57 protein-coding genes and 1 pseudogene (1 of these 58 running past the window's edge) are annotated in these 57,671 nt (G+C 39.1%); 39 read left to right on the top strand and 19 right to left on the bottom strand.

The features are described 5' to 3' along the window. On the bottom strand, positions 1 to 369 hold the 5' portion of the coding sequence (locus LEP1GSC202_RS18325; RefSeq protein WP_012476707.1) for a response regulator transcription factor. 357 nt of this gene lie to the left of the window's left edge; 369 of the gene's 726 nt are visible here — the first part of the coding sequence; it begins with the start codon at positions 367 to 369; the stop codon falls past the left edge of the window. Positions 370 to 427: 58 nt separating this feature from the next. Between LEP1GSC202_RS18325 and LEP1GSC202_RS18320 the strand changes: the two genes are divergently transcribed. Beyond that, positions 428 to 844: a DUF4279 domain-containing protein gene (locus LEP1GSC202_RS18320; protein WP_015679428.1), complete on the top strand. Its 417-nt coding sequence runs from the start codon at positions 428 to 430 to the stop codon at positions 842 to 844. Here the strand turns inward: LEP1GSC202_RS18320 and LEP1GSC202_RS18315 are convergent. Continuing rightward, the gene (locus tag LEP1GSC202_RS18315) at positions 813 to 1,172 is read right to left on the bottom strand and encodes a hypothetical protein (RefSeq protein ID WP_039929529.1); all 360 of its coding nucleotides are present in this window, start codon (positions 1,170 to 1,172) and stop codon (positions 813 to 815) included. The genes LEP1GSC202_RS18320 and LEP1GSC202_RS18315 overlap by 32 nt on opposite strands. A gap of 11 nt (positions 1,173 to 1,183) precedes the next feature. Between LEP1GSC202_RS18315 and LEP1GSC202_RS18310 the strand changes: the two genes are divergently transcribed. Further along, positions 1,184 to 2,155 carry an amino acid--tRNA ligase-related protein gene (locus LEP1GSC202_RS18310; protein WP_015679434.1) on the top strand — a complete coding sequence of 324 codons (972 nt, stop codon included), beginning with the start codon at positions 1,184 to 1,186 and terminating at the stop codon, positions 2,153 to 2,155. 158 nt (positions 2,156 to 2,313) lie between these two features. Here the strand turns inward: LEP1GSC202_RS18310 and LEP1GSC202_RS18305 are convergent, their stop codons facing one another. Further along, positions 2,314 to 2,709 (bottom strand): LA_2478/LA_2722/LA_4182 family protein, encoded by a 396-nt coding sequence (locus LEP1GSC202_RS18305; protein ID WP_015679239.1) that lies wholly within the window; start codon positions 2,707 to 2,709, stop codon positions 2,314 to 2,316. Positions 2,710 to 2,799: 90 nt separating this feature from the next. On the opposite strand from LEP1GSC202_RS18305, the gene LEP1GSC202_RS18300 reads away from it, so the two are divergent. The 4 genes from LEP1GSC202_RS18300 to LEP1GSC202_RS18285 all read left to right on the top strand — a co-directional run bounded on the left by LEP1GSC202_RS18300 (position 2,800) and on the right by LEP1GSC202_RS18285 (position 6,490). Next, positions 2,800 to 3,384 carry a DUF6935 domain-containing protein gene (locus LEP1GSC202_RS18300; protein WP_039929526.1) on the top strand — a complete coding sequence of 195 codons (585 nt, stop codon included), beginning with the start codon at positions 2,800 to 2,802 and terminating at the stop codon, positions 3,382 to 3,384. Continuing rightward, positions 3,385 to 4,197 carry a ZIP family metal transporter gene (locus tag LEP1GSC202_RS18295; RefSeq protein ID WP_015679266.1) on the top strand — a complete coding sequence of 271 codons (813 nt, stop codon included), beginning with the start codon at positions 3,385 to 3,387 and terminating at the stop codon, positions 4,195 to 4,197. Between the two features lie 921 nt (positions 4,198 to 5,118). Continuing rightward, the gene (locus LEP1GSC202_RS18290; RefSeq protein WP_244147776.1) at positions 5,119 to 5,739 is read left to right on the top strand and encodes an ankyrin repeat domain-containing protein; all 621 of its coding nucleotides are present in this window, start codon (positions 5,119 to 5,121) and stop codon (positions 5,737 to 5,739) included. Between the two features lie 250 nt (positions 5,740 to 5,989). Continuing rightward, positions 5,990 to 6,490 (top strand): hypothetical protein, encoded by a 501-nt coding sequence (locus LEP1GSC202_RS18285; RefSeq protein WP_156825431.1) that lies wholly within the window; start codon positions 5,990 to 5,992, stop codon positions 6,488 to 6,490. Positions 6,491 to 6,758: 268 nt separating this feature from the next. Here LEP1GSC202_RS18285 and LEP1GSC202_RS18280 read toward each other — a convergent pair whose 3' ends face one another. Next, complete coding sequence (locus LEP1GSC202_RS18280; RefSeq protein ID WP_039929525.1) at positions 6,759 to 8,528, bottom strand: alginate export family protein; 1,770 nt, start codon at positions 8,526 to 8,528, stop codon at positions 6,759 to 6,761. Between the two features lie 457 nt (positions 8,529 to 8,985). Between LEP1GSC202_RS18280 and LEP1GSC202_RS18275 the strand changes: the two genes are divergently transcribed. From LEP1GSC202_RS18275 to LEP1GSC202_RS18260, 4 genes are all read left to right on the top strand, one after another. Then, positions 8,986 to 9,513, top strand: coding sequence for a GNAT family N-acetyltransferase (locus tag LEP1GSC202_RS18275; RefSeq protein ID WP_039929522.1), 528 nt, complete (start codon positions 8,986 to 8,988; stop codon positions 9,511 to 9,513). A 227-nt stretch (positions 9,514 to 9,740) separates the two neighbouring features. Next, on the top strand, positions 9,741 to 10,715 hold the full coding sequence (locus tag LEP1GSC202_RS18270) for a DKNYY domain-containing protein (RefSeq protein WP_015679242.1): 975 nt from the start codon (positions 9,741 to 9,743) through the stop codon (positions 10,713 to 10,715). Between the two features lie 10 nt (positions 10,716 to 10,725). Continuing rightward, positions 10,726 to 10,965, top strand: a complete 240-nt coding sequence (locus tag LEP1GSC202_RS18265) for a TIGR02450 family Trp-rich protein (protein ID WP_015679443.1) — start codon at positions 10,726 to 10,728, stop codon at positions 10,963 to 10,965. A gap of 52 nt (positions 10,966 to 11,017) precedes the next feature. Then, complete coding sequence (locus tag LEP1GSC202_RS18260) at positions 11,018 to 11,680, top strand: YdcF family protein (RefSeq protein ID WP_015679372.1); 663 nt, start codon at positions 11,018 to 11,020, stop codon at positions 11,678 to 11,680. 43 nt (positions 11,681 to 11,723) lie between these two features. Here LEP1GSC202_RS18260 and LEP1GSC202_RS18255 read toward each other — a convergent pair whose 3' ends face one another. Beyond that, positions 11,724 to 12,746 (bottom strand): zinc-dependent alcohol dehydrogenase family protein, encoded by a 1,023-nt coding sequence (locus LEP1GSC202_RS18255; RefSeq protein ID WP_015679264.1) that lies wholly within the window; start codon positions 12,744 to 12,746, stop codon positions 11,724 to 11,726. Between the two features lie 92 nt (positions 12,747 to 12,838). On the opposite strand from LEP1GSC202_RS18255, the gene LEP1GSC202_RS18250 reads away from it, so the two are divergent. From LEP1GSC202_RS18250 to LEP1GSC202_RS18240, 3 genes are read left to right on the top strand one after another with little or no spacing between them, the layout of a single operon-like run. Next, complete coding sequence (locus LEP1GSC202_RS18250) at positions 12,839 to 13,648, top strand: SDR family NAD(P)-dependent oxidoreductase (protein WP_015679445.1); 810 nt, start codon at positions 12,839 to 12,841, stop codon at positions 13,646 to 13,648. Positions 13,649 to 13,682: 34 nt separating this feature from the next. After that, positions 13,683 to 14,501 carry a DUF1295 domain-containing protein gene (locus LEP1GSC202_RS18245; protein WP_015679273.1) on the top strand — a complete coding sequence of 273 codons (819 nt, stop codon included), beginning with the start codon at positions 13,683 to 13,685 and terminating at the stop codon, positions 14,499 to 14,501. A 17-nt stretch (positions 14,502 to 14,518) separates the two neighbouring features. Beyond that, positions 14,519 to 15,589 carry an SAM-dependent methyltransferase gene (locus tag LEP1GSC202_RS18240; RefSeq protein ID WP_015679422.1) on the top strand — a complete coding sequence of 357 codons (1,071 nt, stop codon included), beginning with the start codon at positions 14,519 to 14,521 and terminating at the stop codon, positions 15,587 to 15,589. On the opposite strand, the gene LEP1GSC202_RS18235 is transcribed toward LEP1GSC202_RS18240, so the two are convergent. Beyond that, on the bottom strand, positions 15,568 to 17,142 hold the full coding sequence (locus tag LEP1GSC202_RS18235) for a DEAD/DEAH box helicase (RefSeq protein ID WP_039929518.1): 1,575 nt from the start codon (positions 17,140 to 17,142) through the stop codon (positions 15,568 to 15,570). The genes LEP1GSC202_RS18240 and LEP1GSC202_RS18235 overlap by 22 nt on opposite strands. A 69-nt stretch (positions 17,143 to 17,211) precedes the next feature. Continuing rightward, on the bottom strand, positions 17,212 to 18,873 hold the full coding sequence (locus LEP1GSC202_RS18230; RefSeq protein WP_015679228.1) for a hybrid sensor histidine kinase/response regulator: 1,662 nt from the start codon (positions 18,871 to 18,873) through the stop codon (positions 17,212 to 17,214). Between the two features lie 104 nt (positions 18,874 to 18,977). Between LEP1GSC202_RS18230 and msrB the strand changes: the two genes are divergently transcribed. After that, a complete protein-coding gene (msrB, locus tag LEP1GSC202_RS18225; RefSeq protein WP_015679448.1) occupies positions 18,978 to 19,469 on the top strand; it encodes a peptide-methionine (R)-S-oxide reductase MsrB in 492 nt (163 codons plus the stop codon). A gap of 64 nt (positions 19,470 to 19,533) precedes the next feature. Here the strand turns inward: msrB and LEP1GSC202_RS18220 are convergent, their stop codons facing one another. The 4 genes from LEP1GSC202_RS18220 to LEP1GSC202_RS18205 form a co-directional block, all read right to left on the bottom strand. After that, positions 19,534 to 20,319, bottom strand: coding sequence for a hypothetical protein (locus LEP1GSC202_RS18220; protein ID WP_015679359.1), 786 nt, complete (start codon positions 20,317 to 20,319; stop codon positions 19,534 to 19,536). A gap of 3 nt (positions 20,320 to 20,322) precedes the next feature. Continuing rightward, on the bottom strand, positions 20,323 to 20,529 hold the full coding sequence (locus LEP1GSC202_RS18215) for a hypothetical protein (RefSeq protein ID WP_004787999.1): 207 nt from the start codon (positions 20,527 to 20,529) through the stop codon (positions 20,323 to 20,325). 82 nt (positions 20,530 to 20,611) lie between these two features. Then, positions 20,612 to 21,178: a hypothetical protein gene (locus tag LEP1GSC202_RS18210; protein WP_015679222.1), complete on the bottom strand. Its 567-nt coding sequence runs from the start codon at positions 21,176 to 21,178 to the stop codon at positions 20,612 to 20,614. After that, positions 21,162 to 22,226: a KamA family radical SAM protein gene (locus LEP1GSC202_RS18205; protein WP_015679401.1), complete on the bottom strand. Its 1,065-nt coding sequence runs from the start codon at positions 22,224 to 22,226 to the stop codon at positions 21,162 to 21,164. The genes LEP1GSC202_RS18210 and LEP1GSC202_RS18205 overlap by 17 nt, the downstream gene beginning before the upstream one ends. Positions 22,227 to 22,294: 68 nt before the next feature. Between LEP1GSC202_RS18205 and efp the strand changes: the two genes are divergently transcribed. The 5 genes from efp to LEP1GSC202_RS18180 all read left to right on the top strand — a co-directional run bounded on the left by efp (position 22,295) and on the right by LEP1GSC202_RS18180 (position 26,781). Continuing rightward, positions 22,295 to 22,861 (top strand): elongation factor P, encoded by a 567-nt coding sequence (gene efp, locus LEP1GSC202_RS18200; protein WP_039929510.1) that lies wholly within the window; start codon positions 22,295 to 22,297, stop codon positions 22,859 to 22,861. A 2-nt stretch (positions 22,862 to 22,863) separates the two neighbouring features. Beyond that, positions 22,864 to 23,493: a methylthioribulose 1-phosphate dehydratase gene (gene mtnB, locus LEP1GSC202_RS18195; RefSeq protein WP_039929507.1), complete on the top strand. Its 630-nt coding sequence runs from the start codon at positions 22,864 to 22,866 to the stop codon at positions 23,491 to 23,493. Between the two features lie 271 nt (positions 23,494 to 23,764). After that, entirely contained in the window at positions 23,765 to 24,223 is a 459-nt protein-coding gene (locus LEP1GSC202_RS20305) for an SDR family oxidoreductase (RefSeq protein WP_015679261.1), read from the top strand. A gap of 5 nt (positions 24,224 to 24,228) precedes the next feature. Then, on the top strand, positions 24,229 to 24,966 hold the full coding sequence (locus tag LEP1GSC202_RS18185) for an SDR family NAD(P)-dependent oxidoreductase (RefSeq protein WP_015679214.1): 738 nt from the start codon (positions 24,229 to 24,231) through the stop codon (positions 24,964 to 24,966). 3 nt (positions 24,967 to 24,969) lie between these two features. After that, entirely contained in the window at positions 24,970 to 26,781 is a 1,812-nt protein-coding gene (locus tag LEP1GSC202_RS18180; RefSeq protein ID WP_015679362.1) for a hypothetical protein, read from the top strand. Between the two features lie 31 nt (positions 26,782 to 26,812). Here LEP1GSC202_RS18180 and LEP1GSC202_RS18175 read toward each other — a convergent pair whose 3' ends face one another. The 5 genes from LEP1GSC202_RS18175 to LEP1GSC202_RS18155 form a co-directional block, all read right to left on the bottom strand. Then, positions 26,813 to 27,772: a magnesium transporter CorA family protein gene (locus LEP1GSC202_RS18175; RefSeq protein WP_015679393.1), complete on the bottom strand. Its 960-nt coding sequence runs from the start codon at positions 27,770 to 27,772 to the stop codon at positions 26,813 to 26,815. After that, entirely contained in the window at positions 27,772 to 29,553 is a 1,782-nt protein-coding gene (locus LEP1GSC202_RS18170; RefSeq protein ID WP_015679461.1) for a M61 family metallopeptidase, read from the bottom strand. The genes LEP1GSC202_RS18175 and LEP1GSC202_RS18170 overlap by 1 nt, the downstream gene beginning before the upstream one ends. 278 nt (positions 29,554 to 29,831) lie before the next feature. After that, entirely contained in the window at positions 29,832 to 31,919 is a 2,088-nt protein-coding gene (locus tag LEP1GSC202_RS18165; RefSeq protein WP_015679290.1) for a methyl-accepting chemotaxis protein, read from the bottom strand. Positions 31,920 to 31,930: 11 nt separating this feature from the next. Continuing rightward, the gene (locus LEP1GSC202_RS18160) at positions 31,931 to 33,991 is read right to left on the bottom strand and encodes a methyl-accepting chemotaxis protein (protein WP_015679366.1); all 2,061 of its coding nucleotides are present in this window, start codon (positions 33,989 to 33,991) and stop codon (positions 31,931 to 31,933) included. A gap of 54 nt (positions 33,992 to 34,045) precedes the next feature. Next, a complete protein-coding gene (locus tag LEP1GSC202_RS18155) occupies positions 34,046 to 34,402 on the bottom strand; it encodes a VOC family protein (protein ID WP_039929604.1) in 357 nt (118 codons plus the stop codon). A 65-nt stretch (positions 34,403 to 34,467) separates the two neighbouring features. On the opposite strand from LEP1GSC202_RS18155, the gene LEP1GSC202_RS18150 reads away from it, so the two are divergent. After that, positions 34,468 to 34,749 (top strand): TIGR04454 family lipoprotein, encoded by a 282-nt coding sequence (locus tag LEP1GSC202_RS18150; protein ID WP_015679311.1) that lies wholly within the window; start codon positions 34,468 to 34,470, stop codon positions 34,747 to 34,749. 40 nt (positions 34,750 to 34,789) lie between these two features. Here LEP1GSC202_RS18150 and LEP1GSC202_RS18145 read toward each other — a convergent pair whose 3' ends face one another. Next, complete coding sequence (locus LEP1GSC202_RS18145; protein WP_015679258.1) at positions 34,790 to 35,065, bottom strand: hypothetical protein; 276 nt, start codon at positions 35,063 to 35,065, stop codon at positions 34,790 to 34,792. A 44-nt stretch (positions 35,066 to 35,109) separates the two neighbouring features. On the opposite strand from LEP1GSC202_RS18145, the gene LEP1GSC202_RS18140 reads away from it, so the two are divergent. From LEP1GSC202_RS18140 to LEP1GSC202_RS18090, 11 genes are all read left to right on the top strand, one after another. Continuing rightward, the gene (locus tag LEP1GSC202_RS18140) at positions 35,110 to 36,030 is read left to right on the top strand and encodes a DMT family transporter (protein WP_015679458.1); all 921 of its coding nucleotides are present in this window, start codon (positions 35,110 to 35,112) and stop codon (positions 36,028 to 36,030) included. Positions 36,031 to 36,083: 53 nt separating this feature from the next. Then, positions 36,084 to 37,211, top strand: a complete 1,128-nt coding sequence (locus tag LEP1GSC202_RS18135; RefSeq protein WP_039929501.1) for an Lsa36 family surface (lipo)protein — start codon at positions 36,084 to 36,086, stop codon at positions 37,209 to 37,211. 306 nt (positions 37,212 to 37,517) lie between these two features. Next, on the top strand, positions 37,518 to 39,827 hold the full coding sequence (locus LEP1GSC202_RS18130) for a methyl-accepting chemotaxis protein (RefSeq protein WP_244147774.1): 2,310 nt from the start codon (positions 37,518 to 37,520) through the stop codon (positions 39,825 to 39,827). A gap of 96 nt (positions 39,828 to 39,923) precedes the next feature. Then, positions 39,924 to 40,886, top strand: coding sequence for an ArsR/SmtB family transcription factor (locus LEP1GSC202_RS18125; RefSeq protein WP_015679271.1), 963 nt, complete (start codon positions 39,924 to 39,926; stop codon positions 40,884 to 40,886). 10 nt (positions 40,887 to 40,896) lie between these two features. Then, a complete protein-coding gene (ahcY, locus tag LEP1GSC202_RS18120; protein WP_015679205.1) occupies positions 40,897 to 42,216 on the top strand; it encodes an adenosylhomocysteinase in 1,320 nt (439 codons plus the stop codon). Between the two features lie 48 nt (positions 42,217 to 42,264). After that, entirely contained in the window at positions 42,265 to 42,564 is a 300-nt protein-coding gene (locus tag LEP1GSC202_RS18115) for a ferredoxin family protein (RefSeq protein ID WP_015679439.1), read from the top strand. Positions 42,565 to 42,641: 77 nt separating this feature from the next. Next, positions 42,642 to 46,358 carry a methionine synthase gene (gene metH, locus LEP1GSC202_RS18110; protein ID WP_015679283.1) on the top strand — a complete coding sequence of 1,239 codons (3,717 nt, stop codon included), beginning with the start codon at positions 42,642 to 42,644 and terminating at the stop codon, positions 46,356 to 46,358. Between the two features lie 68 nt (positions 46,359 to 46,426). Beyond that, complete coding sequence (locus LEP1GSC202_RS18105) at positions 46,427 to 46,720, top strand: hypothetical protein (RefSeq protein ID WP_015679328.1); 294 nt, start codon at positions 46,427 to 46,429, stop codon at positions 46,718 to 46,720. Between the two features lie 186 nt (positions 46,721 to 46,906). Beyond that, complete coding sequence (locus LEP1GSC202_RS18100) at positions 46,907 to 47,650, top strand: methylenetetrahydrofolate reductase (protein WP_039929496.1); 744 nt, start codon at positions 46,907 to 46,909, stop codon at positions 47,648 to 47,650. A 131-nt stretch (positions 47,651 to 47,781) separates the two neighbouring features. After that, the gene (locus LEP1GSC202_RS18095; protein WP_015679420.1) at positions 47,782 to 48,003 is read left to right on the top strand and encodes a hypothetical protein; all 222 of its coding nucleotides are present in this window, start codon (positions 47,782 to 47,784) and stop codon (positions 48,001 to 48,003) included. A 153-nt stretch (positions 48,004 to 48,156) separates the two neighbouring features. Continuing rightward, complete coding sequence (locus tag LEP1GSC202_RS18090) at positions 48,157 to 49,044, top strand: hypothetical protein (RefSeq protein ID WP_156825430.1); 888 nt, start codon at positions 48,157 to 48,159, stop codon at positions 49,042 to 49,044. A 418-nt stretch (positions 49,045 to 49,462) separates the two neighbouring features. Here LEP1GSC202_RS18090 and LEP1GSC202_RS20520 read toward each other — a convergent pair. Beyond that, positions 49,463 to 49,723: pseudogene (locus LEP1GSC202_RS20520) on the bottom strand (helix-turn-helix domain-containing protein); the annotation flags it as partial. A gap of 149 nt (positions 49,724 to 49,872) precedes the next feature. Here LEP1GSC202_RS20520 and LEP1GSC202_RS19535 point away from each other — a divergent pair. Then, positions 49,873 to 50,484: a hypothetical protein gene (locus LEP1GSC202_RS19535; protein WP_015679278.1), complete on the top strand. Its 612-nt coding sequence runs from the start codon at positions 49,873 to 49,875 to the stop codon at positions 50,482 to 50,484. Positions 50,485 to 50,553: 69 nt separating this feature from the next. Further along, positions 50,554 to 50,940: an MORN repeat-containing protein gene (locus LEP1GSC202_RS19530; protein WP_051125397.1), complete on the top strand. Its 387-nt coding sequence runs from the start codon at positions 50,554 to 50,556 to the stop codon at positions 50,938 to 50,940. Positions 50,941 to 51,366: 426 nt separating this feature from the next. On the opposite strand, the gene LEP1GSC202_RS18070 is transcribed toward LEP1GSC202_RS19530, so the two are convergent. Beyond that, positions 51,367 to 52,188 (bottom strand): hypothetical protein, encoded by an 822-nt coding sequence (locus LEP1GSC202_RS18070; protein WP_015679206.1) that lies wholly within the window; start codon positions 52,186 to 52,188, stop codon positions 51,367 to 51,369. 84 nt (positions 52,189 to 52,272) lie between these two features. On the opposite strand from LEP1GSC202_RS18070, the gene LEP1GSC202_RS18065 reads away from it, so the two are divergent. The 6 genes from LEP1GSC202_RS18065 to LEP1GSC202_RS18040 form a co-directional block, all read left to right on the top strand. Next, on the top strand, positions 52,273 to 53,577 hold the full coding sequence (locus LEP1GSC202_RS18065; protein ID WP_015679274.1) for an ATP-dependent 6-phosphofructokinase: 1,305 nt from the start codon (positions 52,273 to 52,275) through the stop codon (positions 53,575 to 53,577). Between the two features lie 56 nt (positions 53,578 to 53,633). After that, the gene (locus LEP1GSC202_RS20300; protein WP_015679351.1) at positions 53,634 to 53,876 is read left to right on the top strand and encodes a hypothetical protein; all 243 of its coding nucleotides are present in this window, start codon (positions 53,634 to 53,636) and stop codon (positions 53,874 to 53,876) included. Between the two features lie 303 nt (positions 53,877 to 54,179). Continuing rightward, a complete protein-coding gene (locus LEP1GSC202_RS18055; RefSeq protein WP_015675631.1) occupies positions 54,180 to 54,446 on the top strand; it encodes a transposase in 267 nt (88 codons plus the stop codon). After that, positions 54,443 to 55,246, top strand: a complete 804-nt coding sequence (locus LEP1GSC202_RS18050) for an IS3 family transposase (protein ID WP_015675630.1) — start codon at positions 54,443 to 54,445, stop codon at positions 55,244 to 55,246. Before LEP1GSC202_RS18055 ends, LEP1GSC202_RS18050 begins: the two co-directional genes overlap by 4 nt. 58 nt (positions 55,247 to 55,304) lie before the next feature. After that, entirely contained in the window at positions 55,305 to 56,669 is a 1,365-nt protein-coding gene (locus tag LEP1GSC202_RS18045; protein WP_015679387.1) for a TolC family protein, read from the top strand. Continuing rightward, positions 56,659 to 57,671, top strand: a 1,013-nt coding sequence (locus LEP1GSC202_RS18040) for a heavy metal-binding domain-containing protein (protein WP_015679321.1), incomplete at its 3' end; no start/stop codon positions are given. The genes LEP1GSC202_RS18045 and LEP1GSC202_RS18040, both read left to right, overlap by 11 nt.

The raw sequence follows: 57,671 nt of genomic DNA, 5'->3' as shown, positions 1-57,671 counted from the left end.
TTTTTTATCCCAACGGCGGAAGAACACATCGACACGAGTTTTAAGTTCTCGTACAGAAAACGGTTTTGTGATGTAATCATCAGCACCTAACTCGAGTCCCATGATGCGATCTATTTCTTCTGTTCTAGCAGAAAGAATAAAAATGGGAGTACTTTCGTCTGATTTACGAATGCTACGGCAAATTTCCATACCATCAATGTCAGGAAGTGAAAGGTCAAGAATCACCAAATCAGGATGATTGGATTTATAAAATTTCAATCCATCTTCGCCATTTTCAAAAACGGAGGTGGTGTAGTGAGCAGAATCGAGAGATTTCCGGATTAGGTTTCCGATGTCCGGATCGTCCTCAATTACCAAAATATTTTTCATGTTTTTCCCTTGAGTTCTTTCTCAATTTGGTTCTTGTAGTAGAAAAAAAAAGTAAAAAATGGAATTGGGAACACAAAGAGAACTAAAATCGTGGGCAATGTTTGCCATCAGTGGGGTCAGGCTACGTCCTTTGGAAGTGACGGAAAAACTAGGCCTTACACCTGACTATTACCACGGTGGGGATGTGAAAGACATCGAAAATATGACAATTCCGAGTCATTGGCAGCTCAATTCTAAGTTAGGACCCGAGTTCTCTCCCCAAGACCATATTTGGGACATCCTAAAAGTACTGGGTCCCGTTCGCAAAGAACTAAAAGAGTTCACGGAAAACTTCGATTCGACGATTTACGTCTCCGTCGAATTTGCTTCCGAATTCACAAAAGGGGTCACTTTGGATAAACGGACGATGCTTTTGTTAGGTGAATTGGGAGTGCAATTGGAAATCATCCCCTGGGATCTCGATGAGACTCCCTAAGGATGGTTTCACTTGGGAACACAAGTTTTGTGAGGCCAAATCGTTTGAGGTAGTGGAGGCTTGCAAGGGTGAGTCCATTTAACACTAGGACTCGTTTTTTCAATCGTAAGTCTCGTGCCATATTCAGTAGTTTGGTGAGTAGGGTGATCGGAAGGTAAGGTAAATTGGAGAGATCCATTTGGATATGGGATCTTGTTTGGAAAAATAACATATGCATGACTGAGTCCAATTCTTCTTCCAGATCCGCATGGACTATTTTGGAGGAGATGACAATTTCATAAGCATTTTGGATTTCCCTTACAGATAAGTATTTTGTTTTTTTTGCCATCGAGGTTAGTTTTGCAGGTTTTACCAAAAGATACACTCATTTTTCGTTCCAAACTTTTACAAAGCGTAAGAGAGATTTTAAACCGAAATGAATTTATGGAAGTCGATACACCCACACTGAAACCCATTGTGGGAATGGAACCATATTTGGATCCTTTTGAGGTGCGCTCTCCTTCGGGGAAAGAAAAGGGTTATCTCATCACTTCACCTGAATATAGTTTAAAACAAATGATGGCGACGGGTTTATCTCGTATCTTTGAACTAGCACATACCTACCGATCGGGTGAAGTAGGGAGTTCGTTTCATACGAAAGAGTTCCTGATGTTAGAACTCTATGCAGAAGGAATGGATGATGCGGTATTGCGTCATTTTATCGAAAAGTTTTTAAGGGAACTCATTTTTTCCGTTGGTGAACCTAAACTCCATAACCAATTGTCGAAACCAGGTTGGATTCGCCATTTCAGTGTGAAGGAAGTATTCCTCATCCACCTTGGGCATGGATTTGAAAGGGAAAATTTAATCCAAACCATCATAAAACTCAAATTAACTGCCACACCACAAAAGGAACTGGATGGATGGCCTTATGAAGATTTGTTCTTTTTGGTTTTTCTAAATTGCATCGAACCAAAATTAGGTGAAGGAATTGTCTTTTTGTATGATTACCCACAGGAATGTGCGGCCCTTGCACGGATTGAGGCAGGAGTTGCCAAACGATTTGAAATCTATTGGGACGGTTTAGAACTAGCCAATGCGTTTTATGAACTGAATGATGCAAACGAACAACGAAATCGTTTTGAAGCAGAACAAACGTTACGTGCCAAATTGGGCAAAGAAGTATTCCCCATTGACGAAGACTTTGTCACTGCCTTAGGGAAAGGATTCCCAGACTGTTCTGGGATCTCAATTGGGATGGACCGATTGGCTTTGAAACTCACGGGGAAAAAAAGTTTAAGCGAAGTGAGCCCATACTGGATGGAAAGTTAGGAAAAATTGGGTTGGTTTTTTTGCCTTGTGCTCTTTGGAGTACGAATCTGTTCCAAAGATTGGAAGGGATCCTTCGGAATGGTAATCGAAACGTTGCCAATGGGAGGAGACTCCCATGACAACTAACATCACTCCATTTGGGAATGCAATTGGGTGCTTTATTCCTCTTCGGATTGGAATTTTTCACAAGAAGAAGGTACTTTCCCTTCTTCTAGGTCAGCACAAGAAAATGCAGCCATCTCCTTGGCACATTGTTTCATGTCTTCGATGTCTTGTTTGGTGAGTTTTTTGGTTGGTTTTTCATTGGATGCAGGTTTTTGGCCTTCCACTATGTATTGTTTGTATCGCGATTCACAGACATTTCCATTTACAAATTGGGATTCGAACATTTTCCTTTGTTCAGGAGGGAGGTCTTTTAATTTCTCTTTCATACATTCCGATGATTTCGCACACATTTTTTTGGATAGTGCCTGGAATTCTTTTGCATCCTTTAATGTTTGTGAGGTGACAAGAAGTGGGAAAAGGATTAAACCCAAAGTCAAAAATTTTTTCATACGAAAATGGTAGTCCGAAGTTCCATTTGGTAAAGAAAAAATTTAGAAAAAGGATTGCATCGGGAACAAATCACAGTAAGATTTTCGCCCATGAAACGAATCGTATCCATTCTCCTTGTCTCGTTCAGTGTCTCACTTGTGGCACAAAATTTGACAGAACGCAAACCTGTCAGTTTTTCATCGGAACCTTCATCGATTGAAGAATTCAAAACCATCCAATTGGCTACTGCAAACTCACCTGAAGGTGCCGCTGCGATGCTCGTTCTTGCGATGTCTATGTATGGAAAAAATCCTGAGTTGGGAAGGAAAGCAATTGTACTATCCATCCTTTCTAAAAATAGACAAAAGTCCAATAAACCAACGGCAGTGGACGGAGTGGATTTAGGTGGGAGTGATTCCTACTTACTTGGCCAACTCGATAAATACAAAATGTTGCCAAACGGGTATTGGAAAGGGGCAGAACCATCTAACGGGTATACGCCGAGTTTACCACTTACTGTTGAAACATATACCAATCCATATTCTGGAGATGAAACCTCGGGGAAACTCAAACTTTTCGTGGCAACAAAGGGTGCGTCGAGTTACAGACCTGTGAGTGTCGAAAAGGATACCGATGGGCTATGGCGTTCGAAAGAAATGAGTTCTTTATTTGTTGGGATGATGCCCGCCAAATAAATGTTTGTTGATTTACTCTCTCTCCACCCAGTGGTTTTGGCACTCCTTGCCACTGGGTTTACTTGGTTTTGTACTGCTTTTGGTGCAGGATTTGTTTTTTTCTTTCGCACAGTGCCAAGGCCTGTGTTTAATGCGATGCTTGGGTTTGCTTCGGGCATCATGATCGCCGCCAGTTTTTGGTCACTCTTACTCCCTTCCATAGAACTTTCGGAAAACGCTGGCAAACCTGCCTGGCTCCATGTGAGTATTGGGTTTTTGTCAGGTGGACTTTGTTTGTTTGCCCTCCACAAACTCTTGCCACACTTACATGTGGGACTGGAAGAAAACCGATTGGAAGGAGGGAAGTCTTCTTTCCAAAGGAGTTTGTTACTCATCCTTGCCATCACTTTACACAATTTACCCGAAGGACTTGCGGTCGGTGTCGCCTTTGGTGCCTTAGGTGAAGGATTCACATATGAAGCGTTGATGGCGGCAATGGTTGTTGCGTTTGGGATTGGGATCCAAAACATCCCAGAGGGTGCTGCTGTTTCGATCCCTTTGTTACGCGAAGGGTTTAGTGCCAAAAAAAGTTTTTGGTATGGGCAATTATCAGGGTTTGTGGAACCAATTGGGGGAATTCTCGGTGCGGCCCTTGTGTTTTATGTAGAAAGTATTTTGCCTTTTGCGTTATCGTTCGCGGCAGGTGCAATGATCTTTGTGGTCGTGGAAGAGCTCATCCCCGAATCCCATACGGGAAAGGAAACTGAGATGTCAACCCTTGGGGCGATGTTTGGATTTGTGCTCATGATGGCACTTGATGTGGGACTAGGGTGAAAGTGGATTGGTACGTAGAAATCCCCGCCCTATCTGGACTGGGTGGGGTATTCCACCCGCCACCCAATGGCTCCATTTACCATATATCACTTGTTTTGTGAATTCATTTCCCAAAATCTAAAAAAAATTCTCGCAAAAAGTTCACATTTTCACTTGGATCAGAATCAGAAATGATTTTTGTGAAATGTTTGGGTAGATGATGGAATCATTTATGTTAAGTTAGCAATGAGGAATGACTGGAATGTTTGAGTTGGAACTAAAGAGCCGAAACGCACCGGTTATCTAAACAAACAGCCAGATTCACTTTTATTTACCAGGATACTTTTCATTTGATAAAAATTTCATAACGGAGCTTCCGTTTGATCCTAAAACGGTTGATGCCGTGGAACTCAAGCGGAAGTTCATTGTGGCAGAAAGAAAAGTGATTACGTTACTTAAGATCATTGATACGGGGAAAAAATTGGAATCCCCGTTGGATAGGAACCTGCATTCAACGAAGGTGTGATGAACCGTTTTCTAAATTGATTAGGTGGTAAGTTTCGCTTACATTAAAATCTTATCTCTATTTTTCCTACATGATAAACTAGTTGCAAATAAGAACCAGATTGAGGGGAAATGACATACGGAAGTCATGGAATTTTTGCTTGGACCAATGACTTTACGCGGAATGAAATGGAACAAAAATCGAATCTTAACAAACCCAAATTACTGTTGTTCATAGTTCTCTTCCCAATCTTTACATTTGGTTGTATTTGGACAAAAACAAAGTCTTATTATTTAAAGCTAACTGAAGCGAATCTCTTAGACAAAGAGGTTGATAAAAAACAGATAAGGCACTTTGATCCTCGAAAATTCCAAAATACACCGCAATGGGAAATTGCAAGGGCGATTTATCTTTATGATGAGAACCAATTACAAACTTTGCTTTCCGAAAAAAAGGTTGATTTGAACATCCCCAATGATGTTGGAATCCCATTATTAAGTTTGGCAATTGTTTGGGACCGAGAAGGGGCGGTACTTCCCCTTCTAGAACATGGTGCTAATCCAAATTTTAAGTCAGTTTTAAACCCTGAGTCTCCTATGATTTATGCAGCTCGCCAAAGTCCTGCCACGTTGAAATTACTCCTCGATCATGGTGGAGATCCCAATGCAAAGGCAATCTATGATGAGAGTTTGTTAGATGAAAATCATCCGCCAGAATCAGCCTTGAGCGTTGCTGCGAAGAAAGGTCATTTCAAGAGTGTAGAGATGCTCGTGGAGAAAGGTGCGGATGTCAATTTTGGGCATGGTCGTGCAGTATCGGACTCAATGACCCAAGATCATCTTGGTATCACATTGTTTTTGTTAAAAAATGGCTTCGACTTGAGTATGGAGTTATACCCTACGGGATATGAAGCTAAATTGATTCAAGAAAGATTGCAAATTAATGAAAGATCAAGAAATACTCCTCGGTTTAATGAATGGGACTTTAATAAGATCGTTTCCTTTCTCAAAGAAAAGGGAATTGAATACAAGCATGTGAAACCGGATAAAGTCCATTGATCAGATACATTTCAGTAAATTGCGAAATGGGAAAAAAGATAGCGCGATGGAACGATCAAAGATAAGTTAATCGAAAGGATGCGGAGGATCACTAATGTGGATTAGTAAAAGGATAATTGTTGTATTTTACTTCTTTTTTCTTCAATTCTTTTCCTTTTTGGAATGCAAAAAGGAAGACAACACCGTATCTGCTACTGAAGATCGCAGGCAATTACAGTTAGAAAGCCAATCCACGGAACCTGGTCTTTGTTTGGCAGCTTATTCGAACGATAAGAAAGGATATAAATCGCTTCTTCAGTTTTTAAGGATAGAATTTAGCATCGATTATTCGGAGAAGGAATTGGAGGTGGCTTCAATTTCTGGTGTGAGGTTCTTCCTATCTAAGGATTACTTAAGGACGAGAAGACCTCATTCGAGTACACTTTATGAATTTAAAGTAACTACGGATGATTTAGGCATACTTACACTCGAGCGTAATGGTAAAAATGTTTTCCTAGCAGGCATCATTTCGAAAAGCATGGCTAATGATTTGTACTATTGGATTTATAAAGATTACTCTCTGGTCAAATTTGCGCTAGAAAATAAGAATAAAGATCCCTATCAAACCACCGAAATCGGTAAATTTGGTATTTACGATAAAATGAAGCTCGAATCCGAATGTTTGAACCAAAAAGAGATCGATGCAAATTTTGACCAGGCAGTTCTCGAAAAATCCCAAGGACCTGAACCCACGGATGAGTTTAGCAATTAAAATCCATTCAGCTCGCGCGAGCGATCAATCCGCAAGCGACCATTAGACCGTAAAGCGTGGTTGTTCTTTATGGGAATGACACTCCACTAACAGATGCGAGGCTCCACAAAAAAATTTAAGATTCTTTGAAATCATATTTGATGGTGGCCAAAGTAAGTTTCCTTGTATTATTGTTTTGATGCTTTTGAAACAACCGAAAAATTCCCTTGTCTCAATTTGCATCGAAACAAGGGAGGATCCTACCGAGTATTCGTAAGACAATTTATTTCTAAAATTGTGCAGTCATCATCAGATACGCAAACTGTGCGTTTTTTCCAAATTGGTTTGTATACACATTCGCATTGACGGTTCGGTCATTTACTTTGTTTTGGATGGCATCCCCTGCAAAGATCATACTATAACCTGCTTCCAATAATATGTTTTTGTAAGGGATATTGTATTTCACATCCACTTCGCGGAAGAGAGAACGGCCAAGGTAGGAAACAGGTCGATTGTCCCCAGCCCCTTTTTCGGTAAGGACTTGGCTTGTGTCATATTGGTTATTGGAAAAGGATTCCGTACTCGCACCTGACTTCGCAACTCCAGCAATGTCATACCAACTATCCTGCAATTTGTGTTTCTCAATGGCAAAATAGTCAATACGAAATGATCCGTAGGATTCAGTCGCATAACTTAGATTTACCGATCTAGATTTCATATTCACCCAACTGATTTGGTCGGCCATTCCATAAAACAAATGGTTAGTGTGGAATAAGTTTTGGAAGGATGCAATCGATCCATCCGCACGATTTGGATCGCCACTTCCTACATCATACGCGGCTCCCACTCGGAATTTTGCAATCGTATAACCAATGTCAGCACCAAAAGCATAGGTTTTGTATCGTTCTTTTTCTCGGTATAAATTTTGTTGGTAGGTGGTATTGGTGAGGGGGTCAACCATATTCACATTGGTTTGGAAACTATCCCATTTCGGAGTGACATTTCTGCCTGTTGTTCCCGTTTGCACTGCATATTCAAAGGAATAGTCGATGGCCTGTAAGGCTTTTTTATTCGCTTGGGTTTTGTTTGTGAGCCGCATCCCATAGGTATGGAGCACGTCCCACCTGCCAGCTCTCGTATTGGGATTTCCGACTTCTCCTGTTGTGAGGACAAGGGATTGGTTTGCCCTAAGGTATTCTTTTTGCAAACCAAGATAATACAAATCAATATGAAGGTAATCAGAGGGTTTGAGTGTATTGTAGAATCCAGTGAAATAAGAGTCACCTAACTCTTGTCTTTGTGCATCAATTTTTGCTGTACAGACTTTTGTCCCATTATAAGGACAGTCGAGATATGTATTGTATTGATTTTTGACACCAAAATTGGTTGTGTTCCCAGTGATATCAGAGTGGCGTTCGCTCACTGATGTAACAAAGATATGAGAAGAAAAATATTTATCTTCCCATTTCAGTCGTAACCCATCAAAACTCCTTCCCACATTGGTCCAATCAAGAGATCCAACCAATCGTTCATCACCATAACGCAAAATCTGTCGGCCCACTTGGAAGTGGAAGGGAAAATTGAAATTGTTTTTCACTTCTACATAGGCTTCTCTCACATCTGTGCTTTGCCTTGTGCCATCGTTGGCTGTTGACAAACCAGTCAATGAACCTTTTTCAGCACCCCAAAGGCGGCTGTCTTGGAAGGTCACTTTGGCAATCACATCTTTTGTGAATTCTTTTTGGATCCAAAACTGAATCTTTTGGCCAGTGAAATCAACATTGTCATTGGTATTCCGATTAAAATCAAAATTATACTTCATTTCAGGTCGAACTCGGACAAGGGCACCAGCGCTGAATCCATCTGACCAAGTAGGAGGTGGTGGAGTTTGTTTCGGTTCTGTGGCAGTTTGTACGGAGGGAGAGGTGTTTTGGGGAGGTTGGTTTGGATTCGAGGTTAAGTTTGGACTTTGGGGTTCTTGTACTGTTGGTTGCGCTATCAATACAGTTTCAAATGACAATACCAACAAAAACAGATAGAATATCATGGATCTTTGCATTTTCAATTTTTGAAAGACCAAATGCGGTCTTCTCCTATGCCAAAAACGAATGCAAGAATCGTACAGATCTTAGGAAAAAATTTTAAAAAAGTTTAAAACCTATGAATTATTGGACATTATGTACTTTGATCCTAAAAAATCAAATCAGGTAGTTTCAGAATCCAAATGCATTCCGTGTATTTGATCATCTGAATGTTCTTAATTTCTAAAATATGTGTATACTTTGAGCATAGTGATTGGTTGAAAATCATACCCTGTTTGGTAAATTCAGAAATCTTGTATAAGAATTGACGTCGTTGCAGCACTTACCATAAGTTATGTACCGAACTTGGCCGGGGCGATATCGGGGTTTTTTGCTTGTTTGTTTAGGCAAACGATAAACTAGTTCCTTACGGCTCGTCGATGGACTTTTGTGGTTGTCCAACCTGCCAGGCAAGTGTTAAAAATTGAATCTAATATGAAGATCAAATTAAGAAACTTTTCCGAATTGGATATAGAACAAATTTATTCTTGGTCAAAAAATGAAGAATTTTTACTCATTTGGGCAGGACCATTATATAAAATGGACTCTCTAAAGGATCAATTAAAAAACGATTTAGAATATGCTTCCACCCATCCCGAAAGATTCAAAATATTTTCAGTGATCGATTCAGATAATTCAGATCTCATTGGTCACTGCCAGTTAACCATCGATCAATCAAACGAATCAGCTCATATCTCTCGCATTTTGGTTGGGAACGAAAACTTTAGGGGCAAAGGTATCGGTCGACAAATAATCACAAATTTATTAGAGATAACATTTTTAAAATTAAATCTCAATCGAGTTACATTGAATGTTTACGATTTTAATGTAACTGCAATTGACTGTTATAAAAAAACTGGTTTCAAAAAAGAAGGATTACTAAGAGAAAATACAAAATTCAAAGGAACATTCTGGTCCACAATTCCAATGGCAATTCTAAAATCAGAATACCAAAATCTTTAAAACCTCGATTCTACATTCATCATATATCGCGCGTTAATCTAAGATATGCAACATTTTTTTGGACTTTAAACGATTCACAATCATTCAAAAATTCTGATTTGGTTCGGACGATGCAAAACAAGGCCTACTGGTACAAACTTTGGATCGTTTCGCGGTGGGGGGTTTCAAAAGATTGTCCAAATAAATATTGTATTATATAGAAAGTGAGATATAAGTAGTAGGTTTAGATGGAATTGACAAAGTTAAAAAACAATTTGATGTTTAAACAATCGAATCAAGCTGTTAAAACAGTAAAACATTTGATTGTAAGGTTTAACCTTCTGATTTGTATGTTCCTTTTTTTAGGAAACTGTGCCCAATCACCAAAATACCACAAAAAATATTTTTTCTTTGCATACTTTGGAGAGAAAAAAATTGATACTACATCCAGAATGGATTTTCAAATTTTAAGTGAACATTTTGCAAGTGATTCACAGAATATCTACTTCGATGAACAGATCTTAAAAGGAGTAGATAGAGATTCCTTTGTTGTATTAAATGATTATTATTTGAAAGATAAAAATTTTGTGTATTACTATCAAATTACTTCTGATATCACCATCAATTCTCCTAAAGTATTCATTATTTTAATACCTTTGGATTTAACCGTTAAGTTTGAGAAAAAACTAAATGTCGACATTGTAAAGGATGCTGATCCAAAAACATTTTCCCCATTCCCAAAAAACAAGTTAGACTACGGTTATGCGATCGATAAACACCATCTATATTATATGGGTTCGGAGGTAACCTTCGTCAATCAAATGGCAGAAGTGAGATTTTTGGAAAAAACAGTGCATCCAATTCTGATCACTCCTTCCGAGGTTGTCTACCAAGGAAAGATAATCAGTAAAGACGTAGGTACGTTCCAAGTTTTCGGAAATTATGCGAAAGATAAACAAAATTGTTTTTTTATCGATTTTGAAAAAATGGATCAATTTCCCTGTTTGGCGAATCAGCTTTCAACTTTGGAATATAACGAACAAAATCCATGGGGGTATGTGCATTCCGATTACGCAAAGGATTTAAAAAATGTTTATTATCAGGGAAAGGTAATCGAAGGCGCCGATCCAAAGACATTTACTTTGCTCGAAGGTGACAAGGACCATTGTTGTTTGGCTAAAGATAAAAAAAATAGATACAACCAAGGGATTCAACTGAATTGATAAATGGAAAATGAAACCTTCCCCTTTGCAAAATAAAATCAATCCGAAAAAACTATTACTCTCAAAATGGACCTCGGTAAACGTTTTGGAAAGAGAAAAACATTTTATCGTGACCAAAGTCCATTGGCATCAAGGGTCAACGGATAAGCTTGATCAAGTGACAATCGAAGCCATCCTCACGAAGAAGTCAAAAATGATTCCTTGGGAAAATTTGAAAGATAATTCCCAATGGTTACCAGGTTGGAAGTAGTGATGAAGAGTAGGGCATTTGCCTTCAGAATCGCTTATACCGGAACCAAAAAATGAAAATTCCTGATGAAGATTTCCGTTATGCTTTAGAGATTTGGGATTTTCTAAGTGTAAAAGACAGACTTGGCAAAGCAGATTTAATTTTTGTTCTTTGTAGCCACGATTTACGAGTGGCAGAACATGCGGTTTCATTGTACCAAAAAAATCAAACAAAGTTTGTATTGTTTTCTGGTGGACTCAATTTTTTCACAAAACATGTTTTCCCAAACTCAGAAGCAGAATCATTTGCGAAACATGCAATTGAATTAGGGATACCCAAAGAGAGTGTCATCATTGAACCCCATTCGACTCATACGGGCGAAAATATCCAATTCACAAAAAAATTAATTTCTAATATGGGTTTACATTTCGATACCATCACCGCACTCCAAAAACCATCGATGACCCTACGTATCAAATTGGCATTGGAAAAACAATGGCCTGGACCTATCTTCCAAATTGGATCACCTGACTACAGTTTGCTCGATGCACCACATTCTAAAATAGACCTATTTATGATCATCAACGAAATCGTTGGTGATCTGGACCGTATCATTGCCTATCCAAAATTGGGATTTCAAAACGAAACTTTCATCCCAGAAGGAATTTATTTCGCCTATCATTTTTTAATATCGAAAGGTTACCATTTGCATTTGGTAACCTCAAAGATGAGTTGATCCATCTAAGATCCGTTTAGAATCTTTTAGTTGGATTCCAATTTCACTCCCAACTCACCACTACTTTTCCAAAATGTTTCCCGGTTTGCAGATACTCTAAGGCTTCTGGCACTTCTTCCCAACCGAACACTTTGTCCACTACTGGTTTCATTTTATTTTGTTCGATCGCGCGGTTCATTTTTTCAAAATCGGCACGGCTACCCACTATCACTCCTTGTACTTTCACACCTTGCATGAGGATCGGGTAAAGAGATAAGCTAGATTCACCACCTGCAAGCACACCAATGAGAGCAATGGTTCCATAAGGTTTTACACTCATCATGGACTTTTGCATTGTACCAGCACCTCCTACTTCAATGATTAGATCGGCACCCGCCATTTTTGTATGTTTTCTGACATCTCGTTCCCAATTGGATTTAGTTGTATAGTTGATGGTTTCGTCGGCACCTAAGGTTTTGGCACGCGCCAGTTTTTCATCATTTGAAGAAGTGATGATGACACGAGCTCCCATCATTTTAGCAAATTGTAAGGCAAATAAAGAAACACCTCCCGTGCCAAGGCAAAGTACATCACTACCAGGTTCGATCCCACCAAAGTTCACAACTGCATTGTAAGCTGTGAGACCAGCACAACCAAGTGTAGCCGCTTCTTTGTCTGTTAAGTGGCTTGGTGTGGCAACAAGTCCTTCTTCCGAGAATTTTCCATATTGCGCCAAACAACCGTCATTTGGTCCACCAAGTGTGGAACGGAGTTTGTCCATATTGGGTGCACCATCCAACCATTTTTGGGCAAAAATCGGAAGGACTCGGTCTCCTTTTTTCCAAAGGGTGACTTCCGATCCTACTGCTTCCACAACTCCGGCACCATCGGAACATGGAACAAGGGGGAGTTTTTGCCTTGGGTTGTAGGTTCCAATTACCATTAAATAATCCCGATAGTTGAGTGAAGTCGCTGTTAGGCGAACAAGAACTTCCTTTGGTGCAAGTGATTCCGATTCATCACGTTCTGTTTCTTTTAGGTTTTGGATTCCAAAACTCCCTTGGATTTCCCATACTTTATTCTTCATTGATTTCCAATCCACCTTCTAAGAAAATTCACTCGTCAGATCCTTTGCCTTCAGATTCCTTTGTCGAGTGGGAATCTAGTGGAAAGGGTAATATGAAAAAAGAATTTTGGAACGATAGTGTCGTAGTGATCACTGGTGCATCGAGTGGGATTGGGAAAGCATTACTGGAAGAGCTTGTTATGTATCCATGCCAATTGGTCCTTTTGGCGCGAAGGGCGGGTGATATCGCAGAACCTGAGACAAAACACAAAGACTGTGTGCTCCATCGGGTCACCTGTGACCTTTCGGATCCAAGTTCTGTACAGGATGCCATCGAATGGACGATGAAACGAGTGGACCGAGTGGATGTATTGTTCAATAATGCTGGGATTACAGCACATGGCCGCTTTGATTCGTTAACGATGGAAGTGTACCAAAAAACCTTTGCTACCAATTTTTTTGGTCCCATCCAATTCATCCGAGGTTTGCTTCCTCTTGTTTTAAAAGCCAAAGGGAACATTGTGACCACATCAACTGTTTCTGCTTTGTATGGAGTTCCCGGGAGAGCTGCGTATTCTGCTTCCAAGTCAGCCCTTCATGCCGCTCTTGAGTCACTTCGTATCGAAAGTTTATTGGAAGGCATTGGGGTATCACTTGTCTGTGTCCCTTATACCGATACAGCCTTACGCACTTCGGGTCTAACCGCGGATGGAAAGGTTCTCGCCGAGGCTCCTGCCAAAGGCAAACGTAAGTCGGCTAAGGAAGTGGCACAAGTTCTCATGGAAGTTGCGAAAGACAAAGAAGCAAGGCTTGTGACCTTTAATTTGAGTGGAAAGTTTTTGGAATGGATGCGATTTTTCTCTCCTAAGTTTTTAGAAAAAATTCTCTATAAAAAACTCTACAACGACTTCAAAACACATTGAACCCCGTCTAAACCAAGGTAGAGGAAAAACCCACTTGGACAACGTATTTATTCCGTATCTAACGGCTGTTATTTTTACTTTTTGTTTTATGACCCTTATGTGGTTTTGGGGAAAATCCCGAGACAACTATGCCGTGATTGATGTGGGTTGGGGGCTTGTGATTGCAGGTATTGCCACTGTGCTTTCCTTTTTTGGAACAGGCAATTGGTTTGCTAAATTAGCAGTCCTCATCCCGGTTTGGGTTTGGGCAATCCGATTGTCTGGATTTCTTTACTGGACTCGCATTCGCACCAATCACCCAGAAGACAAACGTTATGCTGGATTTCGTAAAGACTATGGTGACAAAGTGCACTCCAAAATGTTCACCAATGTTTTCCTATTGCAAGGGGCACTTGCATTATTGTTATCTTTCCCGTTTTACTTCGCTTCCCAATGGAATTTGTTCCCGAATGCAGGACTCTTTGGTCCGAATGGAACCCTTATGGTTTGGATTGGTTGGACCTTATTTGTGCTCGGAGTGGTGGGTGAAACCATAGCTGATCGGGATTTACACAATTTTTTATCGATCCCGACAAACAAAGGAAAGGTGTGCAATATTGGCCTTTGGAAATACACAAGGCATCCCAATTACTTTTTTGAATGGGTGATTTGGCTTGGAATCGGAGTGATTCCCATTCTTTCGGCACCAGTTGCCGTTGGTTCTCTTTTCACCCCTGTTTTTATGTTTGTGTTGTTACGATTTGTATCCGGTGTCCCTTTTGCTGAAAAGTATTCACTCCAGTCAAAAGGTGATTTATTCCGAGAATACATGCGTACCACAAATGCATTTTTCCCTTGGTTTCCAAAACATTAAATTAAAAAGGACAAAACATGAATTTCACAGATTCTCAAAAAAAGGAAGAGTCTTCTTCTTTTAGTATCAACTCACTTTTAGAGAAAAATATTTTCCCTGATTGGCTCATTCGTTTCCGTATCCGCCAACTTTTGGACCTACGCATCAAACAAGAACGTAAAGAAAATGCGACGCTCCAACTCCAACATAAAATGGACTATGTGAACTCGTTAAAGAATTCACCGATTGCTGTGCATACCGATGCAGCAAACGAACAACATTACGAAGTGCCCAGTGATTTTTTCACCTATGTGATGGGACCAAGGATGAAATACTCATCAGGGTATTGGCCAACACTTGATACTACGTTTGCAGAATCGGAAGAAGAAATGTTACGGATCACCGTAGAACGCGCAGAAATCAAAAATGGAATGCGCGTTCTTGACTTGGGTTGTGGTTGGGGCAGTATCTCTCTCTACATTGCGGAAAAATTTCCAAAATGCAAAGTGACTGGAGTTTCCAATTCGCGCACTCAAAAAGAATTCATCGACAAACGTGCGAAGGAAAGGGGATTAAAAAACCTCACCATCATCACAAAGGACATGAATGATTTTACCACGAAAGACAAATTTGATCGCATCGTGTCTGTAGAGATGTTGGAACACATGAAAAACTACGAAAAACTGTTTGAAAAGTTATCGAAGTTCCTTGTGGCTGATGGAAAATTCTTTGTGCATATCTTCACTCATAAAGAATTTGCATACCCGTTTGAAGTGATTGATGAAACGGATTGGATGGCGAAGTATTTTTTCACGGGTGGCCAGATGCCTTCCGATGATTTGTTTTTGTATTTCCAAAAAGACTTTCTCATTGAAAACCACTGGGTAGTCAATGGAACCCATTATGCAAGGACAAGTGAAGCTTGGTATGAAAACATGATTGAAAACAAGGATAAACTTATGCCTATCCTTGCGAGTACTTACGGCGAAAAAGAAAAAACCAAATGGTTTGTGTATTGGAAAGTTTTCTTTCTCGCCTGTGCTGAGTTATGGGGTTATCGTAACGGAGAAGAGTGGTTTGTGAGCCACTACTTGTTCCGAAAACGCTGAGTTTTTTTCCCAGCCGCTTTCACATACACTCCACCTTCTTTTTTAGAAGATGGGGTGCTAGAACGTCGGCTAGTACTTTCGCCACTACGTTCTTTTCGTTCCCCACGGTCACTGCGTTCGCCTCTTCCGCCACGGTAACCACCGCGACCACCACCTGATCCGCCACCATCATCACGACGGCGTCTGCCACCAGATCCACCACCAGGGGGCATTTCACTCCATTCTGCTGGGGTTTTTCCAATTTTTTCAGGCCCACTGATTTTTGTTTTATCGAGCATATTGGAAAGGAGTTTCAATGCAACAGAACGTTTGTCGTCTAACTTCAAGAGCTTTTCCAATACTTCTTCCGCATCTGCATGGATTTCTGATTCCACAACTTTGTTTAAAAAGTCTTCTTCTCGTCGTGCCAACACTTCCTTTTTAGTCGGGAGGGCCGCAATTGTGAGTTGTGTTCCAGAAGTTCCTTTGAGTCGAAGTAGGGCTCTCGATTCTCTTGTTGTCACAAGAGTCACAGCCTTTCCCGATTTACCAGCACGGCCAGTACGACCAATTCGGTGCGTATAACTTTCGCTATCAAAAGGAAGGTGGTAATTGATCACAAGAGACAAATCTTTTACGTCAAGTCCACGTGCGGCAACATCAGTAGCCACAAGGATTTTGACTCGGCCATCATGTAGGCTTTTTAACACTTGTTCTCTTTGTTTTTGGTTTAGATCTCCGTGAAGAGCCTCCACCGGATATCCTTTGAACCCAAGGGTTGCTTTTAGATCATCAGCTTCTTTTTTGGTTTTGGTAAAGATGATAGCCTTGTATGGGTTTTCATAATCCAAAATTCGTACAACAGCGATTTCACGTTCTGCTTCATCGATCACGTAGTACACTTGTTCGATGTTCTTAGAAGATTTTTCCGTTGCTGCAATCTTCACATGAGCTGGGTGTGTTTGGTATTTACTCGCCAATTTTTTAATTGGTTCGGGCATTGTTGCAGAAAATAATAATGTTTGGCGTTTCGTGGGAAGTAAGTTAAAGATGGATTCGATATCATCCATAAATCCCATATCAAGCATTTCATCTGCTTCGTCTAAAATCACCATGGATGGTTTGAAATTTTTAAGTTCCTTACCCTTTAATAGGTCTAGGAGTCTGCCAGGAGTTGCAACAGCAACTTGGGCACCTTTTGCCACTTGAGTGATTTGTTTAGAATAGGAACTTCCACCGTAAATTGTGGTGGTTTTGATTCCTAAATGTTTTCCCAGTTTGTACAATTCATCTGATACTTGCAATGCAAGTTCCCGAGTGGGTGTGAGGACAAGCACTTGCATGCCATCTTCCACATTGATTCGGTTCAAACAGGGGAGTCCGTAAGCTGCAGTTTTTCCGGTACCGGTCTGCGCTTGTGCGATTAAATCTTTTCCTTCCAATACGAGCGGAATCGCTTGTTTTTGGATAGGGCTTGGTGATTCGAAGCCTGCTTCAGTGATTCCTTGTAGTATTTCAGGACGTAATCCGAAGGATTGGAAGTCATTTCCAACTTCGGTGTCATTCTTAGTCATGGAAATAGGATACAATAAAAAAACGGCCTAAAAAAGAAAGGTAAAAATAACAGAAACCCTTCGGTGCTTTTATGGGTGTTTTTTTGCGATTTCGGTTAAATGGGAGTAGAGTTCTTCTTTTAAATACGGTTTTGGCATAAAATACTCGAAACCCGATTGCAAAATTTGTTCTTTTTCTTCTGGCATACAAAGCCCCGTGCATGCAAAGAGAATGGGTTTACCGTTCTCTTTAACTAGGGATTTTGCAATTTCGGTTCCATGTTTTCCAGGCATTTCGATGTCGAGAAAGGCAATGTCAAAGGGTTCCGATCCGAGAATCCTTTCTGTTTCGATCCCGTTACTGGTTTCAATGATATCAAAAGGAAGGGCACGTAAATAGTTTTTTAACACTTTTCGGTTCAGTTCATTGTCATCAGCAATGAGTATTTTTTTGCGATTGGTGAAAGGAGGAACGCCTGTTTCTTTTTTGGAACCTTCGTTTGTGTCTGCCAGAGTGGACTCTTCTCGTTTCCAAACAACGGGGATTTTCACTTGGAAAAGACTACCTTCCCCTAATTGGGAAGTAACCTGAATCTCTCCATTTAGCTCATCTAGCGAGAGTTTGACGATAGAAAGGCCTAATCCCGATCCAGAAATTTCACATCCTTCAGGAACAAACTCATTGTATTTTTCGAATAGTCGATCTTTGATCTCAGGGGAAATTCCAGGGCCTGTGTCCTTGATTTGGATGATAAGATTTGCGTTTTCATCAGCCTTTGTTTCCAAATACACATGACAAGATACTGAACCATGGTGAGTGAACTTCACTGCATTTGTGGTTAGGTTCCAAATGATTTTTTCAAGTTTTCGTCTATCGGTTAACAAAAAAACAGATTCTGAAATTTCATTTTTTAAATGGAATTCGATTTTTTTACGTTTGGTTTCTTGTCTGAAAAAGTTATGATACACCGCCAAACATTGGCTCAAGTGGAACCATTCATTATTGAGGACAGATGCATTTTCTTCTAACCTAGAAAGTTCAATGGTATCATTCACCAAATTCAAAATCACTTCACCCGCATTTTGGATATGATCTACATAGGTATGAACCAATTCAGGAATGGGTTGGTCTTTGATCATTTCCGACATCCCAAGGAGAGAATTCAATGGATTGCGAATGTCGTGGCTGATTGCGGCTATAAAATCTCTTTTTGCTGCAGTGGCTCTCTCTGCTGATTTTTTTTCAATTTCCAGTTTGTCTCGGTCTTTCCGCATTTGGAGCAAACGGACGGTTTGTTTGCCAAGTAAACGTAACATCTGCAATTGTTCTTCGTTCAATTCTCTTGGTTTGTTATCAATCACACAAAGGGTACCAAGTTTGATTTGGTCATCTAATGCAAGTGGGATCCCTGCATAAAAAATCACATGAGGGTCTCCGTTCACAAGTGGGTTGTTTTTGAATCGGTTGTCATTTTTTGCATTGGGAACCACAAACATCTCATCTCCCAAAATCGCATGCGAACAAAAAGCGAGAGAACGTGGGGTTTCTCTGGCTTTCAGTCCATGGTGGGATTTAAACCACTGCCTGGTTTCATCAATGAGACTCACAAGAGAAATAGGAGCATTGCAGATCATGGAAGCAAGTTTTGTGATTTCGTCGAACATTTCCTCTTCGGGAGTATCGAGGATCTCCAAGCCTTTTAGAGCGGAAAGTCTTGCGGCCTCGTTTTTAGGAAAAGGAGCAATCTGCATGGATTCTATGACGAAGGATTTTTAACATAAATGAAAGTAAAAAAACAAATCCAATAAGTCTAAGGCTCATGAAACAAATTTTGGTGGTTTCTTTCCTTTCTGTCATGATTTTGTCTATTTTCGCTTCTTTTTGTTGTTCCCCAAGTGCAACGGAAAAAACAAAAAAAACAGATAATCCAGAATTACGAAAAAAACTCACTGATCTCCAATACCGTGTAACACAAGAAGACGATACGGAACCTCCGTTTCAAAATGAGTATTGGGACAACCATGAAGAGGGGATTTATGTGGATATTGTTTCGAAAGAACCATTATTCAGTTCCAAAGATAAGTTTGAATCGGGAACTGGTTGGCCAAGTTTTACAAAACCTTTGGTGAAAGAGAATGTAGTGGAAATCGATGATCATTCCTATGGGATGAGCCGAACAGAGGTTAGGTCAAAAATAGGGGACTCTCATTTAGGTCATGTGTTTGATGATGGACCAAAACCCACTGGCAAACGGTATTGTATGAATTCGGCTTCGATGGAGATTATCCCCAAATCCAAACTGAAAGAAAGAGGGTATGAATCCTTTTTATCTGAGTTTGGGAAATGAGCTCATCTTGTTTTAGAAGATCAAACTGGATTTTTTAGTTTCTCAATTTGATTTTGGGATTGAGTTATGCCCAGAGGTTCATCATAAACTCTTCGTCGTTTCGTAACGATATGAGTTTGTATTTGGTTTCATGGATGTCTTCACGAGATACGTCTCGTTTCCAACGTATGTCCACTTTGAGTCGTCTCACTTTTGTTTGTAACTCTAAGAGCTCCCAAATTGGTGCTTCCAATTCCTTTCGGTATAAATTTGTGAAGAGGGGGACCAATTGGTCGGGGGTGTCCATTTTTAAAAGTTCGATATGAGTGAGGTCTTCGATATTTTGTAAGGCCCAAATGTGAAGTGTGAGGGTTGTGATTCTTTCTAATTGAGCGATTTCATCTTTCACATTCCGAGTGACTTGTTGTTTGAAAAAACGAATTCGTTTTTCTAAATACTGGATGAGATCAGATTTCGGAATCTCACGTTCTTTCCACCTGTCCCAATCTGCTTTGAGGTCTTCAAAAATGCCTTCTCCAAAAAAAACAGAGGAAGCTTCCATGAGTTGCACGGAACCAGGCTCCGAAATTTTCAATCGGTGGCGCAAAGAATCAGCATCCCCGGCAATCATATTCACCGGAGCCACATCTTCTAATTTCTGTAAGGCTTTTGAAATGGAATCAATGAATTGGGATTTCATTTGGTCTGTGGAGTGTGCCACAAGGTAAAAATTTAAGTCGGAATCGGTATGGTAATCCCCACGTTCCCGCGAACCATAAAACAAAATTTGGTACGGTTTGGTGGAAGGGATGATTTCGAGTTCATCCAATACTTGTGCATAGAGATTTGGGTTTAGTGCTTCAAATTCCATAATTCATTCAAAGTATAATTTCATTCGAGATAAGTTTTCCAATATGGCTTTGAAAGCACGATCACGTTCTTCTTTGCCCGGAAAGGGAAGGGATTTTACATTGTTTAAGTCTTGGTAAATGATTTCAATAGAAGGTTGGTTTGGATTTTTTTTGATCGATGCCACATAATCCAAATTGATCACTTCTGATTCGCCAAGTTTTAACCACATAAAATTCTCCTCAAAGCCTAACGCTGGCTTTCCATTTGCCTAATCTTTTTTTATCAAAAATCTCCTCTTTCCAAAAAATCGATTAGTACACTTCCAGGGAACTTAGGACAAGATCATGAAAGGATTTGGCCAATTCTTTGGGAGGATCGGTGTTTTTTGTAGAAGATTCAAAAACGAGTAAAAACCCATTGTGTATCCCTTCCCAACGAAGGTAAAATTCACCGGAATCCATCCGGTATACTTGCACACTGCATTTTTTTTGTCCCCAAACAAAATAGGAAACATCCGGGTTTTGGGTTTCGTCTTTGAAAAAATAACGAAACTGAGATTGGTTTTCTCTATCCGTGGATGACAATCGCAACCACGGATAAGGTTTGTCACCTGACAATGAGATTTTGTATTGATTCCCCGTTCCAAATAGGGAAGTGGATTCGTTTAATTCAAAATTTTCTTTTGCCACCCATACAGCATGGTAAGTGAGCCGTAGTTCCTTTGTTAGGGGAATGTTTTGTTTATCTTCTATCGGTTTAGGAATTGGTTTTTTTTCATTTGTGGGAATGGTAATGGAATTTGCGGATTTGCAAAATGGGAATCCACAACATATTGTGACCAAAAACAAAATCAAAAAGGGATTAATGGCCCACTTCATATTCATCTCCTAAATAATTTTGAAATAGATACCCTTTCTCTGTTTTTTTTTGTAAGTAATCGGGAGAGAGTAATACTTTGCCACCACCACCAGTTAGGTCTTTTACATAATTCGGTATGGTGATTCCTGAATGGTAACCTCTGAGTTTGCGGTAGATCTCAATCCCTTTTTCTAAGGGGACAACAAAATCAGAACTCCCAAATACTTCATCACATTGGTGGAGGTAATAAGGTTTGATACCAATGGAGATGAGTTTGTAATTTAAGTCTGATAATATGTTTGCATCATCATTGATCCCTGAAAGTAAAACGGATTGGTTGAATACTGATACATGCCCTTCTCTTATCATACGAGAAACATAGAATTTTGTTTCTTCAGAGATTTCATTGGGATGGTTGAAATGAGTGACCATGTAGAGTGGGAAGTATTTCGAAAAAACAGAATTCAAACTTTCTGTAAGGCGCATTGGCATGGTTACGGGGTGGCGGGTATGGATGCGGATTTGGTTCAAATGGGGAATTTGTTTTAATTCTCCTAAAAGATAATCCAAAGAAACATCAGAGAGTGTGAGAGGATCCCCACCTGACAAAATCACTTCGCGGAGTTTGGGTTCACCTCTAAAATACTCTAATGCTTTCTCCCATTCGGTCCGGTTGGGAGTTTCCTCGGGAGTGGAAACCTTTCGTTTCCTTGTACAAAAACGACAATACACAGCGCAAACATGAGAAATGTACCAAATGGCACGATCGGGGTAACGGTGGGTCACACCTTTTATAGGCATGTGAGATTCTTCTGCGAGAGGGTCATCCGTTTCATTGGGTTTACGGACAAGTTCACCCGCACGAGGTAAGATTTGTTTGCGGATGGGACAGTCGGGGTTTTCTTTGTCTACCCTTGCCAAATAGTACGGTGTGACTGCAAATTGGAACTGTTCGTAAGCCTTAGGAAAAGAATCTTTTTCTTCCTCTGTCAGAGCGATTTCGGATTCCAAATCCACAAGATTTGTGATTCGGTTTTGCAATTGCCATTTCCAATCGGACCAAGTCATGACTTATGACCATACTTCGGTTGACACTATGCCAAGTCCCTCGGATTTTGTTTACGAGTAACGAAATTATGAACTTAGGCATTACAGAAGTAAAAAAAGGGATGATCCTCAAGATCGAGAATGAGCTTTATTCCGTCGTCAAAACAGAATTTGTGAACCCAGGAAAGGGTTCTGCATTCATCCGAACCAAACTCAAAAACATTGTCCGCGATTCTTCCATTGAAAGAACCTTCAAAGCCGCTGAGAAATTGGAAAGTGTGGATTTGGAACGCCGAAAGATGCAGTATTGTTATGCAGACGGTGACCAAATCATTTTTATGGACATCAACGATTACGAACAAATCCCTGTTTCCAAAGATTATGTAGAGGATATCCTTCCTTTTATGAAAGAAGAAACACCTGTGGAAGTTTCATTTTACAATGACAAACCAATTGGTGTGACACCGCCAAACTTCGCTATCTTGGAAGTGACATACGCGGAAGATGGATTAAAAGGAGATACCACTGGTCTTGCTCTCAAACGAGTCACTGTGGAAACTGGTGGAGAAGTCCAAGTTCCTATCTTTATCAAACAAGGGGATACGGTGAAAATCGACCTTCGTGATTTGAGTTACGTGGAGCGCGTCAATAAATAGATTTGGATTTGATCTCGTCCTTACAGGAAGTCACTAAACTTTCCCATCTTTATTATTCACGGCAGTGGATGTTTGCCACTGCTGGGAATCTTTCTACCCGAGACAATGAAACCCACAATCAATTTTGGATCACTGCCTCTGGGAAACACAAAGGTGAATTAAAAGATTCAGATTTTGTTTGTGTATCAGTTCAGGATGGGTCACTCCTCAGTGCCAAAGAAGGGTTAAAACCCTCGGCCGAAACAAGTATCCACCAAGTATTGTATTCTCAGATTCCAAATGTTGGGTCTTGCCTCCATGTACATACATTGGAGTCCAACTTACTTGAGTTTGGTGTTGGGAAAGATGAAGGGTATCGAGAGATCCCGATTCCACCAATAGAGATCATCAAAGCCTTTGGAATTTGGGATGAAAAACCAAGTCTTACAATGCCTGTGTTTTATAACCACACGGATGTGCCAATGATCGCCAATCAAATCAAACGTTACTTCACAACAATAGGAATCCCGAAAGTTCCTTTCCTTCTGATTGAAGGCCACGGCCCAACAGTGTGGGGGAAAAGTATTGCCGAAGCAAATAAACATTTAGAAGCGGTACACTTCCTTTTGCAAGTGATGGCACGTAGGGTATGACAAAAAAAAACATGTCCATATTTTTGGAATTGGTTCTGGGATCGGTGAAGGCCTTTACAATCGATTCTTAGAAGACGAGTCTGTTTCCCTTTTTGGATTTTCTAGGAAAGGGAAACTCCCTATCGGTGATTTTTCAAAAGCTGAGGCGGGATCATTCCAATTTGATGCCACAGACCAAAAAGACTTACGATCTTTCGAACTTTCTCTTGCTGGACTGTTTGGACACAAGGTCCCTCCCAGTTCACCCTTTTACGATCGTCCGGAACTGGTGGTGTACTTTGCTTTGGGTGATGGACTGTTTGGACCCATTGACCTTCTGAAAAAAAAAGATTTAGAGTCCCATTTTGAACTCAATGTCCATTCTCTCATTTTGTTATCGAAGTATTATTCACACCATATCCCTTTCCTCCAAAATGCAACCTTTGTGTTTTTAGGTTCTACGGCTGGTAAACAAGGATTCCCTGAATCGGTTGCCTATTGTGCTTCCAAACATGCTGTTCTCGGTATTGCCAGAGCACTTCGGGAAGAATGGAAACCATTTGGAACCAAGGTGGTGCATGTCAGTTTAGGAGCTGTTGCTACGGGGATTTGGGACGAAAGGCCTGAATTTGACAAGAATGAGATGGTTTCAGTTTCGGACATTTCCGAGTACTTGTGGTGTATTTCGCGGTTGCCAAAATCAATCTTTGTGGATGACTTATCCATTACCCCAAAAAAAGGAATTTTGTAGGGACGATGGAAATCAAGGAATCGATTGTTCTCGTGACAGGTGGCAGTGGTGGGATTGGTCGGGAGATCGTGAGAACCCTTGTCCTCTCGGGTTATTCGGTTTGGAATCTGGATAAGGTTCGCCCAAAAGAACCCATCTTACAAGAGACCTACCGAGAAGTGGATCTTTCTGAGACACCCTTTGTTGTCGAAAGGAGCCTTTCTAAAATCATCCACGAATCGAGTGAAATGGGAGAACTCTACGGCATTGTCCATACGGCGGGATTTGGTGGGCCCTACCACCCAATCACAGAGGTATCCATCGAAGAGTGGGAGTCTATCTTTCGCATCAACCTCACAAGCCTTTACATTGTTTCAAAAGTTGTTTTACCGATCTTTCAAAAACTGAACTTCGGCCGGATGGTGGCCATTGCTTCCTCTTTATCTATTATTGGATCAGCGAATTCAGTTGCTTATTCTGCCTCCAAACATGGATTAGTTGGATTTATCAAATCCATTGCAGATGAATGGGGAAAGTTTGGGATCACTGCTAATGCAGTGAGTCCAGGTTATGTTGATACATCAATGGGAATCCAAGAAAACCAAGTTTCCGATCATAAATCAAAAATTATAAACCAAACTCCTGTTAAACGGATTGCGGAACCTTCGGAAATTGCCCGAGTAGTCAATTTCCTTTTGCAAAAAGAATCTGGTTACATCACTGGATCGAATTGGACCGTTGATGGTGGGATCACCGCCATTTAAAGTATGAGAATTTCACCGCCTCACGACCATTTTTTACAACTCACCACCAAAGAAAATTTGGGAAGGTCTTCAGGTATCATTTTACAAAAAGAAGCACTCTCCATCATGAAGACTGTTGAGGCTCAAAGTTCCAGAGAAAACATTGAAGCCGGTCATCTCTTTCGCCCCACTGATGCCAATTTTGAAAAACTCAAAATGGACAGAGAAACGGCATTCGATCAGATGTGGGAACTCATTGACTATGGCCTCGCCACCCAACTGTTTGAAATCAAATATGATGCCGACATTGGTGAGTTGCGACTTGTCACATTTTTAGTGGGCCTACCTTCTGGAATGCCTCTCGAAGAACCTTACAAACTTTTGATTGGGCGTTCTACAGAACATATTTATCAATTCATCCAAAATAAACGAACCCTAACAGAAGATACATGGAGAAATGTATTAAACCAATTAGCAGATATAGATTATAAAGAAGATGGCCCTGGTGATGAATTGGATCGTTTGCTCGATCCAAAACAATTCCCACTGCAACCTTCATCAGAGATGTTAAAACGATCTAGGGGTCTTATCATCGATGAACTTGCTGCTGAAGCGAAAGTGATTGTGTTACCTCATATTGGTTTTTATTATCTACCTGAATCTGAAGCTGCTCATTTTTTGAATATTGCCAACGAGTATTTGATGACAAAGGTGGAGCCATTTGCCAAAGCCTTTGATTCTGAAATCAGACTTGCTTTAGATCGATTGTTTTCTCCTGGGACTGGTGATGTAGAAATTAATGAAATCGAAATCATCCGAGCCAAAGTTGATACTCTATATAGTTTTAAAGAAACTCTCAAAGAACATGGGTTTTATTCTTTCATTCATAACTTAAAAAAAGTGACCGAGATAGCGGTTAAATTTGCGGAAGTCGAAAAAAGAAAAGAAGTTGATCGATTGTTAAAAGTCTACATGAAAATGTTGGATAGTCAATTTGACTTTGATTCTAGATTACTTCGGATCAATTTAGAAAAGGACGATGAACATAATTTGGTCATCGTGGATTTACTTCGCAAAAACCCAAAAGTGCTCTCTGCAGAATGGCATGATGCTGATTCCAAAATTGCAGTTTTTGTAAACAATAACCAAAACAATATCAAAGAGATCAATTCTCTGATTTACCAAAATTATAGATTTACAACTGAACATATATTATACCTGAAAGCAATTTTAGAATTGAATGAAAAAGAACTCAAACCCATTTTTAAAGATGAAGAGTTTGTCAAAACATATGGTAAAAACTTACAAGCTGTATATTTTAATTACATTCCATGGTTTTATAAATTGTTTTATTTTTTAGGAATCACACCGATCGTAAACTCTGGTTATGCGAAAGCAAAATCCATCTTAACCTTTTTGCAGATGGACCGTCAGTTTTTGTACCAAAAACGTAGAGAAAACTTTTTTAAGAAGAAACTTCGCGAAAGAGAAGAGCGACTTGAAAAAGAGAAAAAACAACAGTTAAAAAAGGCACTTGTCTCCGCTCTCAGTGATGCTTATTTCAAAAAAAATTGTTTGCCATCTGTCGATTGGCTTGGAATGAATTACCCAGCCTTTTCAGCAGAAAAATTAGAAAAAATGATTCCAGACTTTGCCTTTTTATCCACGACAGGAAAGTCCATCAAACCTCATTCTGTGATTTTATTTCCGAACTCACCAGAATTTGAATCATTCAACAAAGATCTCAAGGATTTATTGAACCAATGGATTCGGGGTGAGGTAGATCCTCCTAAAGAAGATCCCGAACTCTTTGTGCAAATCCGAAATTTATTGTAATCTTCCTGTTTTATTTTTTTTCAAAATATTCTTAATACCAACGTTTGATACGAAAGTAAACTAACATCAAAAAGCCGAGTAATCCCATGGCACTGATTGCGGAGGCAAAACCATATTCCCATTCTAAGGTGGGCATATGCCGAAAATTCATACCATAAATCCCAGCCACGAGTGACATCGGTAACATAATGGCAGTCATGATGGTGAGAATTTTCATGATTTCATTGGTTTTTCTTGTAGAAATTGCGATATGGGCTTCGAGTGCAGAAGAAATGGATTCAATATTGCTATCCACAAGTTCAAGGATACGTATGGAATGGTCTCTTACATCGCGGAAAAATGCATCGGCCTCATCACTAAAAAAACTATTTTTGATTTTTTCTAAATCTTCTAATACTTCTTTGTTTTGTAACATTCCTTTTTTGATTGAAAGTAAGCTAGACCTTAGACTATACACATTGCTGATATCAAGTGACTTTGCATTATTAAAAATTTGATCTTCAAAGTGATCTATACGTTCTTCAATTTTTTGTGTAATCGCCAAAGTATGATCAGTTTCGATATCTAAAATTTTGTGAACAATGAATTCATAACCTTTTGCCAAAATTTTATTATTGGTTTTCCAATCATCGATGATGGTACCAATGCTATCCCTATAATCCAATGTAAGAGAAATGATTTGGTTTGGAGTTAGGATAAAATTAAAATTCTTTTGTGTGAGTTGGTTCCGTTCAAAATGAAACCCTCTGAAAATAAAAAATATATAATTTGGGAACTTCTCTAATTTGATCCTACTGTTTGGATTTAAAATATCTTCAATCGTCAATTGGTGGATATCATGTTTTTGAAATAAAAACGTAAGTTTTTCTTCGTTATCAGCAGTGATGTTGATCCAATGTTTCGGATGTTTGTGAGATAGGGGAAGGGGAGTGTCAAGTAATACTTCTTCCTTAGAAGTAGGTGTAAGGATGTAGTTGAAGAGTGCTGGCATTATACAATATTCCTTAAAAAATACTCTCTAAGTTCCTTTTTCTCAATCGGACAATCTTCAGTGAGTACCAATTTTTTAGTTTTATACACTCCCGATGCCGTAACCATGGTTTCTTTGATTTTCCCCGACCTTGAAATGATAAGATGGAATTTTTCGCCAGGCCTCAAACTTTTTTCTAATTTTTGTAATAGTGATAAATTGGCTCGTTTCCCATTGATGGCTAAAATTTCATCGTCTAACATCAAATCTAAAGAGTTTTCATTTGATTTGTGTTGGATTTTCTGAACCCAAAGGTTCCCGTTTTTTTCTTTGGTTTTAAATCCAGTTTCACCTACTAAATCAGTTTGTATTCTTTGGATTCCAATGATATCCAAATATTCGTCCACTGGAATTGGTTTTGGATTTACCAGGTAAGTGTTAAATTCAATTTTTAAGTCAACACCTGTCACTTGTCTCACAATGTCAAAAAACTCTTGTTTGGTGAATCCTCTCTTCTTTTCTTTTACAAATACTTCATTCAATTTATGAAAAACATGACGAATCGTTTTTTTCTCTTGGGATTCTTTTAATAAAAACAAATTCATACAGAGGGCGAGAACTCCACCTTTTGTATAATAAGAAACAGTTATGTTGTGACTATTGGCATTCCTTTTGTAGTATTTGGTCCAAGCGGTAAAGGAAGACTCTTCCAAACTCATCCAAAAATCGGCTTCGTTTTCTTCTAATGAAAAAATATCAGATTGAAGTTTGTTTAAATACTCGTCCCAACTTAAAAAACCAGAATGATATAAAAAGTATGCATCGTAAAAACTTGTAAATCCTTCAGCAATCCAGAGTTCTTTTGTTAGGTTTGGTTTTTGGTAATCAAAGGGTCCAAGTGCGATGGGGCGAATGCGTTTAATATTCCACAAATGAAAGTATTCGTGAGATAAAAGTTCCAATAATCGTTTGTATTCTTCTTCATCGTGGATGAGCTCTGGATTAAAATAATTGATACTAGAGGCTTTGTGTTCTAGTCCACCGTAAGCAGGTAAACTTAAATTTAACACAAATAGGTAGTACAAGTTAGGACTTTCCATCATCCATTGGATTTGCGTATCCGTGATTTTTTGTAGGTCGTTTGCTAACTTGGAAATAAAATCAAAGGAAATATCACCTTCTACAAGTAGTTCATGTTTGGTGTTTCCTGAAGTGAAAAACACACTATTTTTTTTACTGAGATGGAAAGGTGAGTCATATAATTCGTCAAAGTTTTTGGCGTAAAATAAATGAGGATTGGATTCATATCTTGGTAAACTCGTGTACACATTAGGGAAATAATCGGATACTTGGAATTGAATGGTATGTGGTAAATTCAAATTCCCTTCTGGGTATAAAAAGAGAGCAGGTGGATTGATGAATCCAAATTCTGTTTCTAAATAATTGGTCCTGACCGTGAAATCTTCGAATGCATAGATGATATAAGTGATTTCAAATTTTGGAGGAGGGTTTGTTATTTTCCACCGGTGTAAGTCTTCCATCTCCCAAGAGATAGGTTCTTTTGTGTTCGCATTACAGGCATTAAATTTGTGTAAATGGGTAACATAATCACGGATCATATAAGATCCTGGTGTCCAACTGGGAAGGCAAAAACTGATTTCGTTTCGGTTGGTTTCTAGAACCAAACGAACTTGGAAGTAGTGTTTGTAAAGGTCAAAAACAGTAACTTCATAATGCAATTGAAGTGTTTCCTTAGACTCCTGTTCGGTCGGTATAGTTTTTCCTTCTAACTCTTTTCCCATAGTACACTATCTTCTTTTATTTTAGATTTAAGCAAATGTTTTCTTGACTGAAAATCTGAAAGGTACTAGAAAAGGCATAGCTAAGGTATAAGCAAAGGAGGTGGTCCATTTGGATAGTAGTTGTTACAACAAAAGATTTTTGACCCGCGAGGTGGCTGGGCAATAACGCCTGTGCTTTGTTGCAAAACCGACCAGACACAGTCTTTCCAAGTTCCGAATGGGTGGTCTCCTTCGGGCGTTTTGCAGTCGCTTGGAAAGTACTTCTTTACACCTCAGGTTTAACCTTCGTTTCCCAAATCCTTTTCAATTCTAAATGTGTTCAATAGTTCATCTAGGGTATTGATCACTTGTCCTAATCGTTCTGCATTTTCGGCCATTGAAGATGATTGGTCAGACAATACTTGGGATCCGTTTGAGATATTGATTGTCATATTGGCAAGTTCATTTGTGGCCCGTTGTTGTTCTTCCGTCGACAGTTTGATGGATTTTACCTGTTCTGTGATTTCAACCACTTCTGTGTATATACTTTCTGTTCTCGAACTTTGGTCTTCAATCAGAGGCCCAATTTCATTGGATGACATAAAGATGAGAGAAACTTCATCGGTGATTTTTTTCAAAACTTCAACCAAACGTTCTACTTGTTGGTTCCCTCGTTCAATGGAATCCAAAGCTTCTTGGGAAAGGGTATTGATTTGGGATACAGACTCAGCGGATTGGCTTGCAAGTTTTGTGATTTCTTCAGCAACCACAGCAAATCCTTTACCAGTTTCTCCAGCCCTTGCCGCTTCAATTGCAGCATTTAACGCGAGTAAACCGGTTCTTTTTGCTATATCAGAGATTACATTCGAAAAGGCAGTGATGGTTTTAGATTTTTCTTGGATTTCCCGAATGGCAAGGGATGTTTCTTTTGCCATGGCTCGGCCTTCTTCTGCATTTTGGTTAGCTCTGACTGAAATTTCACCAAAGGTATTTACTTTCTCCAATATTTTTTTCATCAATCCTTGGATATCACCTAACGATTGGTGAATGGTTTCTGTATTTTCAACGGCACTTAGGACATTGCTGTGTATTGTTTCAGACGATGCATTTAACTCTTCTACTGTGGCACTGGCTTCTTCTGATGATGCAGCTTGGTTTTGTGCTAAGTCAGTGAGTTCAATGATTGTTTTTTGCATTTTGTCGGTTGTTTCACCAATCTTTCCTGAAGATTTTTGAGCAATCCGAATGAGTTTCCTTAAATGTTCGATCATTTTGTTAAGGGAGACCATGATACTACCCAACTCATCAATTTGATCGATTTTGATGAGTTGCCTTAAATCACCGGAAGCCACTTTTTCAGTAGAATGGTTGATGGATTGGATCCTTCGGTCTACCAATCTTTGGAAACTAAAGTAAATGGATAAAATCGATAAAGAAATTCCCAAAATTCCAAGTCCAAACGTAACTAAAATGATAGAATTTAAAGTAGATTGGATTTGTGATTTGGGTATGGATATCCTTGCTAACCAAGGATCATTTCCTTCGATGATGGTGATGGGGACAGCCACATGGAAGTAACCATCAAACTCGTATAAGGATTTGTCTTTTTGTTTGATTTTTTCATAAAAATAAGGGTCTGCTGCCGAACGAAAATCCAAACCTTGGGAAAGGTGAGTGAATCCATCGTATAACACCAAATGGTTGTCTGATATAAGGGTGATTTTGCCTTCACCATCTGCAAACTTTAAAGAATCCAAGTATGTTTTAATTGTTGTTAAACGAATATCAATTCCGGAAATCCCAATGAATTTACCGTTCCTCAAAATTGGTTCCATGATCGAAACGATAAAGATTTCAGAGTTTCCAGCTTTATAGATAAAAGGGGAAGTGATACTGGTTCTTAAAGATGATTTTGGTTTTTGGTAAAATTCTCCCTTGATAGGGTCGTCGATATCCTTGAGTGGTTCTGTAGAGAATTTATCTCCATCTCGAAAGACATATGGAATGAATCTTCCTGTGGAATCATGGATTGCTGCATTGCGGTAACTTGCATCGTTGCCATCAAAAGCATTAGGTTCAAAAGCACAATACGTTGCGAAAGTGATGTCTTCGTCTTTCAGTAAATTTTTTAAGTACAATACGGATTCATTCCGGGAACGTAAAGTCCCTACTTCAAAAGACTTTCGGAACGAATATGTTTTGTTCATCGGTGAAGTGATGGTATTGGAAATATCGCTTATGATCCGAGATGAGATGTATTCCGTATCTTCTCCTAAATTGTGGAGGAGTGTAGATCTAACCACCATCGAAAGGATCACAAGGATACCTGCGATGATAAGAGAAATGACTGCGAGTGATACGTAGATAATTTTCTTCTTAATTGACATAAAATCCTTTCCTAGAGGTTAAATTTTTGTAAAATCTCAGAAATCTTGGAACTAATCCCTGTCATGCGAAGTGAATTGCCTGACATCGTTTCCGATTGTTCTGATAAAATTTGAGAACCATTTGAGATATTGATTGTCATGTTTGATAGTTCTGAGGTGGCTCTTTTTTGTTCTTCTGTAGATTGTTGGATGGACTCCACAAGAGAAGTGATTTCTTCTATTTCCACATAAATTTTGTCGGTTCTTGTTTTTTGGTCTTGGATGAGAGGAACAATGTCATTTGCTTTTTCAAAAATCACAGAGACTTCTTTTATAATCTCTTGTAGGAGTGCGATGAGTTTGGAAACTTGGGCACCTCCATTTTGAATGGATTCCAATGCTTCTTCGGAAAGTGAATTGATTTGGGAAACGGAAGTAGCCGCCTGTGCGGCAAGTTTCGAAATCTCTTCTGCTACTACTGCGAATCCTCTTCCCGATTCACCAGCTCTTGCTGCTTCGATCGCAGCGTTTAACGCAAGTAAACTTGTTTTTTCGGAAATATTGGAGATCACATCGGAGAACTCTGTGATGGAAACAGATTTTTCCTGAATTTCTTCAATGGCTTTTGAGGTAAGACTTGCCATCGTCCTACCTTCTTCTGCTTTTAGATTGGCACCTTTGGCGATTTGACCAAAGTTCTCCACTTCACTTGTGATATTTTGCACTAGTGTTTGGATGGCAAGCAGGGAAGAGTGAATGGATTTGGAATTGGATACAGCTTGTTCCACATTGGCATTGATGGTTTCAGATGATGCATTTAATTCTTCTACCGTGGCACTTGCTTCTTCAGAAGAGGCAGCTTGGCTTTGTGCTAAGTCTGAAAGTTCAATGATGGTATTTTCCATAAACCTTGAGCTTTCTTTCAGTTCGTTGCCTGAAGATTGTGCTACACCCAAAATATGACGGATGTTTGTGATCATGGCAATGATGGCTTCGACAAGATTTCCGATCTCATCTTTTTGGGTATCATTGAACTCTTTCGATAAATTCCCATTTGCCGCATCCTTGGTAAAGGAGATGAGATTCTGGAGTCTGCGATCAACTAACCTTCGAAAGATGATGATATTGGCAAGAGAGGAAAATAAAATTCCTAAAACTCCTAAAGTAAGTGCAATCCAGAAGATGAATTGGATTTCGTTTGTAATTTTTTCTTGGGGGTAGGAGATCCGAAGTGTCCATGGTGCTGTATTTTCTACCAAACGGATAGGAAGGCTCACATGGAAATATTCTGAGTCCGAATAAATTTGCTTTTCATTGGAGGACATGGCAAGACTCACATAAGGGTCTTCTTTATCTTCCCATTGAATGGATTTTGATTCTGGACTTAATCCATTAAACAAAACATAACCATTACTTGCGACAAGTGTAATCTTAACACTTCCATCTAGGATTTTTAAATTTTGTAAATAGGATCGAATTGTGGTTAGGGAAAGGTCTGCTCCAGCTATCCCGATGAAGTTTTGGTTTTGGATCACAGGATACACTAGTGAGATCATTGTGACATCCACTCCGTCTACTTTATAATCAAAGGGAGGGATGAGTTCTACTTTTTTGTTTTTTTTGGGTAATTGGTAAAAATCAGATTCTGGTAATTCATAACCTACTACAGGTTCAATGATGATTTTACCGTTGGACTTCACGGCATACGGAATCAACCTTCCTGTGTTATCATGGTATCTCGCATTACGGTAGTTAGAGTCTTTCCCGTCAAAGCTGTTTGGTTCAAAAACAACATAGGTCCCCAAAATCGATTCATTGGATTTGGACATAATGACAAGTGTTTTGAATACTCTCTCTCGATCCAAAAGATTGGGTTCTTGTAAAATTTGTTTGAGTAGGTAGGCTTCGTTGAGTGGAGCAGATAAATATGTCCCCACGTTTAAGGATATTTTATCTGCCAAAATTGAAATTTTTTCTAAGGCGTCTTCTTTTGCATTTTTGTATATGACATAAGAGATAAGTGTTAAGATAACTCCAAGCGATAGTAGCGTAATCAGTGATGATCTTAGAGCTAACTTTTGTTTGATGTTCATTCGTGAAAAATATCCCTTTTCGTGAATGATAACTTAAAGATAGGTTTTGTTTTCTCAACTCATTTCTATTTCAGGTGGAAGTTTTTCGGGATAGGAACTGATCCCAAGCCCATTCCCATCAGAATCCTTGAAATAAATTGTAAAATCAGTATGGTTGGTGATCTTTACGGTTTTAAGCCATTCTTTCCACAACGAACGATTGCTTGGGGTTAGGGAGAATACGAGGTTTTTTGGTGCCTGTGCCTTTCCTTCTTCTAACATTAGGAGGATGGAATCACATTGGATCCAAACAGATCGAAGTTCTCCCGATTCATAATGGAATTCTTTTACGGGAACGGCTCCTGGCAATTCTCGGTAAAACTTGGCTAATCGGGCTGGATGGGGTGTTCCAATGGCAATGTGGTGGATCATTTTTTTGTTTTCAAATCCCTTTATCAAATAGAAACTATCATGAAATCTATCTATCGGAGTTTTTCATGAAAAAATCTCTTATCCTTGCACTCGCTCTCGGGCTCATTTTGGCGAATTGTAAATCCAAAGTTTATACCCAAGAAGAGTGTGAATCTGCTCTCGCAAGTTCTTTCACTCAAATTGAAGAAGAAGCAAAAAAGAACCCAGCAGCAGCTCCCGTTCTTGCAGGTTTACAACAAGGCAAACAAAAAATGATCGACAAATGTATGGAAGGAAAATTTGACCCTAGCTGTTTAAAAAATGCTCCCGGCGGACTCGCTGGCATCATGACTTGTGTCAAAAAGTAAATCACATTTCCATTTACCGGGGATTTCGATTCCCGGTATCCTATTTGCCTTCTAAATTCTCAAATCCTGTTTTGTCCGTATAACATCCGTGAGACCGATACGGTCCATCTTCAAAAAATCGAATTTCCTGCGCATACCGTTTCCCTTCCCACAAACATCGTTTGCAAACAAAAGGTGATATTGCCCAGTCTTCACATTCTTCTGGTCGAAATGTTGGAAAAACCCGTAACAACGGTTTCGATATTTCTTCGTTTGGTTCAGCAATTAGGGACAGACTGCCCCAAAGGAAAATGAGTAAAACCAAATAGCGAATCATACAATAAAACTATCGGGATTTTTGCAGATTTCCAGGATGGATTTGTGAAAGAAAATACACATGTAGAATGGAAAGGTGTGGCCTTTGTTCTTATTGGAGCATTATTATTTAGCGCAAAAGCCGTTGTTGTGAAATTAACCTATCGTTACGAAATTTCAGCCATTGGTTCCTTATTCTTTCGTATGTTTTTTGCGTTTCCATTTTTAGTATGGATGGCATGGTCGGCCGAAAAAAATTCTGAAAAGGTTTCCTTAACCAAAAAAGACTATTGGAATGTACTGCTTATGGGAGTGGTTGGTTATTACCTCGCAAGCCTATTTGATTTTTTAGGATTAAAGTACATCAGTGCTGGCTTAGAACGAATCATTTTATTCATCTATCCAACCCTTGTTGTGTTATTATCCTTTTTCTTTTTAAAAAAGAAAATCCATGGAAGGGAAATCTTTTCACTGATTTTGACCTATACGGGCGTTTTTTTGGCATATGGACAGGATGTCCAATTGGGTTCTCCCAAAGACGTAAGCCTTGGTGCATTTTTTATCTTACTTTCCGCTTTAACCTATGCTATTTATCTTATGGGCAGTGGATCCATTATACCAAAGTTAGGTGCGAAAAGGTTTACTGCTTGGGCACTTATCATCTCATCACTTGTTGTTTTTTTGCATTTTTTGATATTTGGAAGTTATAAAGAACTGATACAACCAATGTCATTTTATCTATTGGCGTTTCTTATGGGTACAGTGAATACAGTTGTACCTGCTGTTTTTGTTTCTGAAGGCATCAAACGAGTTGGGAGTAAAACGGCCGCAATTGTTGGGTCTGTTGGACCAATGTCGACTTTATTTTTGGCTTATTGGATCTTAGAAGAGCCAATTACAATCCTACATAGTATTGGTACTATATTCGTACTTACTGGCGTTTTTTGGATTAGTACGGGAAAAAAACCGAAAGAAGTTTCCGTTTAAGAGAGAAAATCGCTTTCCAATTGTTGTTTCTAAGTAGAGAATCAAAGGACTTTATGAAACTAAAAATTGTTTTCCTTTCTATTGCATTGGCAGTCTCAATCTCACAAAATGAGTTGTATGCCCAATTTACATGTGAAGGATCTGCTTGTAGTTTTTTGCCTGGAGCCCTCACGGAAACAGGCAATGCCTCATTAAAAAAATTTGAAACAGGTTATCTCAACGAAGTTTTAAAAACCAACTTAGAAGCTGGATTTTTAGCAAATGTGGGAACAGGTAACATAGGAACGGGTACAGTTCGTCGCATCCAAGTCGGGGTGAGTGCCTCTGCAGCGGGGTATAAAAAAGACGACATCCAAATCCAAGATGAACTCATTAAATACCCAAAACTTCCCAATGTAGGGGGCGCAGCCATCCCTTCCATCCACTTGGATATCAATCCAGGATGGTTGTTTGGAACTGATGATGGAAGTTTCCTTCGTCGATTTGGAATCTTTTTACATGGAATGAATGTGGCGGTCACTCAAGACCAATTGCAATCGGCATCGAATAACAGGAATTATGAGGGAAGGATCACCGTACGTTCGTATGGTGGAATGTTACGGTACCAACTCGTCGAAAAAGAAGGGTTCCTTATGAACCTAATCACATGGAATGGACTCAATATTGGTGTGGGCCATCATGTAATGGAACAAAATTTAAGTCTCAGTTATTTAGAAGGAAAGGCTGCACAAATCGAATTCCAAGGGGTTAAAGGGAAATGGGGAGGTGACACCAATTTTCTTTTTAATACCAAAGTACAAACTACCAATGTGGATCTACGAACGGGTGTTGGTCTTTTTTGGGTGGCAAACTTGATCCTTGGTGGAGGATACAGTTGGAATTCTGGAAGTAACTCAGCAACACTTTCGAGGAGAGGACCCTTCCTCATATCTGCCAATGACTCACTTCCATTAGAGATTCCAAGGGAATACCAAGCCGCTTTAGACAAAGAGTTACTTGCCCAAAACCCAAATGCGACTCTTGGATTTCGTGCCAGCGGGGAATCCAGTTCCAGACGTGGGATTGGCTATGGAATCGTTGGTTTGGAGTTGGATTTATTTATGTTAAAGGTCATTGCAGAAGGATTGTATGGTGGAAAGGATTTATACTCTGCAAACCTAGGACTCAAACTCTCCTTTTAGAAATCTTCGGGGAAATCCATAAAACCTTGCCGTACCATTGGCTGAATTTACACTCAGCCAAGGTCTAAGTTTTAATGAAATTGTACAAACGATATACGCGAGCCTTCTATTTGGCATCCCAAGTATTTTCCTTGGGTGTGGTCGTACCCATTGGGATCTCACTCATTTTGTTTTATGTAGACTTAAGTCCGACACAGATCAAAACCTTTCTCGGCGCGGCTATCATCGCAGCTCTTATCACGTTACTCCTACCTAGTTTCATTTTTCCCAAAAAACTGAAAGCGATCAAGGATGGATTGGTCGAACTTGAATCGCAAACAGAAAAAAAATCCAGAAACCTACACCAAGGTTTGGGATTCCATTGCAAAAATGCCAGTCCTTGGTGCCATCGTAGGTGCCTCACAATGGGCACTTGCCATTCCCATTGTTTTACTCCCTGTATTGTATTTACCAGAAACCAGTAAGTCAGATGGATTTTACATTATCTGTAGTGTGATCCTTACGGCGTTACTCAATGTTATTATCTCTTCCGTATTTTTAGAAAAGGCATCTCATATAGTTTTGGATGATGAAATCTTTCAATCGGAATTAGAGGAAAGGATCACCCCATACTATCGGAATTTAAAAAACACAGTTCCCATCGTGTTTTCCTTTATGGTGATTGTGTTATCAATTTTTCTTTTGATTTATTCCTTTAATGTGAACGCCAAAGCTTTGGAAAAAGCATTTTCAAACCAACTTTATAATTTTAACCAAAGTAACGAGGCAGGCATCAATGTTTACTTTGAAGCGGTAGAAAATAATTTAAAAGATGTGGCCTCGTTAAATTCCGTAAAACAAGCATTAGAAACAAAAAATTACAAACTTGCTGTACCAGCCTTGGAAAAGGCATATAACGACACACAATTATTACTAGAGAATTCATTCATTGCTTCTTTTGATGAAGGGACACCCATTGTTGCCTCTGGACTTCCAGGAAATATTAGTGCTGGGTATCAATTAGAAAGAGATCCCGAAGTAATGGAGAATATAAAAGCCTCTAAAGAAGGCAAACCTCATGTTGGGATTGCCGTAAAATCTCCTATCAGTGGTCAGATTGTGATTATGATCACAGCCCCAGTTAAAAACGCAAATGGAACGGTGATTGGGCTTGTTGGGATGCCATTTTTAGTAGGAAAAGCAATGGAATCCTTTCTTAAAAATGTAAAAATTGGTTCCACAGGTTATTCCTTTTTACTCGATCGTGAATCAACGATGGTATACCACCCAAATCCAAAATATTTGATGAAACATTTTAAAGGATCTGAGTTTGACCAACTTGCGATGAATGCAGGCGAAACCGATTCTTTTCGCAACCAATGGGAAGGATCCACATTTTTACTGAGAAGGAAAGTGAGTTCTAAATATGGAATCCAATTCTTTTCCACAATTGATCTAAAAGAAATCGAAGTGGAAAGTTTAGCATCTCTTCTCGGTTTAACAGTCATTAGTTTAATTGGATCCATTGTCATTGCACTTGCCATTTACTTTTTGTTTGCTGCAAGATTCAGTCCCATGAAATCGATTGGGAAAGTTTTACAGAATGTAGAAGTTGGTGACTTACGCACAAAAGTAAAATTAGAATCCTCAGATGAATTTGCACGACTTTCGAGAGGTCTTAACTACACTCTCAAACAAATTGTGGAAGTAGTTGGTTCAAACCAAGCATTTTCTGAAGATTTAGCAGCTTCCGCCGAACAAATGTCAGCATCACTCAATATGTTATCTTCGAATGCACAAACACAAGCAGCTTCTGCTGAAGAAATTTCTGCATCGATTGAAGAGATCTCAGCTGCTGTGCAAAACGTTGATGCACAAGCCGAGGATCAATTTCGCAAAGTTGATTTCCTAAAAGGAAAAATGGCAGAACTTTCAAAACTGATCGAAGCCACAGGAAAACAAGTAGGGAAAGCTTCTCAAGATGTGAATCAAATTTCAGAAGAAGCAAAACTTGGCCAATCTTCACTCGATTCCATGAGAAACTCCATTTCAAAAATTAGTAATAGTTCAGAGGAAATTGGAAGTGTGATTGAGATCATCAATAATATCTCTGAACAAATCAACTTACTCGCGTTAAACGCTGCCATTGAAGCAGCTCGGGCGGGAGTGTACGGGCGTGGGTTTGCAGTGGTTGCCGATGAAATTGGGAAACTTGCTGAAAAAACTGCCATTTCCATCGGAGATATTGGGGAGCTCATCCAAGCTAACGAAAAGGAGATTGAAAGTGGCAGGGAAACCATCGAAACAACCATCTCTCTCATCCAAAGGATCATCCAAGGTGTGAGTTCTTTTGATGAGATGACCGACACCATCGAAAAAAGTACGAAAGAACAGCTCATCATCAACCAGAAGGTAGGGGAAGAGGTAGACAAGGTGAACCAAATTAGCCAAGCCATCCGTCTCTCCATGGAAGAACAAAAAAATGCAATTGGTGAAGTGGCACAGGCTATTTTTAGCATCAATGACCTGACCCAAGGCACTGCCGCTGGGCTTGAAGAGATGACGGCAACGGCCAATGGGATCGCAAATTTAGCGGAAACCCTAAAAAGAAAGATCAATTTCTTTAAAATCTCGTAGTCTTTCCTAAAAATGGTGGGAATTTCCACTCCCAACTGAAAATTCGCTTGCCCCTATCTACATATCAAGATTTCTTGATATGTAGATATCTTGGATATGGCAGCGGAAACCTTACTCACAATCCGAAACTCCTCGTTTTTATTGGCCGCCACAAAGGCGATTTCCGATGAAACCAGGATTCGCATCCTCCATATCTTAAGTTTTGGGGCATTTTCTGTGAACGAAGTGGTGGAAATTTTGGGGATGGGCCAGTCTCGAATCTCCCGCCACTTAAAAATCCTAACGGAAGCAGGGCTTATTGGTTCCAGACGTGAAGGAAGTTTGGTGTATAGTTTTTTGCCAGACGAAGAAAACCTCGGATTAAAATTCCCGATGGAGCTCACCAAATTATTGTTATCGTATAAAGAAGATCTCCCGAATCGGGAAAAAGACCAAAAAATGGTGCACCAAATCCTTGAGGCACGTGAAAAAAAATCCAAGTCCTTCTTTGATGGAGTGGCTGAGAGTTGGGAAAAATTACAGGAAGAAACCTTACACCCCAAACTCTATCGGTCTTGGATCTTACAAGAACTACCAGTTTGCGAAAACATTTTAGATTTAGGCTGTGGGCCTGGTGGTCTAATCCCATTTTTACTAAACAAAGCAAAACATGTAACGGGTGTTGATAACTCATCTCGAATGATCGAAAATGCCTCTATACTCTTTGGAAACAATCCAAGTGTGAGCCTCATTCAAACTCCAATGGAACATTTGCCACTACAGGCAAACTCTTGTGATGCGGTTGTTGCATCAATGGTAATGCACCATATATCTCACCCACCAACTGTATTAGAAGAAATCGCACGTGTGTTAAAACCAGGTGGAGTATTTTGTATCGTTGATTTAGGAAAACATAACGCAGAATATATGCGAGATAATTTTGCTGATTTATGGCTTGGATTTGAACCAGAATTATTTGAATCATGGTTATCCAATGCCGGCTTCCGTGTTGAAGCCATTGGAGAAATCCAAACCGACTCAAGTTTTAAAATTTTAACTATCAAAGCAACAAAGGAATAAGGAGGACAAAATGTCCACAGCAACTGAAACAAAATCGGAACGATTGCCATACAAAGTGAAGGATATCTCTCTCGCAGAATGGGGAAGAGAAGAGATCATTTTGGCAGAAAAGGAAATGCCAGGTCTAATGGCACTTCGTAAAGAATTCGGAACTTCTAAACCATTAAAAGGTGCAAGAATTTGTGGATCTCTTCACATGACAATCCAAACAGCGGTTCTTATTGAAACCTTGGCTGCATTAGGTGCTGACATTCGTTGGTCCTCTTGCAACATTTTTTCAACGCAAGACCATGCTGCAGCAGCAATTGCAAAAGCAGGAATCCCTGTATTTGCATGGAAAGGAGAAACGGAAGAAGAATACTGGTGGTGTATTGAACAAACTTTATTCTTTGATGGTGGCAAAGGGCCAAACATGATCTTAGATGATGGTCATGACCTAACTCACTTCATCCATGAAAAATACCCACAACTCCTTGCAGACATCAAAGGTGTTTCTGAAGAAACAACTACAGGTGTCATTGCACTTCATAAAAAATTAAAAGCAGGAACTTTAAAAATCCCTGCAATCAATGTAAACGACTCAGTAACAAAGTCAAAATTTGATAACCTTTATGGTTGCCGTGAGTCCCTTGCAGACGGAATCAAACGTGCAACTGACGTAATGCTTGCTGGTAAAGTAGCTCTCGTTTGCGGATACGGAGATGTAGGAAAAGGTTCTGCGGCATCCCTTCGTAACTTTGGAGCACGTGTGATCGTAACCGAAATTGATCCAATTTGTGCACTCCAAGCAGTGATGGAAGGATACCAAGTCCTTCGTGTAGAAGATGTGATTGAAAACGCAGACATCGTTGTGACTGCAACAGGAAATGACGATATCATCACACTTGAACACATGAAAGCGATGAAAGATGGTGCGATCCTTTGTAACATTGGTCACTTTGATACAGAGATTCAGATGTCACGTTTGAATTCTGAAAAAGGTGTTACTAAAAAAGAAATCAAACCTCAAGTTGACAAATATACTTTCCCTGATGGTAAATCCATTATTGTTTTAGCGGAAGGAAGACTTGTAAACTTAGGTTGTGCAACTGGTCACCCATCATTTGTAATGTCTAGTTCCTTCACAAACCAAGTTTTGGCTCAAATTGAACTTTACACTACGAAATATGAGTTGGGTGTGTATCGCCTTCCAAAACACTTGGATGAAAAGGTAGCTGCACTTCATTTGGAGCAGTTGGGAGTTCGTTTAACAAAACTCTCTCAAAAACAAGCTGATTATATCAGTGTTCCACTTGAAGGTCCATACAAACCGGACCACTACCGCTACTAAAAATGATTGCCCTTTTCAGGTTTCTGGAAGGGGCATTAGGAGTTTCTCATGGCGTATGTTGTAACTGAAATTTGCGTTGATTGTAAATACACAAGTTGTGCTGCAGTTTGTCCTGTGGAAGCTTTTCACGAAGCTCCGGACACATTGTACATCGATCCAGATACTTGTATTGATTGTAATGCTTGTCAATATGAATGTCCGATTGATGCAATTTTCCCGGACTACGATGTCCCAGAAAAACACAAACCATCCATCGAAATGAACGCAAAAGAAGCAAATAAATTCCCGGTTATCGTAACAACAAAACCACCTCTAAAAGGTGCAAAATGTTCCGACCCGAGTAAATAATCAAAATTGTGGGTGGATTACGAAAGTAAACGCCCACCTTTACTTTAATCTATACCTTTATTATACACAGAAATATTATGAAATTTGAATATACCAATCCTTCTTCCAAAACTCTCTTAAAATTACTCACGGAAAAAATCTTAGTTTTAGACGGTGCCATGGGCACGATGATCCAAAGGCATTCTTTGGAAGAAGATGATTTCCGTGGAGATCGATTTAAGGATTGGCCTTTGTCAATCAAAGGTAATAACGACGTACTTGCGATCACAAGGCCTGACATCATTGAATCTGTTCACCTAGAGTATTTGGAAGCAGGTGCTGACATCATCGAAACGAATACATTCAGTTCTAATATTGTTTCCCAAGCGGATTACAAAATGGAATCTGCAGTTAGAGATTTGAATCTAGCTGCAGTGCAGTGTGCTAAAAATGCTGTTGCGAAATATAAAGAAAAAACAGGGAAAACAGATGTGTTTATTGCAGGATCAATTGGTCCAACAGTCAAAACTGCTTCTCTTTCTCCTGATGTAAACAATCCTGCTTTCCGGGCTGTCACCTTTGATGAGTTAGTTGATTGTTTTTATGAACAAGTATCTGCATTACTTGACGGTGGTGTGGATTTATTACTTCCAGAAACCAATATTGATACTTTGAACCTCAAAGCATGTATTTATGCCATCGAAAAAGTTTTCGAAGAACGTAAGATCCGTATTCCAGTCGTATTATCTGTAACCATAACAGATGCCTCTGGGAGAACTTTATCAGGCCAAACAGGTGAAGCATTTTATATATCCATCAAACATGCAAAACCACTTGCAGTTGGCATCAACTGTGCGTTAGGTGCAGGTGAGATGCGACCTTATATCGAAGAAATTTCACGTGTGGCTGATTGTTATGTATCCTGTTATCCAAATGCAGGCCTTCCGAATGCCTTTGGTGGGTATGACCAAACGCCTGAAGAGTTTGGTGGATGGATGAAAAATTTTGCGGAAGCTGGATTTTTAAATATTGTTGGTGGGTGCTGTGGAACGACACCAGCTCATATCCGTGCCGCAAAAGAAGCCGTCGCATCAATCAAACCTCGTTCACTCAAAGAACAACCAAAACTCAGTGCCTTTGCAGGGCTTGAACCATTAAAATTAACCAAAGACCAAGGTTTTATCAACGTTGGTGAAAGGAATAACGTAACCGGTTCTCCTAAGTTTAAAAAACTGATTTTGGATGGGAACTTTGAAGAAGCCGTACAAGTTGCTTTACAACAAGTACAGGCTGGTGCCAATATCATCGACATTAACTTTGATGAGGCGCTTCTCGATGGAGAAGCCTCCATGACCAAATTTTTGAATTTGATTGCCGGAGAACCAGACATCGCACGTGTTCCGTTTATGATTGATTCCTCAAAATGGTCAGTACTCCTTGCGGGCCTTAAGTGTATCCAAGGAAAACCAATTGTAAACTCAATCTCACTTAAGGAAGGGGAAGAGGCATTTTTAAACCATGCTCGAACCATCCAAAGGTTTGGCGCAGCAGCCATCGTGATGGCTTTCGACGAACAAGGTCAAGCGGCAACCAAAGATGACAAAGTAAGGATTTGCAAACGTGCTTATGATTTACTTGTTTCCAAATTGGATTTTGAACCAACAGACATTATTTTTGATCCAAACATCCTAACGGTTGCAACAGGCATTGAAGAACACAATAATTATGCTGTTGATTTTATCGAAGCAACAAGAGAGATCAAAAAAATCTGCCCAGGTGCCAAAGTCTCTGGTGGCCTTAGTAATATTTCGTTTTCGTTCCGTGGAAATAACCCAGTGCGGGAAGCGATGCACTCTGCCTTTTTGTACCATGCCATCCAAGCTGGAATGGATATGGCAATTGTCAATGCAGGGATGCTTGAAGTTTACGAACAAATCCCGAAAGACTTACTCGAGTTAGTGGAAGATGTTTTACTCAATCGAAGGCCAGATGCCACTGAACGTTTGATTGAAGCCGCTGGAAGTTTCCATGGAGAAGCCAAAGTCCAAAAGAAGGATGATGTATGGCGCAGTGGAACCGTTGAAGAAAGGCTCACTCACGCCCTTGTGAAAGGGATCGATGAATTTGTAACACAAGATACTGAAGAAGCACGTCAAAGTTTGGCAAAACCTCTCGATGTCATCGAAGGTCCTCTCATGAATGGAATGAAAGTAGTAGGGGAACTTTTTGGTGCTGGTAAAATGTTTTTACCTCAAGTTGTGAAAAGTGCGCGGGTAATGAAAAAAGCTGTAGCATACCTAATGCCTTATATGGAAGAAGAGAAACGGAACCAAAAAGACGAAAGCAAACAAGCTAAATTCCTTATTGCTACCGTAAAGGGAGATGTCCATGACATTGGGAAAAATATTGTGGGTGTTGTACTGGCATGTAACAACTATGAGGTGATAGACCTTGGGGTTATGGTTCCTTGTGAAAAAATCCTAGAAACTGCCAAAAAAGAAAATGTAGCCGCAATAGGTCTTTCTGGCCTTATCACACCTTCCCTTGATGAAATGGTGTATGTGGCTAAAGAAATGGAACGTTTGGACTTTAAAGTTCCACTCCTCATTGGTGGTGCTACCACTTCTCCTGCACACACTGCTGTTAAAATTGCCGAACAATATTCTCAACCTGTTTTACACGTGATGGATGCTTCCCGTGTTGTGAATGTGATGAATAGTGTTTTAAACCCACAAACCACAAAGGAATACGCAAAAACAATCTCAGAAGAACAAGCAAGGATTCGTGAGGAGTTTTATTCAAGAGAGAACGAAAGGAATATCCTTCCGATAACCGATGCCATCCAAAACAAATTTACAACAGATTGGGATTCGTATACACCACCAAAACCGAGTTTTACGGGAGTAAAGGTTTTTGATGATGTGACTTTAAAGGATTTGATTCCATTTATCGATTGGTCACCGTTCTTTTTGGCTTGGGAACTTAAAGGTCGTTTCCCTCAAATCCTAAAAGATCCAGTCATTGGAAAAGAAGCAACTTCGTTATATAATGATGCGCAAACGATTTTAAACCAGATGTTGGAAAATCCTAATCTCAAACCAAGAGCTGTTGTTGGAATGTTCCCCGCAGTTTCCCACGGTGAAACGGTTGAAATTTTCTCAGATGAAAATAAATCGGAATCCTTGGGATTTTATCCGATGTTACGCCAACAAACAACAAAGATGTCTAACCAACCAAATTATAGTTTGGCGGACTTTATTTCACCGAAAGAAAAAAATAAAAATGACTATATTGGTTTTTTTGCAGTCACCGCTGGACATGGGATCGAAGAGTTAGCAAAGACTTATGAAGTCAAACATGATGACTACAATTCTATTTTGGTAAAAGCACTTGCGGACCGTTTTGCGGAAGCATTTGCAGAATACATGCACCATAAAATGCGAGTAGAATGGGGTTTTGGTAAAGAAGAAAACCTAACCACCGAAGACTTAATCCGCGAAAAGTATCGTGGCATTCGTCCAGCTCCAGGTTACCCAGCTTGTCCCGATCATACCGAAAAACGAAAGATTTGGAAACTACTCGATGTGGAAAAAAATGCTGGGATTAAACTCACTGAGTCTTGTGCAATGTGGCCTGCTAGTAGTGTGAGTGGGTATTATTTTTCACACCCTGAAGCTCGTTATTTTGCGATTGGAAAAATCAATGAAGACCAAGTGGACACTTATTCAAAATTAAAGGATATGGAGAAAGCGGAAGTAGAACGTTGGTTATCTCCAATTCTCAACTACGACCCCTCACGTAAGTCTAAAGGGTAAGACAACAAACAAATCATTGTTACATAGTGACAATGATTTGTTCTGATTGGACGAAAATGGAGGTCTCTATGGCAGTTTCTGGATCATCACACAACCACGGTTGGAAATCGGTTGCAACAGGGAAACTCATCGATGGATTTTCCTTCCATCCAAAACTTGCAGAGTGGTTACAAACATATACAAACATTCCAAAAGAAGCAGAATTGGAAATTTTGGAAGTGAGTTGTGGAGAGGTGAGTTGCCCTACAGAAGAAACCATGATTGTGTGGGACAAACAAAAGTTTCGTATCTCGCGAAAAAAAGAAAATATATCCAAAATGGATGTCGACTTGTCTTGGAAACGATTTAACGAGAAGGATTAGAGCAATCTTTGTAACAATGATCCTATGGAGTGGTCTAATTCGGGCAATTTGGTAAATCATGGTTTGATAGCGATTGGATTAAATACCAATGATTTGCCGGAAGTTATGTGTTAATATCAGCGCAAATTTCTAATCTCATCCAATTGTTTTTTACCTGCGTTTCAGCATATTATATAAGGTCAGCCCATGAATCAAATTCTATTAGAAATCGTTCCAAGAGATATAAATTCGGTTTTGCAAGATGTGAATTTTGTTAAAAGTAAATTTCATCAAATAACAGGAATTAATATACCAGATTTACTAAGATTCGATAATCGAAGTTGGGAAGTGGCGTCTTCTGTTCGGCCAATTTTCTCTAATGTGATCCCTCATATACGAGCCATTGATTTTGATATAAACAATTGCGAAAATTTGATTCATACTCTAAAATCGAATCAGATCCCGTCGGTTGTTGTCATCAAAGGTGACCCACCTACAGATATGTCAAAACGAGTTTACCCAACTACATCTATACAAATGATCAAGAAACTAAAAAAAGAAATACCCCAACTTAAAGTATTTGCTGCGATTGATCAATATCGAGTTGGTATCAAAAATGAGTTTGATTATATCGAATTGAAAAAAGATGCAGGGGCTGATGGATTTTTGACTCAGCCATTTTTTGATATGAGATTGGTTGATATTTTTTCAGAAAAACTGAATGGATTAGAAGTTTATATTGGAATTAGTCCTGTGATCGCTGAGAAATCACAAAGTTATTGGGAATCAATGAATCGGGCTTATTTTACAAAAGATTTTCAGCCGAGTATGGAATGGAATGTGAAATTTGCAAAGGATGTGATTTTATATTGTTCGAAGAACGGTATGAATGCGTATTTGATGCCTATCCGAATCAATTTAGCAGAATATTTACATCACATTTTTACTTGAAGTTTAAGCGCCAGCGTAAAATCCCATGCGGGTATAAGATCAAGGATACAAGCAAATCATCAGTGGATGGACGAAACGAATCCAACATAATTTGTATATTAGGAAATTGTTGTAACACTTTGGATCCTCAAATGAGACAAGGAGAATCTCAAGAACCATATAAGCATCCGAATCACGATTTTTATTTTCAGCGGATTGATGAAGAAACGAAAATTATAGAGCCAGAACAAAAAATAATAGGACCTCAGCCAGCTAAAGTATGGCCTGAACATCTCAAAGAGAAAAAGCATTATGATAAAAATACTGGCGAATACAAAGGCGGAAGGTTAGTATGGCTCCAAATTCAGCTATAGGTTTCAAATATATGATGATAAAGTCAAGTGTGACGACCAACACTCCACTAACTACTGGATCAGATCAATATAAAAGCATAAAGTTGCCAGAAAACTATTATTATAGCTCGTATCAACGACAGGTGAAAGAGTTTGTTTTTGGAGAAAAGAAAAATGGGAACTAATCAAATGAAATGTTTCGCTTTGTTATTTTTAACAATTTTTACAACTAATATTTTTAGCAAAGAAAGTTCTAGAGCGAAAGCAATTGCTTATATCGAGGTTGTTAACGATATGAATACTCCTGCGGCATTTCTTACACTTGATGATCAATTAAAACAAAAAGTTGGGTTTGATGCTTTGAATTTTTTACTTTTTGAAAGGTCAAAATTCTTGAGGAATCAAAAAGTGAAAAAAGTGTTAATTGAGGAAAAGAGAATTCAATATAACGCTGGCGAATTATTAGATAGTTTTAAATTCAAATCAACTTCGGATAAAAAGAAAACAATTATAGATGAAATTATTATCGATAGTCAAAACAATATCATATCATATGAAGTCAAATTTTACAAACCAGATGAGCGTCTAGATGAATCCACATATAGTTTGCCTTATGTAGATGAAAACGAAAGAATTCTAATATCAAAACATTTACTTGAATTTAATAAAATGAAAAAAGTATTGGATCAAAAAAAGTATTACAAAAAAGGTTTTCTTTTTTTCTACAAACCCGAGAAAAGAAGTAACTTTTATAAAGAAATTGATATACGGAAGGTAAAAAAAGATTTAGGAATTTACAGCGACGAATCTTTGGAATTTCTTAATTCTGAGGGCATAAAATATAGAATTATTAAATCAAAGATTTTAAATCAAACTTACGTATGCAAAAATAAAGCGAAAATTTTTTATTTTTTGGTAGATATGAAATCTGAAAAGCCTTTAAAAAAAATCTTAAGAGCCTATCGGCTCAATAATTCTAAAATCAAATTTCAATGGACTCAATATCGTGAAGAGATGTTAAATAGTGACTCATTTATTGACATGATAAATTTTGATTGCTAATTTTGAGCCTGAAACACTCCAAAACAAACTTATCGAAGGATAGTTCGATAAGTTGTACAGATACAGTATTCGACTTACATAATTCTCTAACTTAATTTAGAATATTGATCTTCTCGCTGTTTTAATTCTCGGATTCCATCGAGGAAAAATTGATAGGGTGTTCTCCTGTTCATATTTCTGCCTTGGTGGGATCTTTCGTTGTTATAGAACTTGATATAAACTTGGAAATCTTTTTCCATATCATGGACTGATACATAAAAATTTGTTCTATAAGCGACTCTGAAGCGTTCGTCAAGCAAAGCTCTATCGAGACTTTCCACATATCCGTTGCTTTGTGGTCTTGGAATAAAAGAAGAACTTCCGTTTAAAGTCTGGACGACAATGATTGGCATTTTCGAAGTATGAAGAGTTCCCCAAGAGACAATCGGCTTGAATGGGGGTTGGTCGTTCCAGAAACTCTGTCGATTAAACCTTCTGAACCAAACGTTTGGTAGTTCCTTCTGATCTCATAAATCTGTTGTCTGGAGTAGCCCATGACCTTACACGCTTTGCTTACATTGCTTAATTCATTTGCTAATTCTAACAAATTTAGCTTTCTTCTCGCTACTTTGGTGCTTATGTTGGTATTGGTGGTTGTATACGTCTTCCCTCCCAGGAATGAGTATGTGGTAAAAATCATTTTTCTAATTAGGGAATGTGTGACCACTGCTTCTTTGCGAAATTGTCGGGTGAAATACTAGCACACTCTGCTTGTATTTCATTAATCCGATCGGATGTCATGGGAGTTATACTTATGACGGGGCGATAAAAAAAGGAAAATAGTCAAAAATGAAAATTCTCAATTACCTCCTAATACCAGTTTTGTGTTTTTTTACGATGGAATGTCAGAAATCAAATGTACCTGAGCCATTGAGAAACGATATTCTTTCCAGTAAACCTACGAATTTCAAGTTTGATCCGAAGAATTTACCGGTAATTGGGAAAACAACGGAAGATGATTTAAAAATTATGTATCCAGATGGAGCTTCGATGTCGAGTACATATTTAAAGCCTAGAAAAAGAAAGATTAACGGTAACTCATTTGAATTTGATCGAGTTTTTCATTTTGGTGAAAAAGAAATGAAAAAAAGTGAATCCCCCGGAATGGTTAAGTATTCTTTGCAGGGTTATATCACTCTGAGTATATTTACTCTGAATAAAACTGTGGTTTTTTATAAGATTTTGCACAAGGTTAAAAACTCACAAGATGAATGGGTGCCAGGAGAATATAACCAAGATGATCCAAAGGCACCTGGCTGGGGCGTGAATACGTACCCAGGCATTAACGAGGATGCTTGTCTTTATTTGTTGCAGTATCCCATTGAAGAAAGGAATAAAGAAATTTCAAATATAATGGATGGTTATACCGAAGAAGATTGCAAAAAGAAAAATAATTATTGAATTGTAAAAGAAAAGACACATTATCATGAACTTCGCAAATTTTATATAGAGATAGTTGAGCCATCGTCAGTGGCTAAACCAACAAAAAAAGAAAAAGTCTATAATATGACGAAAGCCCAAGCGAAATTGAAAACTGGAGTATCTTGCAATAATTTACCGGAAAATACTACTGGTTGTGGTGGGACTGGTAGTGTTGATAAAGTACTTCCAAATGTAGGTCGATTTAGTGAAGGTGGACTCTGTTATAAAGGGAATTGCCAAAATGGCTACGGGGAAATTATCTTTTGGAATGGTGGTCTTTATCAAGGTCAATTCAAAAAGGGAATAGAAAATGGTAAAGGTACTGGCTATGATTCCAATAATCATGTCAGATACACTGGCGGACATAAAGACGGAGAATATGATGGTTACGGTGTAGAAATTAATTATTGGCCTAAATATGAGAATGGAAAATAAATATATAAACCCGCAACTCGTTACGAAGGTATGTATATAAATGAGAGCTGGAGTATGCAATGGGCCAAATTGTGAATGAGAGTATTGAGCCTTGACAAAACAATAATCTTGACCATAACGTTCGCTATGTTGGAAGCTGACTTCACATAAGAATGATTCTGAATGCGCAATGCAAACAGAACTCATTGAATGATTTCTAGCCGAAATAAGCAATGTGTAAAAGAGAGTAATCCTTCTTAAACATTTGTAAATGATTGGCTGCCTTTTCAACCCCCCCCTCCCGCGCCAGCGATAGAAGCGGAAATCCTTTCCTTAGAGATTAAATTTTCATCTACAAACAGTTCGGAAAGATTGGAGCGGATAGCGCGGTCGTTTTACAATTTAATCTGAATCCCCTAACAGATGCGAGGCGCCCAGTAATTGGTTTTAATTGGAGCGGGAAGGAGTGACTGGCATATAGTACTTGAGTCCTAAGTTTCCTTGGATCTCCGGAGCCCATAGTTCGTCGAGTGTGCGTCCAGCTTCTCTTGCATTGATGGGAACTCGTACCATCCCTTCAAAGGTGAGGTTGCTATTCGAAATACTGATCCCTGGTGTGACGTAAACTTGTCTACCGACGAAGTTTGTACGAGAAGGTTCTTGGGCACGAATGGAGGAATTAAAACGATTGGAATATTCGGATGCATCAAACCGGTGTAATTCGGAGAGTTGTAAAAATAATTCCCAACGTGAATTTTTGATAAAAGAAAATAAATTGCGATTGAGTCGGTATTTGATTCGCACTTTTGATTCTGCTACATCCACGTACCCACCAGATGCTTGGTTCAGTGACATACCCATGCTAAGCCCTAAGTCAAATGTAAATCCATTGCGATAGTACACGTAGGTCACATTCGGTTGGTAGGAAAGAATTGCTGCATTTGACCTTTCTGGTCTAACATCAAAATTTCCTTCTGGGTTGCGGTAAGGATTGACCGAGGAAAAAGGAATCACTGGTGAAAAAATCTGAATGCCTGCAATGGGATCGTCGGATTTGGAAAAACTAGTGTGGGCACCAAGTTCCAATTCCTTTGGGAATCGGAATGGGATAAGGATCGCCAAATTACCATTATGCGATCCGCCTACTTGGAAGAGGGATGCCCTTGGATCAGTAAAGGAATAACTCGAGAAAAAAGGTAATCCTTGTGCTAAAAGAGTTAGGCTCGTAAGGGATACGAGAATGGAGATAAGAGTGATCTTTTTTAGCATCTAAAAGCATTTCTGTCTGATTTTCCTTTGTTTGGCAATGAAATTTGCTTTCTTCTCTTTCTTTTTTTGTTATAAGTGAGACCGATGAATCAAAACGATACCAAAGTAGAACAATTTGGACCATGCACCATCCCAAACCCTGCGGGTTACGACTACTGGACAGAAGACAATTCCGTTGTCCTTTTCCAAACCATCTTTTCAGGGCAAGAAGATGCCAAAAAAACCATCGATTCCAGCCCAGTATTCTTTGAACAAGCTGGCCCAAAGGAAAAAATCTACTACCGACCTGAAGAAGTAACAGCAGGCATTGTCACTTGTGGTGGTCTCTGCCCTGGGATCAATGATGTGATCCGAGCGCTTGTCATGGAATTGCATTACCGTTACAAAGTCCCAAGGATTCTTGGTTTTCCTTTTGGGTATGAGGGTTTGGTAAAAAAATCGGGACATCGTCCCATTGAACTCACACCTGATAAGGTGGCCCACATCATGAATTTTGGCGGATCCATCCTTGGGTCTTCGAGGGGCAATCAGAAGATTGAAGATATGGTGGATACTTTGTTTTTATATGGAGTGAAGATGTTGTTTTGTATTGGAGGAGACGGGACCTTACGCGGGGCCGAGGCCATCCAAGCCGAAATCAAAAAACGAAAGGAAGACATCGCGATTGTTGGCATTCCTAAAACCATCGACAATGATATCAATTATGTCCAAAAAACTTTTGGGTTTTCCACTGCATTTAGTAAGGCGGTAGAAGCTGTCAATTGTGCCCACGAAGAAGCAAAAGGTGCATCAAATGGGATTGGTCTTGTGAAACTAATGGGACGCCACTCAGGATTCATTGCCGTGAATTCTGCATTGGCTTCTAAAAATGTAAATTTTGTCCTCATCCCAGAGCTTGATTTTGATTTAGAAGGCGATGGTGCCTTCCTGCCAGTTTTACTTGATCGTGTGAAACGAAGAGGGCATGCCGTTGTCATTGTGGCAGAAGGGGCTGGACAAAAGTATTTTGAAGACAAAGGTGAAAAGGATCGATCGGGTAACAAGAAGTTGGCGGACATCGGAGTTTTTATGAAAGATAAAATCACCGAATACTTTCAAAAAGAAGGAGCGGCTCTGAATCTAAAATACATTGATCCGAGTTACATCATTCGTTCTGTTCCTGCCAATGCAGAAGATTCAGTTTTCTGCGGATTTCTCGCTCAGAATGCCGTACATGCCGCGTTTGCCGGTCGAACGGGTTGTGTCGTTGGGATTTGGAACAATGTATTTACCGTGATGCCGATCTCTCTTGCCATTGCCGAACGAAAAGTCCTAAGGCCAGAACGGAGTACATTGTGGAGGGCACTCCTTGCTTCCACGGGCCAACCAAATTCGATGAAAGCGAAATAGGATTTCCGTATATTTTTTTCCTTCCTTTGGTTTCTGGGTTTTGTCTAATTGGTATTGTGAACACTAAGAAATCAAAACATGGGAAGGAAAAACGAATTGTTAGCGCAGTTCTTTTGACAACTTTTGCTTTTGTTCTGGTGTGTGCTGCCGGGTTTTTCCCTTGTCCCAAAATTGGATTCACCAATGGAGAACCCGATCTTGGAGCCTCAAAAGAGTTTGTGATGCCTTGCCATTCTGATTCGCAGGAAGAGGCAACTTCCAATGGAAAATCGAATGGAGATTCTTGCCAGTGTGATTAGATTTCAAACTCAGAATCGTTTACCTTTCAAATTGAATTTTCCAAATTGGTCCGAGTCTCACTTCAGAAACTCTACGTTCTCTCACACTTGGATTTACCAGTTCTGAACTTTGAATGGCAGAAGAGCATAAGTTTATCCGAATCCATCCCAAATAAAATCCAACTCCAACAAAAAACCATCAGACTTCTCATCTAAACCAAACCAATTTTTATACAATTAAAAATTGGAGGTTCAATTGACCTGCTCCCCAAAAACTGCACCGATATTTAAGTTAGTTTTCTCCGATATTAAGGAGAGAGCATTATGGCAAGAAAGAAGATAGAAGAAAGCGAGATTTTTCGGATATTAAAGGAAGCAGAAACAGGTATTCCAATCAAGGAACTTTCACGAAAATACGGAATCACTGAACAAACATTTTATCGCTGGCGTAACAAGTATGGAGGAATGGAGCTTAGCGAAATCAAGAAGATGAAGGCACTCGAGCAGGAAAATTCAAATCTCAAAAGATTGGTAGCTGACATGGCTCTCGAAATCCAAGCAATTAAGAATGTTTTGGGAAAAAAGTTTTGAGCAGATCAACGAAGGAGAGAGCAGTTGATCTGCTAGTTGAAGAGGGACTTTCTCTAAACAGAAGCCTAGATGTTGTTCTTCTTCCTAAATCAAGTTATTATTATCAGCCGAAAGCTATTGATGAAGAGACAATGAACGAAATTCGAAGACTTGCTTTTCGATGGAAACGGGAAGGCTATCGACGAATTTACCGAAGGTTAAGAAGGTCGGGTAGGACAATCAATCATAAGAAAGTATATCGACTATATTGCTTAGAAGGGCTTAAAATAAGGACAAAACCGAAGCGAAAGAAAAGAAATGCATCATCACAGCAACTACCATTGCCTAAGAATTCAAACGAAGTTTGGTCAATGGACTTTGTTTTCGAACGGACGATTGATGGAAGAAAGCAAAGAATTTTAACAGGTATTGATCATTTAACAAGAGAGAATACCATACTTCAGGCAGAGTTTACTTTTTCGTCAGAAAAGTTGATCAGATATTTAAACACCCTCGAAAGACTTCCAAGAGCATTTGTTTTGGATAATGGAACAGAATTTACATCCAAAGACTTCCAGAAATGGGCAGAAGATAAGGGGATAGAAATTCACTTTATTGAAAAAGGAAAACCAACACAAAATGCATTTATAGAAAGTTTCAATGGTAAACTTAGAGATGAGTGTTTGAATCTACACTACTTTAAAAATCAAAGAGAGTTAACCGATGCTTTGCGAATTTTCCAAAAGGAATACAACGACGAGCGTCTTCACTCTTCATTGAATTACTTGACTCCTTCAGAGTTTAAGCGATCTTATGGTTGAAATGTTTAGAGAAAACTAACTTATCCATTGGTACTGAAAATGGGGGCAGGTCACAATTATGAGGTTACATTACATACGTATATTCATATATACTACATTATTTATATTTTATGCATTTTCAGTTCAGATTTCTGGTGAAAGTACAGATGGTATCCATAAAAAAATAAATAAAATTTTAAAAACACATCCAGTAGTTTCATTGAAATTCTTAGAAGCAAAAGAAAAAGAATTTCGATCCAAACATGCAGATGTTTACCCTGATCCAAAAATTGGATTTGCATACAGATCCTACCCCTATCGTTCCGGTTTTAATACCGATAGGGCAAGGCCAGACACTCCCAGTATGACAGGAAAGGAGTATTCGGTATCTCAAGAAATACCCTTTCCTGGGAAATTAGATTTAGAAAAAAGTATATTAAAATCGGATTCAGAATTGGATTTTTGGACAGGAGTTTGGATCCAAAATGAGTTTTTGAAATCTTATTTTGAACTTATCCTTTCTGTTGCAGCAATTGAAAGGGAGTTGGCTGATTTAGAAACGGTTCAAAAACAACTTGAGACCAAAATCAAATTAGAATCAGCACAATATGCTGCAACCCAATCGAAAATCACAAATGCATTAAAAACAAAAAATGCAATTCTAAAAATCAAAGATAGAATCACAGAAAGGAATATTGGTTTAAGAGAACTAAAAGAGTCATTAAAATTTTATGATGATCACTTAAGTGAGCCACATATTTCTGAAACAGAAATCATTGAATACCTTTCTAAACAAGAAAAGTATATAGAACAGGAGTTAACACAAGATTCAATTTCAAAAATACCAGCAATTCAATATGCAGAAGTAAACCAGTCCAAAGCAATTCAGGAATCGAAAAAAGATGAACTACTTCATTTTCCTGATTTTGAAGTGTTTGTGAGTTATATGGAAAGACGTCGCAAACCATTTTTATTGGATAGTGGCCCTTTGAATGTAGCGATCATGGACAATCCTGAATTTGCAGGTGATCTTTGGAGTGCAGGTGTGACGGTTCGTCTGCCCGTTTGGTCTTTGTCAAAAGTGGATGAACTCAACCAATCCAATGCAGTAAAAATCACAAGGTTACAAAAAGAAAAAGAAAAAGAACGAAAGAGAATTCAGTCCGAATACTATGCAACTGTTGAAGCTTGGCGAGGGAATATAGAACGTCTCCAAAACTACCAAGTTAACCTTTTACCAACCTTACAGAGAAATATCAAAACTTCACTTTCTTCTTATTCTAAAGGCGAATCGTTACTTGGTGAAAGTTATGAATTCATCATCGAATCATTAGAGATGCAATCTCAATTACACCAAATTCAGTTTAGAAGATGGGCCTCTGTTTTGAAGTTATTGCAACTAACCAATCACTTACTTCCTGAAGGAGGGAATTATGAGAACTAAAACACTTTTACTCATCAGTTTATTATTAGCGATCTTTTTGGTATCATGTGGAGAAACAACACATAACCATAAAGAAGTGTATACATGCCCGATGCACCCACAGATTGAAACGGATCATCCAGGGGAATGCCCGATTTGTGGGATGCAACTTGTCAAAAAAGAAGAAGAGCCTGTTGGTACAAATCACGCAGATCATTCCAATTTGAATGCTGATGAGTCTCCAAAGGGTGAACCTAGTTTGAAATTATCAGATAACAAACAATCGATTTTGCATTTAGAAACAGTGTTTGTTGCAAAGGGAGAGATTCATAAATCCATCAATCTGAGTGGGCAGGTAGCTTATGATCCTGAAATTTTTTCAACAGTGAATGAATACAAATCGATCTCAAATGATGGAGAATGGGGGAAAGAATTAAAACAAGGAATTCGTTTGAAGTTCGCCAAATTGGGATTAAGTGACTCGCAAGTTCGGTATGCACTTTCAAAAAATGTTGATTTGTTTTTAACCGGAAAAACTGGAAAATCATCCTTACTTGTATTCCAGGTTTATGAAAATGACAGTCCATTTTTAAAAGTTGGAAAGAGTATCGATATCGTTACAGAAAACGTATCAAATGAACTCAAAAAAGCTAAAATTGTAGCAATAGGGAATCTTATAAATGAAGAAACTCGTACTATTTCTGTTTGGTGTGAAGTAAAGGATCCAACCAATGGATTCAAACCTCAAATGTTTGTCCAAGGATCTTATGAAATCCAAAAAATTAATGTTTTACGGATTCCAAAAGATTCCATTTTGCCAACTGGTAAGTCGGATTTGGTGTACCACAAAACTGGCCAAAATCAATTTGTTCCAAAAAAAATTAAAACTGGTTTTTCTTCTTCCGAGTGGGTCGAAGTCATCGACGGTCTCAAAGAAGACGATGAAATTGTTTCAAAGGCAAGTTTCCTTTTGGATTCTGAATCAAAATTAAAGTTAGGTGGAGACAAAAATGATCAGCACAA

The sequence above is a fragment of the Leptospira yanagawae serovar Saopaulo str. Sao Paulo = ATCC 700523 genome (assembly GCF_000332475.2).
GTDB classification, from domain to species: Bacteria; Spirochaetota; Leptospiria; order Leptospirales; family Leptospiraceae; genus Leptospira_A; species Leptospira_A yanagawae.
This window is presented reverse-complemented; position numbering and strand designations above follow the sequence as displayed.

What these genes read in the sequence shown, in the direction of transcription:
- LEP1GSC202_RS18090 (WP_156825430.1), top strand. Translation starts at nt 48,157, where the DNA reads ATGGGAACTAATCAAATGAAATGTTTCGCTTTGTTATTTTTAACAATT.
- LEP1GSC202_RS18250 (WP_015679445.1), top strand. Translation starts at nt 12,839, where the DNA reads ATGAAAAAAGAATTTTGGAACGATAGTGTCGTAGTGATCACTGGTGCA.
- LEP1GSC202_RS18275 (WP_039929522.1), top strand. Translation starts at nt 8,986, where the DNA reads ATGAAGATCAAATTAAGAAACTTTTCCGAATTGGATATAGAACAAATT.
- LEP1GSC202_RS18260 (WP_015679372.1), top strand. Translation starts at nt 11,018, where the DNA reads ATGAAAATTCCTGATGAAGATTTCCGTTATGCTTTAGAGATTTGGGAT.
- LEP1GSC202_RS18155 (WP_039929604.1), bottom strand. Translation starts at nt 34,402, where the DNA reads ATGATCCACCACATTGCCATTGGAACACCCCATCCAGCCCGATTAGCC.
- LEP1GSC202_RS18125 (WP_015679271.1), top strand. Translation starts at nt 39,924, where the DNA reads ATGGCAGCGGAAACCTTACTCACAATCCGAAACTCCTCGTTTTTATTG.
- LEP1GSC202_RS18045 (WP_015679387.1), top strand. Translation starts at nt 55,305, where the DNA reads ATGAGGTTACATTACATACGTATATTCATATATACTACATTATTTATA.
- LEP1GSC202_RS18215 (WP_004787999.1), bottom strand. Translation starts at nt 20,529, where the DNA reads ATGTGGTTAAAACTTGGCGAATCAGAAGTGATCAATTTGGATTATGTG.
- LEP1GSC202_RS18105 (WP_015679328.1), top strand. Translation starts at nt 46,427, where the DNA reads ATGGCAGTTTCTGGATCATCACACAACCACGGTTGGAAATCGGTTGCA.
- LEP1GSC202_RS18280 (WP_039929525.1), bottom strand. Translation starts at nt 8,528, where the DNA reads ATGCAAAGATCCATGATATTCTATCTGTTTTTGTTGGTATTGTCATTT.
- LEP1GSC202_RS18175 (WP_015679393.1), bottom strand. Translation starts at nt 27,772, where the DNA reads ATGCCAGCACTCTTCAACTACATCCTTACACCTACTTCTAAGGAAGAA.
- LEP1GSC202_RS18320 (WP_015679428.1), top strand. Translation starts at nt 428, where the DNA reads ATGGAATTGGGAACACAAAGAGAACTAAAATCGTGGGCAATGTTTGCC.
- LEP1GSC202_RS18305 (WP_015679239.1), bottom strand. Translation starts at nt 2,709, where the DNA reads ATGAAAAAATTTTTGACTTTGGGTTTAATCCTTTTCCCACTTCTTGTC.
- LEP1GSC202_RS18055 (WP_015675631.1), top strand. Translation starts at nt 54,180, where the DNA reads ATGGCAAGAAAGAAGATAGAAGAAAGCGAGATTTTTCGGATATTAAAG.
- LEP1GSC202_RS18185 (WP_015679214.1), top strand. Translation starts at nt 24,229, where the DNA reads ATGGAAATCAAGGAATCGATTGTTCTCGTGACAGGTGGCAGTGGTGGG.
- msrB (WP_015679448.1), top strand. Translation starts at nt 18,978, where the DNA reads ATGATTTTGTCTATTTTCGCTTCTTTTTGTTGTTCCCCAAGTGCAACG.
- LEP1GSC202_RS18150 (WP_015679311.1), top strand. Translation starts at nt 34,468, where the DNA reads ATGAAAAAATCTCTTATCCTTGCACTCGCTCTCGGGCTCATTTTGGCG.
- LEP1GSC202_RS18100 (WP_039929496.1), top strand. Translation starts at nt 46,907, where the DNA reads ATGAATCAAATTCTATTAGAAATCGTTCCAAGAGATATAAATTCGGTT.
- LEP1GSC202_RS18170 (WP_015679461.1), bottom strand. Translation starts at nt 29,553, where the DNA reads ATGGGAAAAGAGTTAGAAGGAAAAACTATACCGACCGAACAGGAGTCT.
- LEP1GSC202_RS18205 (WP_015679401.1), bottom strand. Translation starts at nt 22,226, where the DNA reads ATGACTTGGTCCGATTGGAAATGGCAATTGCAAAACCGAATCACAAAT.
- LEP1GSC202_RS18265 (WP_015679443.1), top strand. Translation starts at nt 10,726, where the DNA reads ATGAAACCTTCCCCTTTGCAAAATAAAATCAATCCGAAAAAACTATTA.
- LEP1GSC202_RS18115 (WP_015679439.1), top strand. Translation starts at nt 42,265, where the DNA reads ATGGCGTATGTTGTAACTGAAATTTGCGTTGATTGTAAATACACAAGT.
- LEP1GSC202_RS18210 (WP_015679222.1), bottom strand. Translation starts at nt 21,178, where the DNA reads ATGAAGTGGGCCATTAATCCCTTTTTGATTTTGTTTTTGGTCACAATA.
- LEP1GSC202_RS18230 (WP_015679228.1), bottom strand. Translation starts at nt 18,873, where the DNA reads ATGCAGATTGCTCCTTTTCCTAAAAACGAGGCCGCAAGACTTTCCGCT.
- LEP1GSC202_RS18145 (WP_015679258.1), bottom strand. Translation starts at nt 35,065, where the DNA reads ATGATTCGCTATTTGGTTTTACTCATTTTCCTTTGGGGCAGTCTGTCC.
- LEP1GSC202_RS19535 (WP_015679278.1), top strand. Translation starts at nt 49,873, where the DNA reads ATGAAAATTCTCAATTACCTCCTAATACCAGTTTTGTGTTTTTTTACG.
- LEP1GSC202_RS18240 (WP_015679422.1), top strand. Translation starts at nt 14,519, where the DNA reads ATGAATTTCACAGATTCTCAAAAAAAGGAAGAGTCTTCTTCTTTTAGT.
- metH (WP_015679283.1), top strand. Translation starts at nt 42,642, where the DNA reads ATGAAATTTGAATATACCAATCCTTCTTCCAAAACTCTCTTAAAATTA.
- LEP1GSC202_RS18160 (WP_015679366.1), bottom strand. Translation starts at nt 33,991, where the DNA reads ATGAACATCAAACAAAAGTTAGCTCTAAGATCATCACTGATTACGCTA.
- LEP1GSC202_RS18065 (WP_015679274.1), top strand. Translation starts at nt 52,273, where the DNA reads ATGAATCAAAACGATACCAAAGTAGAACAATTTGGACCATGCACCATC.
- LEP1GSC202_RS18270 (WP_015679242.1), top strand. Translation starts at nt 9,741, where the DNA reads ATGGAATTGACAAAGTTAAAAAACAATTTGATGTTTAAACAATCGAAT.
- LEP1GSC202_RS18295 (WP_015679266.1), top strand. Translation starts at nt 3,385, where the DNA reads ATGTTTGTTGATTTACTCTCTCTCCACCCAGTGGTTTTGGCACTCCTT.
- LEP1GSC202_RS18135 (WP_039929501.1), top strand. Translation starts at nt 36,084, where the DNA reads ATGAAACTAAAAATTGTTTTCCTTTCTATTGCATTGGCAGTCTCAATC.
- LEP1GSC202_RS18255 (WP_015679264.1), bottom strand. Translation starts at nt 12,746, where the DNA reads ATGAAGAATAAAGTATGGGAAATCCAAGGGAGTTTTGGAATCCAAAAC.
- ahcY (WP_015679205.1), top strand. Translation starts at nt 40,897, where the DNA reads ATGTCCACAGCAACTGAAACAAAATCGGAACGATTGCCATACAAAGTG.
- LEP1GSC202_RS18165 (WP_015679290.1), bottom strand. Translation starts at nt 31,919, where the DNA reads ATGTCAATTAAGAAGAAAATTATCTACGTATCACTCGCAGTCATTTCT.
- LEP1GSC202_RS18180 (WP_015679362.1), top strand. Translation starts at nt 24,970, where the DNA reads ATGAGAATTTCACCGCCTCACGACCATTTTTTACAACTCACCACCAAA.
- LEP1GSC202_RS18070 (WP_015679206.1), bottom strand. Translation starts at nt 52,188, where the DNA reads ATGCTAAAAAAGATCACTCTTATCTCCATTCTCGTATCCCTTACGAGC.
- LEP1GSC202_RS18300 (WP_039929526.1), top strand. Translation starts at nt 2,800, where the DNA reads ATGAAACGAATCGTATCCATTCTCCTTGTCTCGTTCAGTGTCTCACTT.
- LEP1GSC202_RS18235 (WP_039929518.1), bottom strand. Translation starts at nt 17,142, where the DNA reads ATGACTAAGAATGACACCGAAGTTGGAAATGACTTCCAATCCTTCGGA.
- LEP1GSC202_RS18220 (WP_015679359.1), bottom strand. Translation starts at nt 20,319, where the DNA reads ATGGAATTTGAAGCACTAAACCCAAATCTCTATGCACAAGTATTGGAT.
- LEP1GSC202_RS18315 (WP_039929529.1), bottom strand. Translation starts at nt 1,172, where the DNA reads ATGGCAAAAAAAACAAAATACTTATCTGTAAGGGAAATCCAAAATGCT.
- LEP1GSC202_RS18095 (WP_015679420.1), top strand. Translation starts at nt 47,782, where the DNA reads ATGAGACAAGGAGAATCTCAAGAACCATATAAGCATCCGAATCACGAT.
- efp (WP_039929510.1), top strand. Translation starts at nt 22,295, where the DNA reads ATGAACTTAGGCATTACAGAAGTAAAAAAAGGGATGATCCTCAAGATC.